Annotated in this window: 46 protein-coding genes (1 of these 46 running past the window's edge); 17 read left to right on the top strand and 29 right to left on the bottom strand. The window is 44.5% G+C overall.

Annotation, left to right across the window (positions count from 1 at the left end; all coding sequences use genetic code 11):
• The 18 genes from MLE17_RS10565 to MLE17_RS10480 all read right to left on the bottom strand — a co-directional run.
• A protein-coding gene (locus MLE17_RS10565; RefSeq protein WP_243348765.1) for an ATP-binding protein crosses the window boundary here: on the bottom strand, nucleotides 1–1,068 show its 5' portion. It extends 351 nt beyond the left edge of the window; 1,068 of the gene's 1,419 nt are visible here — the first part of the coding sequence; the start codon lies at nucleotides 1,066–1,068; its stop codon lies off the left edge, out of view.
• Between the two features lie 582 nt (nucleotides 1,069–1,650).
• On the bottom strand, nucleotides 1,651–3,078 hold the full coding sequence (locus MLE17_RS10560) for a Fic family protein (protein ID WP_243348764.1): 1,428 nt from the start codon (nucleotides 3,076–3,078) through the stop codon (nucleotides 1,651–1,653).
• Nucleotides 3,079–3,811: 733 nt separating this feature from the next.
• A complete protein-coding gene (locus MLE17_RS10555) occupies nucleotides 3,812–6,145 on the bottom strand; it encodes a GumC family protein (protein WP_243348763.1) in 2,334 nt (777 codons plus the stop codon).
• A 574-nt stretch (nucleotides 6,146–6,719) separates the two neighbouring features.
• Nucleotides 6,720–7,523 carry a polysaccharide biosynthesis/export family protein gene (locus MLE17_RS10550; protein ID WP_243348762.1) on the bottom strand — a complete coding sequence of 268 codons (804 nt, stop codon included), beginning with the start codon at nucleotides 7,521–7,523 and terminating at the stop codon, nucleotides 6,720–6,722.
• A gap of 838 nt (nucleotides 7,524–8,361) precedes the next feature.
• Nucleotides 8,362–9,363, bottom strand: coding sequence for a gliding motility protein GldN (gene gldN, locus MLE17_RS10545; RefSeq protein WP_243348761.1), 1,002 nt, complete (start codon nucleotides 9,361–9,363; stop codon nucleotides 8,362–8,364).
• 61 nt (nucleotides 9,364–9,424) lie between these two features.
• On the bottom strand, nucleotides 9,425–10,966 hold the full coding sequence (gene gldM, locus MLE17_RS10540) for a gliding motility protein GldM (protein ID WP_243348760.1): 1,542 nt from the start codon (nucleotides 10,964–10,966) through the stop codon (nucleotides 9,425–9,427).
• A gap of 28 nt (nucleotides 10,967–10,994) precedes the next feature.
• Nucleotides 10,995–11,858, bottom strand: a complete 864-nt coding sequence (gene gldL, locus MLE17_RS10535) for a gliding motility protein GldL (RefSeq protein ID WP_243348759.1) — start codon at nucleotides 11,856–11,858, stop codon at nucleotides 10,995–10,997.
• Between the two features lie 32 nt (nucleotides 11,859–11,890).
• Nucleotides 11,891–13,264, bottom strand: a complete 1,374-nt coding sequence (locus MLE17_RS10530; RefSeq protein WP_243348758.1) for a formylglycine-generating enzyme family protein — start codon at nucleotides 13,262–13,264, stop codon at nucleotides 11,891–11,893.
• Nucleotides 13,265–13,301: 37 nt separating this feature from the next.
• Complete coding sequence (locus MLE17_RS10525) at nucleotides 13,302–14,003, bottom strand: hypothetical protein (RefSeq protein WP_243348757.1); 702 nt, start codon at nucleotides 14,001–14,003, stop codon at nucleotides 13,302–13,304.
• Nucleotides 14,004–14,097: 94 nt separating this feature from the next.
• On the bottom strand, nucleotides 14,098–15,048 hold the full coding sequence (locus tag MLE17_RS10520; RefSeq protein WP_243348756.1) for a type IX secretion system membrane protein PorP/SprF: 951 nt from the start codon (nucleotides 15,046–15,048) through the stop codon (nucleotides 14,098–14,100).
• Between the two features lie 189 nt (nucleotides 15,049–15,237).
• Nucleotides 15,238–15,459 carry a DUF2795 domain-containing protein gene (locus tag MLE17_RS10515; RefSeq protein ID WP_243348755.1) on the bottom strand — a complete coding sequence of 74 codons (222 nt, stop codon included), beginning with the start codon at nucleotides 15,457–15,459 and terminating at the stop codon, nucleotides 15,238–15,240.
• A 1,208-nt stretch (nucleotides 15,460–16,667) separates the two neighbouring features.
• Entirely contained in the window at nucleotides 16,668–17,225 is a 558-nt protein-coding gene (locus tag MLE17_RS10510) for a cob(I)yrinic acid a,c-diamide adenosyltransferase (protein WP_243349000.1), read from the bottom strand.
• Nucleotides 17,226–17,492: 267 nt separating this feature from the next.
• Nucleotides 17,493–18,230, bottom strand: a complete 738-nt coding sequence (locus tag MLE17_RS10505; RefSeq protein ID WP_243348754.1) for a hypothetical protein — start codon at nucleotides 18,228–18,230, stop codon at nucleotides 17,493–17,495.
• Nucleotides 18,220–18,996: an ABC transporter ATP-binding protein gene (locus tag MLE17_RS10500; protein WP_243348753.1), complete on the bottom strand. Its 777-nt coding sequence runs from the start codon at nucleotides 18,994–18,996 to the stop codon at nucleotides 18,220–18,222. Before MLE17_RS10500 ends, MLE17_RS10505 begins: the two co-directional genes overlap by 11 nt.
• Entirely contained in the window at nucleotides 18,993–19,739 is a 747-nt protein-coding gene (locus MLE17_RS10495) for an MlaE family ABC transporter permease (protein ID WP_243348752.1), read from the bottom strand. Before MLE17_RS10495 ends, MLE17_RS10500 begins: the two co-directional genes overlap by 4 nt.
• A 643-nt stretch (nucleotides 19,740–20,382) precedes the next feature.
• Nucleotides 20,383–21,318: a glycosyltransferase family 2 protein gene (locus MLE17_RS10490; RefSeq protein ID WP_243348751.1), complete on the bottom strand. Its 936-nt coding sequence runs from the start codon at nucleotides 21,316–21,318 to the stop codon at nucleotides 20,383–20,385.
• Nucleotides 21,318–21,737 carry a GtrA family protein gene (locus MLE17_RS10485; protein ID WP_243348750.1) on the bottom strand — a complete coding sequence of 140 codons (420 nt, stop codon included), beginning with the start codon at nucleotides 21,735–21,737 and terminating at the stop codon, nucleotides 21,318–21,320. Before MLE17_RS10485 ends, MLE17_RS10490 begins: the two co-directional genes overlap by 1 nt.
• Nucleotides 21,691–23,454 (bottom strand): ArnT family glycosyltransferase, encoded by a 1,764-nt coding sequence (locus MLE17_RS10480; protein WP_243348749.1) that lies wholly within the window; start codon nucleotides 23,452–23,454, stop codon nucleotides 21,691–21,693. Before MLE17_RS10480 ends, MLE17_RS10485 begins: the two co-directional genes overlap by 47 nt.
• A gap of 664 nt (nucleotides 23,455–24,118) precedes the next feature.
• On the opposite strand from MLE17_RS10480, the gene lptB reads away from it, so the two are divergent.
• The 8 genes from lptB to MLE17_RS10440 all read left to right on the top strand — a co-directional run bounded on the left by lptB (nucleotide 24,119) and on the right by MLE17_RS10440 (nucleotide 33,741).
• Nucleotides 24,119–24,868 (top strand): LPS export ABC transporter ATP-binding protein, encoded by a 750-nt coding sequence (gene lptB, locus MLE17_RS10475; protein ID WP_243348748.1) that lies wholly within the window; start codon nucleotides 24,119–24,121, stop codon nucleotides 24,866–24,868.
• A 29-nt stretch (nucleotides 24,869–24,897) separates the two neighbouring features.
• A complete protein-coding gene (locus tag MLE17_RS10470) occupies nucleotides 24,898–26,679 on the top strand; it encodes an aminopeptidase P family protein (protein ID WP_243348747.1) in 1,782 nt (593 codons plus the stop codon).
• 46 nt (nucleotides 26,680–26,725) lie between these two features.
• On the top strand, nucleotides 26,726–27,268 hold the full coding sequence (locus MLE17_RS10465; protein ID WP_243348746.1) for a gamma carbonic anhydrase family protein: 543 nt from the start codon (nucleotides 26,726–26,728) through the stop codon (nucleotides 27,266–27,268).
• Between the two features lie 94 nt (nucleotides 27,269–27,362).
• Nucleotides 27,363–29,177 carry an LTA synthase family protein gene (locus tag MLE17_RS10460; RefSeq protein ID WP_243348745.1) on the top strand — a complete coding sequence of 605 codons (1,815 nt, stop codon included), beginning with the start codon at nucleotides 27,363–27,365 and terminating at the stop codon, nucleotides 29,175–29,177.
• 162 nt (nucleotides 29,178–29,339) lie between these two features.
• Nucleotides 29,340–30,293 (top strand): acetylornithine carbamoyltransferase, encoded by a 954-nt coding sequence (locus MLE17_RS10455; protein WP_243348744.1) that lies wholly within the window; start codon nucleotides 29,340–29,342, stop codon nucleotides 30,291–30,293.
• A gap of 134 nt (nucleotides 30,294–30,427) precedes the next feature.
• Nucleotides 30,428–30,688 (top strand): thioredoxin, encoded by a 261-nt coding sequence (locus MLE17_RS10450; protein WP_243348743.1) that lies wholly within the window; start codon nucleotides 30,428–30,430, stop codon nucleotides 30,686–30,688.
• Nucleotides 30,689–31,650: 962 nt separating this feature from the next.
• On the top strand, nucleotides 31,651–32,586 hold the full coding sequence (locus MLE17_RS10445) for a glycosyltransferase family 2 protein (protein ID WP_243348742.1): 936 nt from the start codon (nucleotides 31,651–31,653) through the stop codon (nucleotides 32,584–32,586).
• Nucleotides 32,587–32,595: 9 nt separating this feature from the next.
• The gene (locus MLE17_RS10440; protein WP_243348741.1) at nucleotides 32,596–33,741 is read left to right on the top strand and encodes a hypothetical protein; all 1,146 of its coding nucleotides are present in this window, start codon (nucleotides 32,596–32,598) and stop codon (nucleotides 33,739–33,741) included.
• A gap of 61 nt (nucleotides 33,742–33,802) precedes the next feature.
• On the opposite strand, the gene MLE17_RS10435 is transcribed toward MLE17_RS10440, so the two are convergent.
• On the bottom strand, nucleotides 33,803–34,810 hold the full coding sequence (locus tag MLE17_RS10435; protein ID WP_243348740.1) for an aspartate-semialdehyde dehydrogenase: 1,008 nt from the start codon (nucleotides 34,808–34,810) through the stop codon (nucleotides 33,803–33,805).
• A 236-nt stretch (nucleotides 34,811–35,046) separates the two neighbouring features.
• Between MLE17_RS10435 and MLE17_RS10430 the strand changes: the two genes are divergently transcribed.
• The 7 genes from MLE17_RS10430 (at nucleotide 35,047) to MLE17_RS10400 (ending at nucleotide 44,224) form a co-directional block, all read left to right on the top strand.
• Nucleotides 35,047–36,762, top strand: coding sequence for a lamin tail domain-containing protein (locus MLE17_RS10430; RefSeq protein ID WP_243348739.1), 1,716 nt, complete (start codon nucleotides 35,047–35,049; stop codon nucleotides 36,760–36,762).
• Between the two features lie 105 nt (nucleotides 36,763–36,867).
• Nucleotides 36,868–37,443 carry a non-canonical purine NTP diphosphatase gene (locus tag MLE17_RS10425; protein ID WP_243348738.1) on the top strand — a complete coding sequence of 192 codons (576 nt, stop codon included), beginning with the start codon at nucleotides 36,868–36,870 and terminating at the stop codon, nucleotides 37,441–37,443.
• Between the two features lie 22 nt (nucleotides 37,444–37,465).
• Complete coding sequence (locus MLE17_RS10420; RefSeq protein ID WP_243348737.1) at nucleotides 37,466–39,748, top strand: two-component regulator propeller domain-containing protein; 2,283 nt, start codon at nucleotides 37,466–37,468, stop codon at nucleotides 39,746–39,748.
• A 105-nt stretch (nucleotides 39,749–39,853) separates the two neighbouring features.
• Entirely contained in the window at nucleotides 39,854–41,662 is a 1,809-nt protein-coding gene (locus tag MLE17_RS10415; protein WP_243348736.1) for an AMP-dependent synthetase/ligase, read from the top strand.
• 38 nt (nucleotides 41,663–41,700) lie between these two features.
• Nucleotides 41,701–42,820 (top strand): peptide chain release factor 2 gene (gene prfB / locus MLE17_RS10410; protein WP_243348735.1). Its coding sequence is split into 2 segments (ribosomal slippage): nucleotides 41,701–41,763 and nucleotides 41,765–42,820, totalling 1,119 coding nucleotides; the frame shifts between segments, so codons are not numbered across the junction.
• A gap of 52 nt (nucleotides 42,821–42,872) precedes the next feature.
• Entirely contained in the window at nucleotides 42,873–43,496 is a 624-nt protein-coding gene (locus tag MLE17_RS10405; RefSeq protein WP_243348734.1) for a LysE family transporter, read from the top strand.
• A gap of 149 nt (nucleotides 43,497–43,645) precedes the next feature.
• Nucleotides 43,646–44,224, top strand: coding sequence for a hypothetical protein (locus MLE17_RS10400; RefSeq protein ID WP_243348733.1), 579 nt, complete (start codon nucleotides 43,646–43,648; stop codon nucleotides 44,222–44,224).
• 58 nt (nucleotides 44,225–44,282) lie between these two features.
• Here MLE17_RS10400 and MLE17_RS10395 read toward each other — a convergent pair whose 3' ends face one another.
• A complete protein-coding gene (locus tag MLE17_RS10395) occupies nucleotides 44,283–45,149 on the bottom strand; it encodes a YitT family protein (RefSeq protein ID WP_243348732.1) in 867 nt (288 codons plus the stop codon).
• A 146-nt stretch (nucleotides 45,150–45,295) separates the two neighbouring features.
• A complete protein-coding gene (gene leuS, locus MLE17_RS10390; RefSeq protein WP_243348731.1) occupies nucleotides 45,296–48,052 on the bottom strand; it encodes a leucine--tRNA ligase in 2,757 nt (918 codons plus the stop codon).
• A 360-nt stretch (nucleotides 48,053–48,412) separates the two neighbouring features.
• On the opposite strand from leuS, the gene MLE17_RS10385 reads away from it, so the two are divergent.
• Nucleotides 48,413–48,901: a DNA-deoxyinosine glycosylase gene (locus tag MLE17_RS10385; protein WP_243348730.1), complete on the top strand. Its 489-nt coding sequence runs from the start codon at nucleotides 48,413–48,415 to the stop codon at nucleotides 48,899–48,901.
• Nucleotides 48,902–48,905: 4 nt separating this feature from the next.
• Here MLE17_RS10385 and MLE17_RS10380 read toward each other — a convergent pair whose 3' ends face one another.
• The 8 genes from MLE17_RS10380 to MLE17_RS10345 form a co-directional block, all read right to left on the bottom strand.
• Nucleotides 48,906–49,466: a YceI family protein gene (locus MLE17_RS10380; protein WP_243348729.1), complete on the bottom strand. Its 561-nt coding sequence runs from the start codon at nucleotides 49,464–49,466 to the stop codon at nucleotides 48,906–48,908.
• 182 nt (nucleotides 49,467–49,648) lie between these two features.
• Nucleotides 49,649–51,142 (bottom strand): hypothetical protein, encoded by a 1,494-nt coding sequence (locus MLE17_RS10375; RefSeq protein ID WP_243348728.1) that lies wholly within the window; start codon nucleotides 51,140–51,142, stop codon nucleotides 49,649–49,651.
• Nucleotides 51,143–51,172: 30 nt separating this feature from the next.
• Nucleotides 51,173–51,754: a YceI family protein gene (locus MLE17_RS10370; RefSeq protein ID WP_243348727.1), complete on the bottom strand. Its 582-nt coding sequence runs from the start codon at nucleotides 51,752–51,754 to the stop codon at nucleotides 51,173–51,175.
• A 317-nt stretch (nucleotides 51,755–52,071) separates the two neighbouring features.
• Nucleotides 52,072–52,788, bottom strand: coding sequence for a LytR/AlgR family response regulator transcription factor (locus tag MLE17_RS10365; protein ID WP_243348726.1), 717 nt, complete (start codon nucleotides 52,786–52,788; stop codon nucleotides 52,072–52,074).
• A gap of 141 nt (nucleotides 52,789–52,929) precedes the next feature.
• A complete protein-coding gene (locus tag MLE17_RS10360) occupies nucleotides 52,930–53,955 on the bottom strand; it encodes a sensor histidine kinase (protein WP_243348725.1) in 1,026 nt (341 codons plus the stop codon).
• A 55-nt stretch (nucleotides 53,956–54,010) separates the two neighbouring features.
• Entirely contained in the window at nucleotides 54,011–55,231 is a 1,221-nt protein-coding gene (locus tag MLE17_RS10355; RefSeq protein ID WP_243348724.1) for an ABC transporter permease, read from the bottom strand.
• A gap of 240 nt (nucleotides 55,232–55,471) precedes the next feature.
• Nucleotides 55,472–56,209 (bottom strand): ABC transporter ATP-binding protein, encoded by a 738-nt coding sequence (locus MLE17_RS10350; protein ID WP_243348723.1) that lies wholly within the window; start codon nucleotides 56,207–56,209, stop codon nucleotides 55,472–55,474.
• Nucleotides 56,210–56,236: 27 nt separating this feature from the next.
• Nucleotides 56,237–57,436: an efflux RND transporter periplasmic adaptor subunit gene (locus MLE17_RS10345; protein ID WP_243348722.1), complete on the bottom strand. Its 1,200-nt coding sequence runs from the start codon at nucleotides 57,434–57,436 to the stop codon at nucleotides 56,237–56,239.
• A 141-nt stretch (nucleotides 57,437–57,577) separates the two neighbouring features.
• Here MLE17_RS10345 and MLE17_RS10340 point away from each other — a divergent pair.
• On the top strand, nucleotides 57,578–57,671 hold a 94-nt coding region (locus MLE17_RS10340), incomplete at its 3' end, for a DUF4372 domain-containing protein (RefSeq protein WP_243348999.1).

Here is a 57,671-nt window from a genome sequence, read left to right as displayed (position 1 = left end):
TTCTTTTACTCCGTAATCCCGGCAAATATCCAATATCCGCATAATCCCCGAACCGTATCGTTCGATCAGGCCGGCCTCTTTAAAAACCTTAGCAATTAATTTATTTCGCGATTTGGAAGTATAATTTCCTGACAATAAATCATCGATTGTTATGCCTCCATATAATTTCCCCGGATTATAAAACTCTATCCGATCATCGTAAATCTTGATGATACTGGCGCTGCTATCCCTGTAATCACGGTGAACAATCATATTGATTACAATCTCCCGGATAGCATCCAATGGATAATCAAACCGTTCTGTCCGCTGCGGTTCTCCGGTAATGATATACTCTACCATCAAATGCTTTTTGATAAAAGCCATGATTTCGTCCACCTCGGTAAACAGATCCGTACTCAATGAAAGCGAGTCAATTATAGTCGTTTCACTCTTGAAACGTCCCACCTGTATATCACTAATCGCGCAATTTTCTTTCGCAAATAACAAATAGCCTCCAAAGGTAAGCTGGCTATTTCGGGTGATTTCCATTTTTTCAAGAAACTTCTGTGACGAAAGTGTAACTTTTCGCTGCATCCGAAGTTCTATTGTTTCGATAAAGCGTTGTACTTTCTCGAAGGAAATGTGATCCATTCCGTGATTCGGATCGGAATAAAAATCCCAACTGCTATTTATCGTTTTCAGATGTTCATTGGCAATTTCAGCCAAAGACATCAAATGGTTTGAATTTGCAATACGTTTATAATACCGACCTTTGATTGAAACCGGTTTAACGGGAAACTCTATTATATTTAATGCGACGACCAACTTATCGCCAATCTTCAGTAGTTCGGAATCAGGTATAAGCTGTGGAGCTGTTTTATTTTTAATTTCATTGATCCAGGTTGCAATTGTTTCCTTTCCCAACTGAACTCCCATTACCTCTCCGCTATCTTTTACGCCAACATACACAACACCACCCTTCGCATTAGAAAAAGCGACAAGGGACACAATCACATCATCATTGAACGACGTCTTAAACTCGACCTGATCTGATTCTGACAGGGGTAATATGTGACTTATTCTGTTCATTTATTCATCATCTGATATTCCATTTTGAGACGTTCCGTCATCCCGGAAACAACGTTCAGCGGAGCTAATTGCAATCCGGGATTTATTTTATTATCACATCCCAGTTCTCCGTAGCCAGCCAATTACTTATGCAAACCTAAAGAAACCGCACTCAGCCGTTCGACGTTTGGCTCCGCCTGCATCGTAAGAAAAACGAGGTTATCGTTTGGGAATAGTGACCGTCTTAGTCGATTAATGCTCAATTACTATTTATATCATTTCCGTTATCATCCAAAGGAGAACTCTGCATCAGCTTTAAGCATCCGGTATTTCGGCATACAAAGATTATAAAAATATCTCACAAACCCGTTGAAAGTCTGTGACACTCATCCATTTTTAGGGTTTATACCAACCCCGTTCTCCATATCTAGCCAATAACTGATGAAGACCAAAGAAACCGTAGTCTGCCGTTCGGCTTATGGCTCTGCCTACGTCGTAAGATAACCAAGGCCTCTGGCCTTACCTTTTTCTAAAAACAGATTCTGGGTAACCACAAGGGTTGCCCCTACAAGCACCACATTCGTATTATTTGCACTTCAGACTTTAATTTTCCAGTAACCAGTTAATTCCAATTTCTGTCAATCTGTATTTTTGATTCTTACTTTTTGGTTTATCCGGTATGGTCATTTCAATGACCCGACCTTCCAATGCTGGTTTAATATAAAAAGACCGAAAATATTCCCTGTCTTTAATCCCTATCTGATCCTGCAAATCATCTCTTGTTTGCTCCCCTTTCAATACCCTCAGCAACTGTCCGACTTGCGGGGTAACTTGCGGGGTAACTTGCGGGGTAACTTGCGGGGTAACTATTTTTTCACCACTAGATTCCTCTGTATTTACACGTTGATGTTCATAATCCAATTCCACCAGATACCCATTGCCAATTTCCCGATAGTTGAAATTCATCGTCGGATATTCCTGAATTTCCTTACGAATACGAATATAACCCGTTCCGTATTTTTCAATATCCTTAGTCAGGTAAAAAGCTTCAACCAGCAACTTGTTACGGGCGCTCGACTGATAAACATCAGTTTTAAGTTCATCAATGGTCAGGTTTCCATACAATCTGCCGGGACTGAATATAGAAAGACTATTATCAAAGATCTTAATCTGTACATCAATCGGGCTGGTGTAATCGCGATGAATCAGGGCATTCAATATCAACTCGCGCAATGCCGGGATAGGATATTCAAAGATCTCTGTTCTTGACAATGGGCCCTTTATCTCAAATGCTACTTTAATGTGGGAAATGATGTATTTCATAACCTCTTCCACCACATCGTACAAATTGCCGTTGAGCATTTTGTCATCAATAATCATCGACGGGGTTTTAAAGCGACCGACATGGACATTATATAACAAGTTTTCTTTTGAGAAAAGAATCATTGCCGCATTTGTCGGATGACCATTCCGAAGCAAACGAAGTTTAGTCAGCGCCTGTACGGGATCGGCATCCACAAAAAAACGTCCACCCTCTTTTACCTTACGCAGAAACCCCTCCACTTTATCCATATTCAGATCCGCCAGAACTGCACCGGGATACTCATAAGCATCCCAGGAACTATTCACCATTTTAAGGAAAGCGTCGGCAATCTCCGATACATTCATAATATGATTGGCATTTCCAATCCGCTTGTAATAACGATTCTGAAAAGCAACAGGCTTTACAGGAAACTCCTTTACAGATAATGCGACAACCGTTTTACCCTCGATATCAAAAAGCTCTGCATCCGGGATTATGGAGGGCTCGGTTTTGCTCTTCACCTCATTACTCCATTCCTGAATGGTTTCTTTCCCGACTGAGACACCGACAGGTTTACCTTCATCAGACACTCCTATCAACACTGCACCTCCTTCACTGTTAGCGAAGGCATTGAGCGTGGCAATAGCCTCCCGGTTAAAGCTCGCTTTGAACTCTATCCGGCTATTTTCGCCTTGCGCAAGGAGTGATAAGATGTATTCTAATGTCATATATTTTTTCCAATACTCAATTCTCGTGACAGTGTAACGACAATTAGTTTTCAAATGTTGATATTGTATCCGTTCGGCGTATGACTCCGTCTACGTCGTTAGAAAACCAAGGCCTCTGGCCTTTCCTATACGGAAAACCGGGCATTATAGTCGATGTTGAGCCCCTATCAGGGCTCGGTTTCTTTGGCTATAATTCCCCCGGGTTACACTCAGGATTGAACGACGTGTTAAACTTGCCCAGAGGGTGCGCTACCAGAGGGTCAAACACAAATTCCAAACCGCCTAAAAACTGTCTGAGCGAATAGTCCCATCCTCAAATACCCCGATACCGTACGGCAATCTATGGGCGAGTGAGCGAGTTTTTTTAGGCTATGTTTTTTTGTTACTTTTTTGCACCAAAAAAGTAAAGAGAAACCGAAACAAACTACGCATCAAACAACATTTCCGTCTTACTCCTAAGAGCGGGTAATGCAGTTAGAAACTGCTCCGTCATCCCGGGAACAACGTTCAGCGGAGCTAATTGCAATCCGGGATTTATATATTATTTGGTCCCGATCACTATCGGTAATTTACCGGTTTATGCTGACAATACTGATCAAATATAAATCTGTGTTGCTTGCATCTGTGTTATCTGTGTGCTATTGCCATCGGGATGCACTAACGTGCTATTCCAAATTGGACGCACTGCCGTGCGTCATATTGAGACGCGCCGGGGCACGTCTCTACAGCGGGATTATACAGGCCGTTGGGTATATCCGTATTTCCGCTGGTAATAATAACTACGGCCACTCATTTCCACATCGTTTAACACGATATACAACCGGGAGAGGGTATCTTCAGCGTGAATGCGGTTCAGCAGTTCAATATCCTGTTTATCGGAATGACCGGCCCGCACGATAAAGAGATTCACCCCTCCGAGACGGTTCAACAGGAAGGTATCCGAAACCCATCCTACCGGAGCCGTATCGATCACAATATAGTCGTATTCGGTTTTCAACTGACTGATCAACTGATCCAGTCGCCCTTTCATCAGCAACTCGTTCGGATTGGGCGGAACAATTACAGCCGGCAGCACATGCAGGTTGGGACAATCCGGAGATACATCAATCAGCTTGTGATAATCAGGCTGGAGTCCGGATAGGTAAGTCGATATACCCTCCTTTTTATGCAAGCCCAGCTTAGCATTCAGAGCCGGATTACGCAAATCCAGTCCGAGCAGCAACACCTTTTTATCCGCCAGCGCCAGCGTACTCGCCAGGTTGATACTGACGAAGGTTTTCCCCTCGGAAGGCTCGGCAGAAGTGACCACAATCACCTTATCGGCTTCCTCACTGCCATCAAGGATAAACTGCAGGCGGCTACGCAACAGGCGGAAAAGCTCCGTAGTCGGATCCAGTGCTCCCGCTTTTACACGGAAGTTTCCGTCTTGATCCGTATGACCAATCTCTGCCAGCACCGGAACGGTGGAATGTTTCTCCAACTCCTTGCGGGTTTTGATCTTCGTGTCAAACAGATTCACCACATAGATAATACCAATAGGAATAAATAATCCCATCAGAAAAGCCAGCATCAGGATCATATTGCGTTTCGGTGATACAAGCCCTCCTGCATCCGCCTCGTCCACCACGCGCGCTTTAGGTACCGTCACCGCCTGCGTAAGCGCCGCCTCTTCGCGTTTTTGCAACAGGAAGAGATAGAGCTGCTCCTTGATCTGCTGCTGTCGCTTGATCTCGATAAACTCCCGCTCCTGACGGGGTACCGAACGAATACGGGACAAGACCGCCGCATTTTGTTTCTCCAGATCGGACAGGCTGATATTCATCGCCTTTTTCACACTGATGATGCCGGTTACGATGGCATGTCGCGCATCGGCTATCTCGTTATTTAGGCGTCCCAGCGCCGGGTTATCTTCCGTCGTACTTTTGCGCACTCTTTCCCGGGTCAGGATAGCCGTATTGTAGGTGCCAATCACATCCGCCAGACGTTCGTCGTTAATCGCCAGATCGGGGATCAGGGCATTTGCGTTGGTTTTGCTCCGCACAAACTGGTCCACATATTCGATCAGTTTCAGCTGCGTCTCCACGTCGGCACGTTTTGCGTCGTAATCGGCGCTTTTGGTCATATAGAGCTGCGCCTCGGCAGAGAGGTCGGTGAGTTTATTTTGTTGTTTGTAGTTTTCCACATCCTTCTCCACGTCCGAAAGCTCCACGGTCAGGTATTTCAGACGATCGTTGATAAACTGGGTGGTATTGATGGCAGAACGGTTGATCTGCATCATCGCATCCTGATTATATACCCCCCCAAGAGTATTCAAAATATCGGTTCCTTTTTCGATATTGGTGGTATTGAGAGAGAGTGTGATCATCTCATTCTTTTTTCCCACTTCGGCTGTCAGGCCCGCTGCGTAGGCCTTAGCCACCTCTTTCGGATTGGATATAACAACTTTAACCGACGACAACGTTTTGTTTCCGGCAGGATTTGCTTCGATATGCAATGTTCCCGCAGGAATACGAATGGTGATGGGCAGTGCCGGAATTGTTTCGGTAAACTTTCCTCCCTGATATTCCCCCTCCAGGATCAACCCATTATTGTTTTCCGGGGTTAGGGTCAGGGTTACCTGCCCCTTGAGTGCAACGTTGTCAGATTGGTTCAGATTAACCCGATAAGGCGAGTCGTGATACAACTCCTGTTTTGAATTGAAGATCGTAGCGGCATAATAGGTATTGTAAAGGTCCAGTGAATCAACCACCCGCCGCATAAGCGTTTTGGAATGGATAATCTCCACTTCGTTCTCCACATCAGTACCACCGGATTTCAGTCCCAGTTCATCCAGGAGAGACATGGCGGATAGGTCGCCCCCCTCTTTATTGCTTTTGATCAAAAGGCTGGAGGTTACCTGATATACGTTGCTTTGGAATTTCAGGTAGATGTATCCGAGGGAAAGGCAAAGGATCACTGAGGCCAGGATCCACTTCCAGTGAATAAATATCTTAGCAAAGATCTCCGCCAGATCGATATATTCGTCCTGGGGCTTTTGCGTGTGTGGTTTCGTTTTATTTGGTTCCATTTGTAATATTGTGAGTCATGAGTTTTGAGTCATGAGTCGTGAGTCGCACAAATGGCGACATCATTTCTTGTTTATTGTATTTAGAAAACTAGTAATGTATATAGTCAAGCTACTTTGGATTGCAAAACTGCAGAAACCTCTAAAGATACTTGCAATACGATATCTGCTTGGCCTATATTATTCGTGTCGGTGCTATAATTATCATCCGTAGGAAGCTCACATCCCAGCCCCGAAGGGACAAACACAAATACCAAACCGCCTAAAAACTGCAGAGTGAGAGAGCCCCATCCACAAATGCTCCTATACCGTACAAGAATCTATGGGCGAGCGAGCGAGTTTTTTTAGGCTATGTTTTTTTGTTACTTTTTTGCGCCAAAAAAGTAAAGAAAACCGGGCAAACGATACACAAAGTACTGATGTTCAGTCCTGCTCTTCAAATCGTATTTGCAAATAAAAACGATATGATTATAATTGGTGCGGGTTTAACGATAGCTTCCCAGATAGCTATCGGTATCATGCCCCAAATTAAGACAGCTTTTAGCTGTCTTAACAACAAATTATCGACCTTACAATATCATTTCAATACCGCGATCAGTAACGAAGCCACCGATACCAGCGAACCGATAATTGAGAGAGTCATCTGCTCTCCCGCTCCGAAATACCGTGCACGCGCCTTTTGTTTATTCGGCTGCACATAGACCACATCGTTTTGCTGGAGGAAATAGTAGGGGGACTGGATCAATCCCTTATCGGTCAGGTCGAGACGATAGGTCTCCCGTTTTCCCTTAGCATCTTCCCGGATAAGTAAAACATTATCGCGTTTGCCATAGATGGTTAAATCCCCCGCCTGAGTCAACGCTTCAAAGATCGAGATCCGTTCATTGGATACCGAAACCACTCCTGGTCGGGCCACCTCGCCCATTACGGAAACCTTAAAACTCAGGTTGCGGACCGTCACCATCGGGTCCTCTTTCATATATTTAGGATAAATCCGGTCGCGAATGGAACTCTCCAGCTCGCTTCGTGTCATGCCGGCCACTCTGATCCGACCTATTACCGGAAAGTTGATTTCTCCGGCGGCATCCACAATATAGGTCTGCAAGGCAGCAACTGAAGAAGTTTTATTCGGTTGACTGCTTAACTGGGAAGGATCCGGCACCAAAGGGGGATTGAACGGTAAGGCAGCCTCAGGCGAAATAGTATTTACCGTGATCATCAGCTGATCGCCGAATTTTACCACCGGAGACGGAGGAGCTAACTGAAGGGAATCCTGCAAAACGGCTGCCTTTCCGGCACCCTGTACATAAACAACCTTTTTATAACTCTCACAGGAAAAGAGCATTAGCACAACAAACAAACACAACAAAACTTTTTTCACGATATATACTTTTGAACGGATCGCAAAGATAAATAATTCAGGCTATGCACAGATAACAAACCGATGTCAATCAGCGTTATTTTTATAATATTCACACACAGACGTCTCAAAACTCGTTTTTTACCCTAATTAAAAGCAAAATGCGATAAGACAGGTTTATTGTCACCGGATGATACGTTAATGCGCTTCGATGTAAAACCTAACAGGTTTCCAAAACCTGTTAGGTTTAAATGGAATCACCTTCAATGTCGTATCGAGAGGATCTCTATGAGCGACCCTCTCGAAGTGCGCTCCATCCCTTTCGCTCATAGAGAAAGGGATGGTAATCAATTCCTACTATTCGAAACGCGATATTAAATCAAACTCCAATTCGTTTATTTCAACTGTACTTCCATGACGGACCGTAAACCTAACAGGTGGGGTGTCAAAAATCAATACTTTTAGCGAAATAACTTCGTCCCACTTTGATATCAAACGATCTAAACTTCGCACTGTCATCCCGTGCTTGACACGGGATCTCAAATTTGCAGAACAGGTATTTAATCAGCTTTTTTCTGATTGAGAGATCCCGCATCAAGTGCGGTCCCGATAGCTATCGGGAGACAACACTACCGTTTGAGCACTTATTTTGCATCGAAGTTTTTGGAACGAAATAATTTATTGACGGGTAGATATTTTTGACACCCCACCTAACAGGTTTCCAAAAACTGTTAGGTTTGGATACAAACCTCTGTGGTTTTCCTTCGTGGATCTCTGTGATAAAGAAACCACACGAAAAATGGCCATAAAAAAAGGGTACCCCTAACGGGTTACCCTCTCTTAATCTCATTTACATACTTTATTTCTTTTCCTCATTACCGGCTTTAGCCGTAGTCGTCTCTTTGACCTTTGTCTTCTTTGCTTTCGCTTTCTGCTTCGGAGCAGAAGGAAGCACCCACAACTGTTTCTGATCAAAATCGAGCACCTGCCGTTCTACACCCGTCTGCTTGCTTTTGATACACTCAGCAAGCTTATCAGCACAGCACTCCTGGCACTCTTTAGCCAGGGTCTGGTTGAGAGGATTCTCGATTTTGATAATGTTGCCCCGGAACATCCTCTTTCTGAAGTAAGAGTCAAATGAGATGATATCTGAATTGTTCGTCTCGGAGGCCACCGTAGAATAGGTGAGTAACCAGGGTTGAAGCGATTCGTAAGTCACCCAGAAAGGGATCGAATAGGCATTCGTATTGGAGTTCAACGATTCCACCGAGTTTTCAATCAGGGGAGCAATTGCTACAATCTGCGATCTCAACTCGGAAGCTTCCGCGTCAAAGAAGTAGGTCTCCTTAAACATGTACCCGATAATTGAAGAGTTCAAAGCCCGGGTGTACTTATCGGAAACCACATATTTTCCTTTATCCTTGATATACTTCAGGTTTCTCAGGATGGTGGAATCCTTCTTAATCATATCGTTCTCGGTGAAGGTAAGATAGTCGTTTCCTTCATAAACGGGCACCTTATGCGCCATGACCAGCTTAAAGATCAGCCAGAAAAGGTTCTGTTTCAACACCACCTTCTGCACGCCGTTTTCCATGGCGTAATCAAATACCGGCTCTTCAGGATACTGGAGAATCGCATTGTTTTTGATCGCACGGGTCGAATCGTTGAAGAATACCTCCCGGTACACCTGGCGGGACCATTTGACATTCTCCGGAGCCGGCCACAGATTCCTTAACTCCTCCTGTACCGCCGGACTGATATTGAAGAGTATGCTGTCTTCATTGAGTTTTAAAGACTGAGCCGCGGCGCTCTTAATGCCGAGAAAACCCAATACGATGAATATTATACTTAGCTTTTTCATACGTCACTATTTATTTTTTGTTTTGGCTACGTAGCATATTGGTTACGACCGTCGTACTACACTAGTTTTTGGATATGATGGTGATATCATTAACCGTCTGCGTACCCGAAGGTCCCCTTACCACAATGTTGTTCAGGGCAGCCATCTGGTTCTTCGGCAGTTTTTCCAAAACCGCCACCTGAGCTCCTGAGAACTTATTCCCACTGGAAGGCAGAGTCTTCACATCACCCAACGATCCGTAGTAAGACAAGTCAAAGCTTACGACTGAATATGGAATATCAAGGTCTTCCAGTTCGGCGATCAGGCCGGATGACTGTGCCACATCAAATTTGGAAACACGACCGCCTTTGAATTTATTACCCGAAGGTAAAACGACAGAGGCCGATGGCGCCGGTGTTTTTCTTACCCGGAACTTGCTTGCTACCGAGAAGCTCTTACCGCCCACGGAAGCGCTGGTGGTAATCGTAACCTCGGAGCCAATCGCAGAAAGGTTAGGCACGACAATCCACTCATTGCCCTGGCGTCTGATCGAACCGTTGCTCACCGACGCCGATAACTGTCCGCTTGGAACCCCGGGAACAGAAATGCTGACCGGATTGCTCCATCCGGCATACAGGATATTCATCTTGGTCGCAGAGACAGTAGCGGTAGGCGCAACAACGCTGTATTTATTTTCAAAAGGGAATTTTGAGATAGATCCGTCACCACGGGTCAACTCTATAACCCCGTTCATCGTAAAGTCACCGATAGCCCCGCAGGTAAACTGGAATTTACCCCGGCTTGCCGGAGACAACTGCTGGCCCCTGACAAAGATATTCGGTCTCTTGGTGGAGTCTTCCGCCGAGAGGACCACCCGGCCACTGTAGGTACCACCCACGATGATATTGGTGGAATTCGGTATCACATAAGCATTCAGGGAGTTTACCCGGAAGTCACCCACATCGACACTTTTGATCAGTGCATAAAGCGCTTCACTCTCTGCATTCTTCAGGTCATTCTGCATTTTACTTAAAAAAGTATTCACCGCAACCGCAGGCATATTTTCAAAGTGTGCATTCTGCCAGTTCAGATTGTTCAGTCTCTCTTTTGCCGATAACTTTGTCGAAAGGCTTTGCAGGATCATCGCCTTTTTGTTAGGGTCGGGGATATAACTTCCTACCTCCGCACTAAATTTGTCAATCCATGATTTTAGTTTGTTTGCCTGTCCGTTGATCGGAGAGAGCATCACCTGGGCTGCCGCCTCAAGGTCTTCCTTGTTCTTGATGTCATTGACATCGCCTTCTTCTCCATCCGCCTGCTTTGCGATTTTCACCTTCAGCTCCTGGATGTATTTATAAAGCTCATCAGTTCCGGCCATCACCTTCATTGCCTTGTCCAGTGCCGGTTTTGCCTTCACCGGATTCTGCTTGGCATAAAACTGAAGCTCTTCAAGAAGGCTCTTATTCTGATTGAACTTAATTTCCGTTGTTTTCTTGATGCTGTCATCGACCATGACAAAGGCATTCAAAACGTCTTTCGATACGTTGAGCGCCAGCATTGCCATGAGTACAAGATACATCAGGTTGATCATCTTTTGACGTGGCGTCAATTTTCCTCCAGCCATATTACTTCAATTATGGGTTTAAATGAAATTAATCGTTAACAGTCAGATTCGTTGTCAACGCTTTAATCATTCTGGAATAAATTGCATTGAGAGAAGTCAGTTGTTCTGCCATTTTTTCTGTTTCCGCCTTGAATTTTGACGCATTGGAAGAGGAGCCTTCAAACGAAACGGCCATTCTCGTCATTTCATTGTGCAGTTTGCTCAACGACTCGATCTGCAGGGTAATGGCATTCATCTGTTCGTGATATACCTTGCTCAATCCGCCAATATTGTCTGTCAGTGCGGTCATCTGATGCACGTAACGGTCGTAGCTGGTCTTCACTGATCCTGCATTTTCCTTCATGGAAGTGTAAGTATCGGCAAGATTATCCGAGATCTCGGCAAGCTGACCGGTCGATTTACTAAAGCGTTCCATACTGGTGCTTACATCCGACATTTTAGCCAGGTAACTTTGTGTCACCTCTGTCATCTCTGCCATTTTATAGAGCTGGGTAGCGGCATTATCCAGTTTGATAATACTCTCTTCCAGTCTTTTGGCGCTATTAGCCGATACTTCAGGAAGTTGGGATACGCCTGAACTTTTAACTCCTTTTTCAGCCATCAGTTTCAGGAAGTTATCCTCTTCCTTTTTGGTTTCCAACACAGGGAAAAGCGCTTCCCAATGCAGATCCTCGCTTTGTACCTCAAAAGCGAAGACGCAGAATACGAAAACTTCGGTAAGCATACCCGCACCAAGCATAATCGCACCACCCGGAAGGTGAAGGATTTTAAACATTGCACCCAGAATAACGACTGCTGCACCAAAGCTATAGCAATAGTTCATGACTGTTTTTCCTTTTTTAGAGGCCAGGAAATGCTGGAGTGCCGACGGAGATTTCTTTTGTTTTTTCATATATTAGTTCTTTATTATCTGTTTTCAGTTCATCAATATTTCTCACCAGGCATGTTACGTACGCAACGGAAACCGACATACGCCATCTTTTCGTTCTGGTATTTCCACTCACGGAGATTCACATTCACAAAATTGTAAACGTCTTTGAAAGAACCGCCTCTGACCACTTTTTTCTTGAGTGCATACGGGAAGCTGCCCAATGCATTAAATTCAGAGCTGGCATTGATCGTTGACATGATTTTATTACCGGTCGGGAAGTAAGCCGTAGAGGTCCATTCCGCCACGTTGCCCACCAGGTCATAGAGGCCTAAATCATTCGGAGGGAACGATCCTACAGGAGCCGTGATCAGGTAGCCGTCTTCGGGGAAGTTACCCTTCAACGGTTTGAAGTTGGCAAAGTAACATCCTTTTTTATCTACGATATCATCCCCTTTCCATGGATATTTTTTGTTCACCATGCCTTTTTTACCTCCTTTAGCGGCGAATTCCCATTCCGCTTCGGTCGGGAGACGATACGGTGCACACTCATAGCGGCTCTTAGTCTGGTAGAATCGGGTTCTCCAGTAGCTGAAAGCGTTTGCCTGATCCCAGGAAACACCTACCACCGGATAGTTCTGATAACCTGCGCTTGAGAAATAGAGGGCGGCGTACATATCATTTTTCTCCGCCACAAAGTCCACTTTCCAGCAGCTGGTATCCGGATATACATTTACGACAGCCGTAGTGAAGTAATCTTTGTAGGATCTGATCGGACGATTGACCTGTACAGTTACTACGCGGCCTTTAGAGTTAACGTAGGAAGAGTCCATCAGCATATAGGAATCTGCCAGCTGGTCCAGTTTGACATCCGTATTCAGGATCGATCTGTTCAGCGAATACTTCCGGCTGTTGGCCTTTTCAAAGTCAATCCAGTCGTAGGTATAATTGAGGATATTCGTATTGAGGAACTTCTTTGTCTGGCGCGGCAGATTCACATACATTCCGCTGAGTACGCCCTGGATTTCGGGATTCTTGGATCTCCACGGAATCGGTTTCTTCCAGTTCAGCACGGAGTCTCCGGTCGCTTTATTGGCCGGTTTGAAAGAAGGATCTACCGTAGCCAGTCTCTCTCTCAATACAGAGTCCTTCACCCAGTTGACAAAGTGTTTGTACATAAAGTTGGTCACTTCGGTTTCGTCCATCCAGAAGTTCTCGATAGAGACTGTCATCGAATCGTTCACAGCTCCCCACACTGTATCATTGGGGGTACCCATCCGAAATGCTCCGCGTTTTACCAATACCATCCCCTTGGGTGTCGGATCTTTGAACAACGAATGAGTCACGTTTTGCAACTGACCTTTGTTCTTGTAGTTGCAGGAGCTTAATGCAATCGCAAAAAGCAAAATCGGAAGAATCTTTCTTATCATAATCGTATGCTAATTTACCCTTTAATCACTTTGAAAACTAGAATTTATATGTCGCTCCCAGCAACAGGGAGCCATACCCTTCTGGGCTTAGTTTCGGACCACCTACAACCGTTAGATCGTTTTTATAAAAACCGTTGTACCTGTCCTGTACAATACCGCCCTTAAGTTCGACCGAGAAATCAAATTTCGCCGAATAAGGAATCTGGATGTAAAGACCAGAATTGAAAACAGGAAAAACAGATTCATCGTTCGCATCCCTTGGGCTTTTCACAGCATCAGCGCTTATCCCGGCAAAAAGCCACACATTTGGCACCTGCTCCATACTTCGGGTAGAAAATACCCGGTTCAGACTCAGCATCATATCGGCGCCGGCACCCAATGTTGAAAACCTGCTTTTCATCAATATGTTTACTTCACTTCCATATTCCCTGCGTGTCTGCGTTGCGAAAAACTGCCCTCCGGACAACCGAAGTCGGTAAGCCCAATAGGGACAGAACTGCTGGTAAGCCGATAAAGAGAAAGCAGGCGTTATCCGGTTAAATATTCCGTAATGTATATCAGCCTTCCCACCCAGATAAACCTGAGGGCCAACCGACAGGTTCACCCTGAACCGGTCGATATATGTGTAATAATTATAGTTACGAACGGGAACTTTTGCGTAGGCTGTATGCATAGATACTAAAAACAGTATCAGATTTAACAATACAACGCCATAAGCTCTCCCAAACTTCAGTTTCATGCGCATCTAAACTTAGAATAAAACCATCTTTGTGGTTCAAAGTTGCAAACTTAATAAGTTTTTTTGTTTATCGGTGCATTATCTCTTAATTTTCCTATAGGAATCTGAGACTTTTATTGTACTTCCGTTTCGATTTACTCACAAATTGCATATCAAAGCTATATGCAGCGAAAATTTCATGGCTGCCACCGGATACAGCTCCCAGTTTGGAGGTAGAGATATCGTAGGCATATCCGACAGAGATATTTTTCATTTTTGCACCCGCCATCAGCACCACCGCATCCTTCAATCGGTAAGACAATCCTCCCCAAAAACGGCTTTTATATTCTGCCCGACAGGTAAGCTCTGCCTGTACTACATTGAAGTCACTCTTCAATAACGCGGAAGGATACAAAACGGTTGAATAACTTTCCATCGGAAAATTCGCCCCTCCCGTCAGGAACAGGGTCCGCCCTATTTTAGAGGAGCCTTTTTCAAATTGGATCGTTGGTTCAAGCAGGTGTAAAACAGAAAGCCCCGCGTAATAGCGGTCTGTTGTATAATTCACACCCAGCCCCAAATCAAAGGCAGTACCGGATACACTGGTGGAAGGAATATAGGGGTCTGTCCCCTCATGGTATTCATCCGAACTTCCCAACAAATCCACTTTAGTACCATCAAAAGACTGGCTCAAAATTCCAAGTTGCGTTCCGAGGGATAAAATCCCATTCATCAGGTTTAATTTATAGGCGTAATTCACCCCGAGGGATACATTGGAGAAAAGACCGGCCTCATCCTTGTATAAGCCAATCCCGATTCCCTGGTCTTTGCCCCACCGGGCAAACGGAAGATCGGCGCTTGCAAATAAAGAGCGGGGTGCCCCACTGAGCCCAACCCACTGTTGCCGGTTGATAATAAGGGCGTTTACCCCGGAAGTTTCTCCCACACAAGACGGATTATAGTAAGACTTAGTCGCCCAATACTGACTAAACTGAGCATCAAACTGAGCTTGCAGTCCGGTGCAAAATATGATCAACGACAGTAAGACGATTACCCTTTTATCCATCCTTGTTTTAAACATTATAGTAGTTAAACTGATTAAATCCTGAAAAATTGTATGCGAAGTCTATTTGATGAATCGAAAACCGGCGATTTAACTTTTCGGGCCTGTCACTCCAAAACGCAAAAGGAAAACCAGGATAATTTTCCGGTTTTCCCTTTCATTTTGTCGGACTGTACCAGTTACCCTTAATACTTAGTACTCTTCTTCGTTGAAGAAAAAGTCTTCCTTACTCGGATAATCAGGCCAAATGTCTTCTATACATTCAAATACCTCTCCTTCATCTTCCATCTCCTGAAGATTTTCAATTACTTCGAGGGGAGCACCTGAACGCATGGCAAAGTCGATTAATTCATCTTTAGTCGCGGGCCAGGGTGCATCTTCCAGTTTCGAGGCTAATTCTAACGTCCAGTACATAGTTCTATCGGATTTTTAATTGTTTAATTGTTTGTATATCACATTAATTAGTTCTCACTATTCGCCCCCGTTGGGGACGTGCTTTGCTAAGTATCATTTGCCACGGGTTGCACCCGTGGTTATTCAAATTGAGGTCTTTCAGACCTTTCCGGGAATATGTCCGCGAATGCGGACAAATCTCAATAACCGTGAGTGAATTGAAAATCAGTATATCTAAACCTAACAGGTTTTCAAAACCTGTTAGGTTTGTCATTCTGAGACATCACCTTATAGCATTAAGGTTCATCAATTCAAATGGAGCCCTTCGCTCTCCGGCAAATGCGTCCGCGAAGCGGGCAAACTTCAATAACCGTGAGTAAAACCCACGAAAGGGAATAAACCCCGACATCCCGTCCCCGAAGGGGGCGAACATATATCATAAAGAGAGGTCACATTTATCTGATAGCTCGGCACTTATTTCAATTTTCACAAAATAATTCACCCAAACGCTTTGGTTCTCTGCGCCTCTTTCTGTGGTAAAAAAACGATATTAATCTCTTACCCTTTAAAAAAGTTGCAAATATAAAAACTATTTTCAGTCTCAGAGCCTGTTTTGAATTTTATTGCGATACTTTTTTCAGAACCGTTTCGAGGTCGATTTTTTGCTTTTATCCCGCAGATTTAGCGGGCTAAATCAAGGGGAAAAAGTAAGAAATATGCCCGAAAGAGACTAAAAAAGGAACAAAGAAAGATGGTGTCCAAAAAGTTAGTTCATGCAAAACTGAACTTACAAAATGATAGTTGAATAATTCTAACCGCCCCTAATTGGCTACGCCGATCTTCGATTCCCCTAAAGGGGACTTTGAAGAGTGGTATTTCGAAGCAAATTTGCACTTCTAAACATCCCCTCCCGATAGCTATCGGGAAGGGGCTTGGGGCGGTTCGTGGTTGCAATTTGTTACTTATAGAGTTGCTTATATCTCTTTTGGACACCCTCTTATATGAAAATGTTACGGTAAAATAAGTAATGAGCATAATCATTGTCTCATTTACCCCCAACCCCCTGAAGGGGGCTTTTACCGCAGTGGGATTTGAATTCAACTACGGCTTTTAATAGGGTAAACTTATTATTTGAACTTCAACAAGTCCCCTTTAGGGATCCCGATAGCTACCGGGATAGGGATATATAATACGACATTTATTCAATCCTATTTCTTGCAACCAGCCTCTCAATCATTTGACCAGAAAATTTCCTCCTGATTTTCATCAAGAACCAGCTTCCGGGAGAGAACAAACAGCAAATCAGAGAGTCGATTGACGAAAACCATCAATTCATTGCTGACTGGATTCAACTCATTCAGGGCGATAATGCGGCGCTCCGCTCTGCGACACACCGTCCGGCAGACATGAGCCAGTGCGCCCGGCTTATTCCCCCCGGGAATGGTAAAGAGCTTCAGTCTGGGCAATGCTGCATCCATCACATCGATAGCCTCTTCCAGTCGCTTCACATCCTCCTCTGAGATCTTACACCCATATTTCTGAGCGGTAGCATCATCTTCAGTAGCCAGGATAGCCCCGACCGTAAATAATTTCCGCTGAATAAAGAGAAAGAGCTCTTTCAGCGTTGCATCTTCAATATCACAATTGAGTAGTCCGAGGAAGGCGTTCAACTCATCAATGGAGCCGTAGGCCTCCAATCGGGTATCGGACTTCATCACCCGGGTCCCTCCTACCAGGGAAGTTGTCCCTTTATCCCCTGTCTTTGTATATACGTTGCTTTTTTTTATATCCATGCGTAAAGTAATTTGCACATCACAGAAACTAATAGATTTTCTATTGTGTCCTATGTGCCTATGTGGTTCAATAAATTGTCGTTATTGTCTTTACCAAAGTTACCAGGCTCTTTTTTTATCCGGCAAGCGTCCCGATAGCTATGGGATTAAGCCGCTGCCCGGTGTAATACCGATAGACATTCAACCACCAAGATTTTTCTATTGTGTCCTATGTGCCTACGTAGTTAATAAATTGTCTCCGGGATAAAAAACGATAAAGCCCTAAAAGAACAACCTGTAATCTCTCTTCTTCAAAAAGGGATTCACAACCGCAATACCCCATTGAATCAGGTCAAACGTGACGGCAACCCGTTCATCCTTGCGAAGTTGTTCCCAGCTCTTTTTAACCCTCCCATTATTTATCCCCTCCAGGATAAGCACTGTCCGGCTATTTTGAAGTTTTAAACACATCTCCAATGCGAATTGTTTGGTCTCTTCCGGAATTGAAGAGTGAATAACCACCATCCCGGTATGCGGATTACGGGAGAGCAGCTCCTCAAACCGATCGCTTAGCTCTCCCTCTGAAGCCTCAATCGTATGAATCCGGGGATTGGCGTCGATCAGGGAGAGCACTTTTTCCATCTTACGTTTATCGCTTTCGATTAAAGTACAATGCGTAAACGAAGAGAGTGCCTGAAGATAAAGGAGGGAGCCTCCGCTTTCCGTTCCAAGCCGGATGATTTTCTCCGGTTTGAAATAGTTGCTAATGCGGTAAAGAAGCAGTAGATATTTGAGGGGCGCATCTTTAGAATACTCCGGAAACAGCTGCACCCGGGCAATCTGTTCGTAAATGGCTTTATACGCATAATAGCCACTCTTCTCCTCCACGACATCGTTGATAAACGAAAAGGCAAAAGGAGAATGAACCCCGTGTCCGTGACGGAACCGGATCCATCTGTACAGCCTGAGCAACTGAATCTTCAGGCGTTCAAACACAAACAGCAAACTCCTATCCCTCATTCTGGTGATTAGTCAGTTCAGCCGCTTTAACTTTGCGGAAAAGATCCGAAGCAAAGACAAAGTCATTCAAAGTCTGGTTGGAAGAGGTAAAGATACCGTCTTTATTCCCCGTCCACTCCAGGATCCCTTTGTTTACGAAAACAATATTCTCTCCAATTCCCATCACCGAGTTCATATCGTGGGTATTGATAATGGTGGTGATGTTATATTCTTTGGTAATATCGGAAATCAGCTCATCAATCAGCAAAGAGGTTTTGGGATCCAGTCCTGAATTGGGCTCATCACAAATCAGGTATTTGGGATTTAAAGAGATAGCGCGTGCTATGGCAACACGCTTCTGCATACCGCCACTGATCTCTGAAGGGAAAAGATCATCAGCCCCTTTCAGATTCACCCGTTCCAGACAAAAGCGGGCCCGTTCCAGTCGGCTGGCATAGGTTCCCCGGTCAAACATATTCAACGGAAACATAACATTCTCCAGAACAGTCATCGAGTCAAAAAGCGCCGACCCCTGGAATATCATCCCGATCTCACTGCGCAGATGCTTGAGTTCCCTCGATTTCATGTTAAGCAGATTACGGCCATTGTAGAGTATCTCCCCTTTTTCAGGAGTTTCAAGTCCGACGATACATTTTACCAAAACCGTTTTACCCGAGCCACTCTGTCCTATAACAAGATTGGTCTTCCCGGATTCAAACACTGCATTGATATCCTTGAGCACATCCTTGGTCTCAAACGATTTAAATAAATGCTTAATCTCAATCATTGCAGCAAAAGTTTAGTAAGTATTACGTCAAACAACAATATCAAAACGCTGCTCGCCACCACAGAGTTGGTACTGGCTTTTCCCACCTCAAGCGCACCGCCTCTGGCATAATAGCCGAAATAAGAGGCTACCGAGCTGATGATAAAGGCAAAAACAAAGGATTTGTAGATGCCGTACCACACATAGAATTCATTGAAATAGCTCTGTACCCCATACTCAAACTTGGCAACAGGAATCATATCGGTAACGAATGCCACAATGTACCCCCCGATGATCCCCGAGAAGACACTGAAAATCACCAGCACAGGTACGAACACGACCAATGCCACAATCTTTGGAAGAATCAGGTAGTTCGCTGAATTCACGCCCATGATTTCGAGAGCGTCAATCTGCTCGGTCACGCGCATGGTGCCAATCTCGGAGGCAATGTTTGAACCCACCTTACCGGCCAGAATCAGACACATGATGGTGGAAGAAAATTCAAGCAGCAAGGTATCCCGGGTGGACATCCCCACCGCATAAGAGGGGATAAACGGAGAGGAGATATTCAGGTTCATCTGAATACAGAGCACCGCCCCGGTAAACAACGAAATCATCAAAACAATACCGATGGAGTCGATCCCCAGCTTGGTCATCTCTTTAATTAGCTGTTTGAAAAAAGCGCTCCAGCGGTCAGGTATGGTCAATGCACGGGCCATCAACAGGACGTATTCACCAAAGCGATGTATGGATTGTCTGATCATAAATTTCGATTATATATAAGTAGGTCGATGACCAATTTTGTTATTAATCCTAATGAAATTACCTTTTACTTCGTATCGAACGGGGCTCTATGAGCGACCCTCTCGAAGCGCACCCATCCCTTTCGCTCATAGAGAAAGGGATGGTAATCAAACAGTATTATCTCACTCCAATTCTTTATTTATCAACTGCACTTCGATGATGTACCGAAAACCTAACAGGTGGGGTGTCAAAAACACAAAGCATTTAATGAGATAAATTCGTCCCTAAAATCAATGAGTTAAATCCGTGCTCAAATGTTGATGTTGTCTCCCGATAGCTATCGGGACCGCACTTGATGCGGGATCTCTCAATCAGATAGTGACAGTATTACGAGCAAAACGCAATATTCTGCGATTTTGAGATCCCGTGTCAAGCACGGGATGACAGTGCAAAGTTTCGTTCATTTATAAAAAATAGGTTGAAGTTATTTTTATCAATACCTTTGATTTTTGACACCCCACCTAACAGGTCTTTGAGACCTGTTAGGTTTAATCTCCGTGGATCTCTGTGATACAAATCCTCAAGAATCCCTTGTAAGCTGCAAAGGTAGCCTAATTTTCCGGTTCGTAACAAAATCCGGTTTAAGCGCACACTCTCCCGTTGTCAGCAATTTTCCGATTTTTCGATGATGTATTCGGGCCGGTCTTTCACCTCGTCAAATAATATACCGATATATTGTCCCAACACCCCAATGGTAAGCAGCTGGACACCGCCGAAAAATACGACCAGGATAATAATAGAGCTCCAGCCCGAGATCGCATGGGTAAAGCCCAGCAATTTCCCCAAAACGGTCCATATCGCATAAACTATCCCAATCAGGACTGCAATAAATCCCAGACTGGTCGATAACTTAAGCGGTTTGGTTGAAAAGTAGAGCAGTGCGGTCGAGGCAAAATTCAGCATCTTCCGCAACGGGTATTTCGTTTCACCGGCAAAACGGGCATCACGCTTGTAATAAAACGGCACCTGTTTGAAACCGACCCAACTGATAATTCCCCGGATATATTTTCCTTTCTCCTTGAATTTACAGAATTCATTCATCACAGCCCGGTCGATCAGTCGGAAATCACCGGTATCTACCGGGAATTTCACCTCCGAAAGGTAGTTCATGCTACGGTAAAACACTCTCGCCGTAAGCTTTTTGAAAATGCTCTCCCCTTGGCGCTTTTCCCGTACACAGTAAACCACATTGGCCTGTTCCCGTTGCTGAACCGCCAACAGCTCAGGAATCAATTCGGGAGGATCCTGCAAATCGGCATCAATGATTATCGCCAAATCACTCGTACAATGATGAATGCCGGCAGTCACTGCCGGTTGATGGCCAAAATTACGGGAGAAGTGCAGCACTTTCACCTGCTTATCCTGCTCTGCAATCGCACTGAGCATTTCCGCTGTGCAGTCCTTACTGCCATCATTGATAAAAATGATTTCCGTGCTGTAACCGGTGACTCCGTCCAATACCCGTTTCAGGCGGGAGTAGGACTCATGGATAACAGCCTCTTCGTTGTAACAGGGCACTATGATGCTGACACTCTGCATTATCGTGTTCTAAAAGTTAGTTTTTTATTTAAGAAGAATTGGAGGATCGCGACAATAAACACTGCGATCAACTTAGCAATCATCGAATCGAGTTTTAATCCATCAATCAAGAAAGCCAATATCCCCGTACTGATAGTCATTCCGATTATAGCAATCAAATAGAACGACAGAAAACGCCTGAGCTTCCGGTCTGTCACCTTGAAGGTAAAATGGCTGTTCCAAAGGAAATTATGCACAATGGCTACCGATGAACTGAGCACATTCGCAACGGCATAATTCACACCCAGCAATTTATTCAGCAAATAGAAAATCCCGAGGTCGATAAACAACCCCAATACTCCTACCATGCCGTACTTAACAAACTGGATCGTGTCAGAGTTTAACGATTTGATATAAGACGATGACTTTTTGATAATCATTATTTGCATTAGGTGTTCTTTCTAGTTCAACAAACTGGTATTTTCCTTTGTATTTCTCCCTGATCTGACCGATGTATTCATCTGCCGTGATGAAATAGCCACCGGAAGGTTGCTCTTTATCAAAATTGCGGAAATAATTTCCCAGATAAAAATTAAGGCCGTAAGGGTTGAAAAAGGAGTTCAAATCATTCATCACATAGGTTTTACCCTTCAGGTCATATTTCGTGCTGATCTGCTCTGCGAAAGGCCGCGACGAATGGCCGTTCTTATAGACCGGATAGGCAAATCCCTCCAGGAAAAACAACGTACTGATGTAGAGTGCCAGTGTCGAAACAAGGACAATCCGGATATTCCGGTCTCTCTTTATTTTCCAGACATAAACAAACGCAGCCAGGAGAATTACCCACACAACATACCCGATAAAGGTCGGATGCTGAAAGCCATTTGAAAAAAGATCGATATCATACAAACTCTTCTGTTTGTGAACAAATCGACTTAATATCCCTTCCAGGTTCACGAAATAGAAAATGGTGACCAAAGCCAGTAATATACCCGAAACGGAGAGAACAACACCGTTCAGAATACGGATCAGGGAAGGCCTGTTTTCCATCACCCACTCGTAGAGCAGGGTCAGCAGGTAAGCGGCAAACGGATAAGCCGGTATGATGTAAACGCTTCGTTTGGAAGAAGGTATCGCATAGAAGCCCAGAATAATTACGACAGAGACGATACTAAACAGCAGCATCCTGTCAAGCCCGGCTATTTTACTGAAAAACTGACCTTTATATGACCCGAAATAATTCCGCATTTTTCGGTACGGGGCAATAAACAAAAAGAAGATTAAGACCAGTGACCAGGGCAGGAATCCGGTAATAATGGCCGGAATATAGTACCAAAACGGACCTTTGTGCCCCAAATCATAAGATATACCCAGAGCTTTCTTGTCCTGACCCAGAAAGCGTCCGAAATTCTCGGCATAGACCAGTTGCAGGAAATGTTCCCCGGCCTGCTGGTAGGCCAATACATACCACACGAGCAGGATGGCCAGTGCAGGTAACGCAACCAGGACGTTTTTGTAAATAATTTTCCAAAGGGAATACTTCTGCAACAGGAGCAGATAGATGCCAAATACGAGACAGGGCAACAGAATCCCCACCGGGCCTTTTACCAACGCGGCTCCTCCCAGCAACAACGGGAGAAGTACCGGAAATCCCCTCAGCTCCTTTTCTTCCCATTTGTACATCGCAAGCAGTCCGCTGATCATGAAAAACGAGAGAAACATATCGACGCGCGCTTCAATTCCCGAACGGTGCATTTCAAATCCGGTCACCAGGATCAATGTAGCCAGAATAGCACGAGAGGGAGATTTGCGTTTGAATGCCAGCGCAAAGAAACCCAGCGAAATCCCAATCAATCCCAGCGCCGACGGCATCCGGGCAGTCATTTCCGTCACTCGTCCGGTGATCAATGAAAAGAGGGCGATAAACCAGTGCATGAAAGGCGGCTTGTACGCAATCTCGTCTGCATATCCTGTGGGCAGTATCCAGTTGCCGCTATTCAGCATATAAGTCGCTAATGCGGCCTCCCGCGGTTCTCCCTTGGAATAGAATTCACCCAACGGCAACCAGGGCAAGGTGAGCAACGCGCTGACCAGAAAGACTGTCCAGTATGGATTTCGAAAGTAGAAAGCCTTAAACGATTCTATTAGTTTATTCATTATCAAATCAATTACAAATAAATAAGCCTCTACCCAGCCCCTCTCCCGTAGAGAGGGGAGTTAGATACACGCTATGCGATGATTTCCAATACATATCCTACCAGACCTCATCAAACCAATCCCGAAGGGACAAACACAAATTCCAAACTGCCTAAAAACTGCAGAGTGAGGAGCCCATCCGCAAATGCTCTTATACCGTACAATGATCTATGGGCGAGCGAGCGAGTTTTTTTAGGCTATGTTTTTTTGTTACTTTTTTGCGCCAAAAAAGTAAAGAAAACGGAGTAACCTACACACAAAGCTCCAATGTTCAGAGCTGCTCTTCACTTCGCATACGTTAATCAAAACATTATGGCTATAAAATGGAATAATTCAGGTGTTGTGATATCTACTTGCTCAATTGTCTGTCCTGTTTCTTCGCAATTCAAAACGGCTTCACAAAATCAGCTAAACTAATATCTGTCTCTGAAGCCTTCAATGACAAAATCAACCCCTACCGGCATACTCCACAGAATCACCAACCACGAACGATTAAACATTCTGAATCACAACGCATTGCAGCAATACAAGATTATTAGAAATCGTTACAGTTTAGAAACGGCGCAAAATTAGGTTATTTTTTTCTTTTTCCGTACTTTTGCCCACCCTTATAACGCATTTGACTATGGCAGAAGAGCAATTGGTTCTCCGCACGGAAAACCTGGTGAAGAAATATAAAAACCGTACCGTTGTTAACCACGTTTCCATCAACGTAAAGCAAGGCGAAATTGTGGGTCTGATGGGTCCTAACGGTGCCGGTAAAACCACAACCTTCTACATGTCGGTAGGTCTGATTACGCCCAATGAAGGTCGTATTTTCCTCAACGATACCGATATCACCCAATTCCCCGTTTACAAACGTGCCCAGATCGGTATTGGCTACCTTGCCCAGGAAGCATCCGTCTTCCGCAAAATGACAGTCGAGGACAACATCCGTTCAGTACTCGAAATGACGGGTAAGAGCAAAGAGTACCAGAAAGAGAAACTCGAAAGCCTGATTTCGGAATTCCGTCTTCACAAAGTGCGTAAAAACCTGGGCGACCGTCTTTCGGGAGGAGAACGCCGACGTACGGAAATTGCCCGCTGTCTGGCTATCGACCCCAAATTCATCATGCTCGATGAGCCTTTCGCCGGTGTTGACCCCATCGCGGTAGAGGACATTCAATACATCGTTGCCAAGCTCAAAGACAAGAATATCGGCATCCTGATTACCGACCACAACGCCCAGGAGACGCTCAACATCACTGACCGGGCTTATCTGCTATTCGAAGGTCAGATCCTCTTCCAGGGTACAGCTGAGGAGCTGGCAGAAAACCCGACTGTGCGTGAAAAATACCTCGGCAAGCAGTTTGAACTGAAGCGAAAAGTCTTTTAATCCACGTAGGAAAATCAAATCCCCTTTTCATGTCTGTAATTCCCCAACGAATAAAGCAGTTGCGCGACGCCATGCACGCCAAAGGCCTCAACGCATACATCATCCCTAGTACTGATCCTCATATTGGCGAATATATCCCCGACCGTTGGAAATCCCGCGAATGGATCTCCGGCTTTGACGGTTCCGCAGGTACTGTAGTAATTACGCTTGATAATGCAGGTCTCTGGACCGATTCCCGCTATTTCCTGCAGGGAGAAATGCAACTCGAAGGTTCAGGCATTCAGCTTTTCAGGGCCGGACTACCCGATACGCCTGACATTTTGGAATGGCTGACATTAAATCTCTCACCAAACAGTACGGTCGGTATCGACGGGAATGTTTTTACGACTAACGAAGTCAAACGAATCGAATCGGCATTAGCCGTCAAAACAATAAATCTCTCTACCGACTTTGACCTGATTGAAGAGATACGAACGGATCGTCCTTCTGTTCCCGGAGAAGGCATTTTCGAACTTCCGGTTGAATATGCCGGTGCTTCAGCTTCTGATAAAATCAACGCCGTCCGGACAGCATTGAAGGAAAACGGAGCCAATCTGATGATTGTCACCGCCCTCGATGAAATTGCCTGGGTATTCAATATCCGGGGAAATGATGTGGAGTGCAATCCGGTAGCGGTTGCCTATGCCGTTATTACCGAATCGCAAAGCATTCTTTTCACCGATGCGAAAAAGATCAGCAGCGAACTCTACGAGCACTTTGACCGGGAAGGAATCACCACCGCCGATTACGGCAAAATCAGCGGATTTCTGGGCCAATTACCATCACAGGCGACAATCCTCTTTGACGGAAACCGGGTCAATTATGGCCTGTGCAAAGCCATTCCAGCCCATTGCCGCATCGTGGAAGCACTGTCACCTGTTGCTCTGCTTAAAGCGGTAAAGAACGAGACTGAAATCGAAGGATTCCGAAACGCCATGATCAAAGACGGTGTAGCGCTTACCCGTTTCAACATCTGGCTGGAAGAAAACCTGCATACAAGAGAAATCACGGAACTCGATATTGCTGAAAAACTTTACGAATTCCGCGATGAACAGGAGCTGTTTGTCGGAGAGAGCTTTTCCCCGATTGTCAGTTACGGGGAACACGGCGCTATTGTCCACTACCATCCGACTCTTGAAACCAACACCCCCATTGCTCCGAAAGGATTTCTATTGATAGATTCCGGCGGCCAGTACTTTGACGGAACTACTGATATCACCCGCACTCATGTATTGGGGGAAATCTCTGACCGGATGAGAAAAGACTTTACGCTGGTACTGAAAGGGCACATTGCATTGGCCTCTTGTCGTTTTCCTCAGGGTACACGTGGCTCGCAACTTGACATACTGGCACGTCAGGCACTCTGGAACGAAGGGCTGAACTACCTCCACGGCACAGGCCACGGTATCGGCCATTTCCTCAACGTGCATGAAGGTCCTCAAAGCATCCGTATGGAAGAAAATCCGGTAAAACTGCAACCGGGCATGGTGATGTCAAACGAGCCGGCCTTTTACCGTAACGGAGAATACGGCCTTCGCACCGAAAATGTGGTGCTGATCAAAGAAGATATCGAAACGCCTTTCGGCAAATTCTACTGCTTCGAAACCCTGACCCTTTTCCCCATTGATAAAGCGGCAATCGACAAAACTCTCTTGACCGAAAAAGAGATTCAGTGGATCAATGACTACCACACCACGGTATTTGAAAAACTAAGTCCGATGTTGGAAGCCCACGAAGTCGAATGGCTCAGTCAAAAAACCACTGCATTGTAGCTCTCCATTCAAATTGTAAATTGTAAATGAATAAATAGTAAATATAATGGCATTAATACGTTCAGTAAGAGGTTACGAACCTAAATACGGCAAAAACTGCTTCTTTGCCGAAAACGCAACCATCATCGGCGATGTAATCATGGGTAATGATTGCAGCGTCTGGTACAATACCGTCCTTCGCGGCGATGTAAACGCTATCCGCATCGGCAACAAAGTAAACATCCAGGATGGATCTGTTCTGCATACGCTTTACGAGAAATCGCAAATCCACATCGAAGACAATGTCTCCATCGGCCACAACGTGACCATCCATGGAGCAACCATCAAAGCCGGAGCATTAATCGGCATGGGCTCGGTAATCCTGGACCATGCGGTAATCGGCGAAGGTGCTATCGTTGCTGCCGGTTCGGTGGTAACCAACAACACCGTGGTGGAACCGGGTTCTATTTACGCCGGTGTTCCCGCTAAATTCGTGAAAAAGGTAGATCCGGAACAATCCAAAGAAATCAACCAGAAAATCGCCAACAATTACCTGATGTACGCTTCGTGGTACAAGGAGGAAGATAACAGCGAAATCAGCTATATGTAATATGATTCACCTGACAGGTTTTTGAAACCTGTCAGGTGTTATCAAAATGACTTTTTTGCCCCCTCACCAACTTTACCCTTCACTTCATTCCTCAATGAAACAACGGATTCTCCTGATCATTAAATTCTGGCTCTTCTTCGTGACGGTTTTTGTTTTGCAGAAGCCAGTTTTCATGTTGTTGCATCCCACTACAGGACTCTCGTTCCTGAATTATCTTCAGGTAATCCGGAGCGGTCTGACCATGGACTTTGCAACCGCCGGATACCTGACCGTTTTACCGGCTCTGCTTTTGACCGTTTCCGTTTTCATACGGGGGAAATGGATTGACTCCTTTCTCAAAATATATTCGGGCATCGTTATTGTGCTGGTCTCATTAATAATTGTGGCCGATATCAACCTTTTCGGGCACTGGAACAGCCACATAGACAGCACGGCGCTTTTCTACCTGAAATCACCCTCTGACGCCACTTCCAGCATCACCTTCGGTATGTTGTTTTTCTGTATCATCGTGGTCGCTGGTCTTTCTTACCTGTTGATAAAAGGGATGAAGCGATACATCCTGAATATCGCTGCCGACCTCTATCCAAGAGGAAAAAAGATACTTCAGGGGGCAACACACCTGCTTCTGATCGGGTTGCTTGCTCTGGCTATCCGTGGCGGCTGGGGAACCTCAACGATGAACGTCGGGCATGCCTACTTCAGCACCAACGTTTTCCTCAACCAGTCCGCGGTCAATCCCTGTTTCAATCTCTTTTACTCATTGACCCATGTCAATAACATCGAATATAAGTATCTTAAAAAAGAAGAAGCGGTAAAGATTGCAGTTTCACTGACACGTCCGGTAAACGATGTCAATACGGCCCAGTTGCTTAACACGAAACGCCCGAATATTGTGGTGATTGTACTGGAAAGCTTTTCGGGAGTCGTAGTGGAGAAACTGGGCGGTATCAAAGGAATTACACCCCGGTTTGACAAGATGGCCGATGAAGGGATTTTCTTCACCAACTATTATGCCAACGGTTTCCGCACCGACCGCGGGTTACTCTCCATCCTGAGCGGCATGCCTTCGTTGCCCACCACTACCCTGCTGGTACATCCGGAGAAGCTCAATCATCTGCCCTCCATTTCCGGAAGCCTGAAAAAGCACGGATACGATATCCAGTTTCTTTACGGTGGTGACGTGAACTTTGCCAATATGCGCCAGCACTTTATTTGCTCGGGCTTTGACAAGATACTTTCAGACGAATCGTTCCCCGCCTCGGCCAGCCGTTCCCGCTGGGGGCTTCGTGACCATGAGCTATTCAACCGTCTGGAAAATGAGATTTCAACAGAACCCAAACAGCCGTTTATGAAAATGGCATTGACGCTGAGCAGCCACGAGCCGTTTGACGTTCCCTTCCAGAAGTTTGAGGACAGATACCTCAACGCGATTGCATACACCGACTCTTGTCTCGGACATTTCATCGACGACCTGAAGAAGAGTCCGGCCTGGAAAAATACGCTGGTTATCATGTTACCCGACCACAACGCGCTCTATCCGGCTACCCTGCTCAATAGTTCACCCAAACGCTTCAGGATCCCGATGCTCTGGATGGGCGGAGCCATCAAACAGCCCATGCGCATTGACACGCTGGCCTCACAAACCGACCTTGCCGCTACATTACTGGGACAAATGGATATTCCGGCCAGGGAGTTCACCTTCAGCCACAACTTTATGCAGAAAAACAGCCCAAAATATGCTTTTTACACCTTCTCCGGTGGTTTCGGATTAGTAACCCCGGAGAGTCAGGTCTCCTTCGACTGCAATTCAAACGGAATTATCTCAGGCAGAGGCCGCAACATCACCAAAGCAAAGAGAGAGGGCCAGGCGCTGCTGCAATATTTACTCTACGATTTTAACCGCAGGTAGAGGGAAATACCTATTTTTGCAAAAAGAAAGGGACCTCCCCCCTCCCGATAGCTATCGGGACCCTCCGAAGGAGGGGAACTAAAACCAACAACCAACAAGATCCCGCACTCATCCCCCTCCCCTTCGGGGAGGGCCGGGGAGGGGTCATAATTTACAACGATAATGAGACACTTCACTAACGTAAAAGATTTGGGAGACCTCAAGCAGGCCGTGAAAGAGGCGCTGGAGGTAAAAGCAAACCGCTACGGCTACAGCCACCTGGGTAAAAACAAGACGATGATGCTCATCTTCTTCAACTCCAGCCTGCGCACCCGACTCAGTACGCAAAAGGCGGCGATGAACCTCGGCATGAACACCATGGTGCTCGATATCAACCAGGGCGCGTGGAAACTCGAGACCGAGCGTGGCGTAATCATGGATGGCGACAAACCCGAACACCTTTTCGAAGCTGTCCCTGTGATGGGTTGCTACTGCGACATCATCGGCGTTCGTTCCTTTGCTACTTTTGAAAACAAAGAGAACGACTACAACGAGAAAATCCTCAACCAGTTTATCGAACTATCAGGACGTCCGGTAGTGAGCATGGAAGCTGCCACCGGTCACCCGCTGCAAAGCTTCGCCGACCTCATTACAATCGAAGAATACAAGAAAAAAGAGCGTCCCAAAGTGGTATTGACCTGGGCGCCTCACCCACGCGCATTGCCGCAGGCGGTACCTAACTCGTTTGCCGACTTCATGAACGAGACCGATTACGATTTCGTCATCACCCACCCGAAAGGTTACGAGCTCGACCCGAAATTCGTGCGCAACGCAGTAGTAGAGTATGACCAGAAGAAAGCATTTGAAGGAGCTGACTTCATCTACGCGAAAAACTGGTCGGCTTATGCAGATCCCAACTACGGCCAGATCCTGAGCAAGGACCGTGCCTGGACCGTTGATACGGAACACATGGAGTGGACCAATAATGCTTACTTCATGCACTGTCTGCCGGTACGCCGCAACATGATCGTATCAGACGACGTGATCGAAAGCCCGCAATCTATCGTAATTCCTGAGGCTGCCAACCGCGAAATTTCGGCACAGGTGGTACTCAAGCGCATTCTTGAAAGTTTATAATCAGAATTGAACGCAAAGGAGCAATTCCGATAACTATCGGAACGCGAAGGGATATATTAACCAATCCTTTGCGGCTTAGCCCCTTTGCGTTTCGTTTTTCCCGACCTCAGATTAAATCCGCAAATACTTTTCCGATGAAAACCGTCACCCTCTTCGTTCAGTACCAATGTCCCTTCTGTAAGATGGCCCTGAAGTACATCCACGAATGGAAACAGATTGAACCGAAATACAACGATATCCACTTTGATATCGTCGATGAACTGGTGGAAGTGGAACGCGCTGATGCCCACGATTACTGGTATGTACCGACCTTTTACCTGGGGGAAAAGAAACTCCACGAGGGCGGAATCTACAAAGACGAGGTAAAACAATTGATGGATGAGGTGTTGGGATGATAATGAATAGGTATTAAAATACCCACCCCGGATACATACACTGTCCCATAAACTGCCCCGATTAATCAGCGGTTAAAAACCACTGCACCCGATGCTCTCTACTAATAATTAAACTTCTATTCATAATCTTGCAGGAGCCTACAGGTGATGCGTCCGCGATAGCTATCGGGATGTAACCGCATTATAGCTCTCTATCCTCAGGAATAGTACTTCACTCCCTCTGCTGACAAAGTTATCTTTCAGAAAGTACTGACTCCGTTCCATAAACTGTCCCGATTAATCAGCGGTTGGAAACCGCTGCACACGAACCGTTCTGCTTATAAATAAACTTCCATTCATAGGTTGTAGAAGCTAACAGGAAAATCTCCAAACAATATCCCGAATAAGGTATCTTTTCGTATAGGTTGTCTATATTTTCACTTTAGGTTGACTTTATAATAACATAGACATAACATAGTGGTAAAATAGAGATATTATAGTGATAAAATACTCTTTAAAAGGACTATTATATCACTGTGTTATAACTGTATTTTCACTAATTTACATCTATCGAAATATAAAGTCAACCTATAATAATCCCAGAAAGAACCAGGAATAAAGGTCGATGAAAGGCAAACTGATTCTCTTAGTAAAAGTTTACCTCCGACGGTACCACCGACTTTTTGCGTACCAAATTCGATTATTGTTATCTGATTTACGTTGTTCATCGGATGACTTGGAGTCATCCGATGAATAATGAAAAAACAAAGGGCAAACCAACATTACGTCGGCTTGCCCTTTTCAGTATAATTCGGATAATATTTATAGCGTGTTTTTCTTTGATCAGGTATTCTGCAATCTGAACAGCATTCAATGCGGCTCCTTTTCTTTGAGGGAACCTTTCTTATCCCAATCTTAATTCAATTTATTACATTTGCATACAAATGAATATGAGGGGGACTCCTCCTATATAACCGCAGATAATGAAATTATCAATAGTCGTCTCTGTTTACAATGAAGAACAGGTCATTCAATTATTTTACGATGAAATAATGAAGATAGCCGGAAGTCAGCTTCCCGATTACGAGCTGATCTTTGTCAACGATGGCAGCAGTGATGCTTCGCAGCAGTTCATCGATAGTATTCTTCCGCAAAATCCGAAGGTAAAATCAATCCTCTTTTCCCGAAATTTTGGTCATGAGGCAGCCATGATTGCCGGACTTGATTACTCGACTGGTGATGCAGTAGTGTGCATGGATGCCGATCTGCAACATCCGCCGCAGTATCTGCCGAAGATGTTTGAGACCTATTGCAACGAAGGCGTGGATATTATAAACATGGTACGTTCCAATCAAAAGAGTTCCCTTAAATCATCACTCTTCTACTGGTTTATCAATAAAGTATCTCCCTGCACGATTGAGCCCAACGCTTCTGATTTTTTCCTGGTATCCAAGCGGGTAGCAGAAATCCTACGTCGAGAGTTTCGCCAAAGGGGACGTTTTCTCCGCGGCTTTATCCAGGTGATGGGATTCCGCAAAACCACGATTGCTTTTCATGCCCCTGACCGTGCCGCAGGAGAAAGCAAATATTCTCTGCGCAAGCTTTTTTCTCTCTCCTTTGTAGCCATCGCCACGCTATCGAAACTGCCATTGCGACTGGGGATATATCTTGGACTGATTTCGGCTTTTTTCAGCATCGTACTGGCGATATACAGCCTGGTCATGAATTTCATAGACAAACCGACTCCGGGCTATACCACTATAGTTGTTTTCCTGGGACTTATGATTAGTATCCAGTTTTTTATTCTCGGAGTCATCGGAGAATACGTGGGTTATCTGTTTGATGAACAGAAGAAATGGCCTCTTTATCTTATAGACCAGGAGAAGAATTTCGAACACAGTGAAAATCAGAAAGCTTAACCGTATCGCATGAATATTATTACATCCCGCTCGTTACATCTGGGCCTTTATCTCTTTGTCAACTCTCTTTTTATTGCCAAATACTTTTCCAGGGTAACTTCTTATTCGTGGTTAGTCATACTGGCATATTGTTCAGTTATCATTTCAGGCATCTATATATATGACTTGGTAGTAAGAAGAAATAGCTACCAAAGATTACTAAAACCTGCTACCTATATCCTATTAGCCATTATGACAACCGGTATTGGAACACTCTTAATAAAGATTGATCCCTATTCGGTTAATGTCGATCGTTGGTCGGCTGTCTCTTTTTTTCTTGATCATCTCTTCAAAGGGCAATACCCTTATGCAGCGCATACTCATCTCTGCGAAACAAACTTTCCGTCACCCTTTCCCGTCTGGTATCTCATCAATCTTCCTTTTTACCTGATGAAAGATGTTGGGCTCAATCTTATTTTCTTCTTGTTGGGGACGGCAGTGCTTCTCTACTATTTCTTTGAATCATATAAATCACTCTTGCTTTTCGTACTGTTATTGGCTATTTCCCCTGCTTATTGGTGGGAGGTATCGGTGAGAAGTGACTCTTTAAGCAATGCCTTGTTGGTCTTTGGTTTTATCCTCTGGACGACCAAACGACACCACACACTTCAATCAAATACTCTGCTTAATGCAATCGGCACAGGTCTTATTGCAGCAACAAGACTCTCAGCGGTATTGCCATTAGCGATTTACTATTTCCGTGATTTCTGGGAGGCAAGCTGGAAAAAGAAGACTCTATTTATCGCTGTTTCATTTGCGGTGGTCGCAGTTGCATTTCTTCCATTTTTCTTTTGGGGAGGTAATGCGACAGCTTTTCTTTCACGAAATCCGTTTATGTCACAAACAAGCGTAGGAAACCGCTACATCCTTTTGTTTATGATCGCGATGGGCATTCTTTTCTCTTACTATTGGAAAAACTACAAAGAACTATTAGCTCTGCTTTCTCTCTTTGTTTTCCTGTTTATATTACTCTCTGAAATAGCATTGATCATTTCCAGAAATGCTTACGGGACTATTTTTGAAGACCGTGTGATTGACATTTCTTATTTTACACTCTGCTTTCCATATTGCCTGGCTCTTATCGTGTCAAAATACGCTGTTGTGGGTAAGAACTGAAAAACAAAGGGCAAACCAACATCACGTCGGCTTGCCCTTTTCAGTATAATTCGGATAATAATTATAGCGCGTTTTCTTTGATCAGGTATTCTGCAATCTGAACGGCATTCAATGCAGCTCCTTTTTTGATCTGGTCGCTCACTGCCCAGAAGCTCAATCCGTTTTCGTTGGTCAGGTCTTTGCGGATACGGCCTACGTAAACGGGGTCTTCACCGGCCAGGAACAACGGCATCGGATAAACTTTATTTGCAGTATCGTCCATCAATACAACACCGTCAGCTTTTGAGAAAGCTTCGCGGGCCTCTTCTACAGAAACCGGACGCTCTGTCTCAATCCAGATAGACTCAGAGTGAGCACGCATCACCGGTACACGTACGCAGGTTGCGCTTACCTTGATGTCGGAGTGCATGATTTTACGGGTCTCGTTGTACATCTTCATCTCCTCTTTGGTGTAGCCGTTTTCAGTGAAAACATCCACCTGAGGGATCACGTTGTAAGCCAACTGGTAAGCAAATTTATCAACAGTCGGTTCTTCTTTGCGAACCAGCTGGGAGTATTGCTCCACCAACTCGTCCATCGCAGCAGCACCTGCACCTGAAGCCGCCTGGTAAGTAGATACGTGAACGGTTTTGATGTGAGAAAGTTGCTCGATTGCTTTCAATGCCACCACCATCTGGATGGTTGTACAGTTAGGGTTGGCAATCACGCCACGAGGCCGGACTTTACCGTCTTCGCCGTTTACTTCAGGCACTACCAAAGGTACATCGGTGTCCATGCGGAAGGCACTGGAGTTGTCAATCATTACAGCTCCGTATTTAGTGATTGTCTTTTCAAATTCTTTTGAAGTGCCGGCGCCGGCAGATGTAAAGGCAATATCAATACCCTTGAAGTCATCATTGTGCTGAAGAAGTTTTACCTCGATTTCCTTACCACGGAAAGTGTACTTGGTACCTGCGCTACGTGCAGAACCGAACAATACCAACTCATCCATAGGGAAATTTCTCTCTTCAAGTACGCGAAGGAACTCTTGTCCAACCGCACCGCTTGCGCCTACAATAGCTACTTTCATTGTTAATAAATTATGTTTGTTTTTACGACAGATGAAGCTTGCACACATGAACATTCTCCGTTATCGAACGCCCCGACTTGTCCGCTTCATTTTAAATCGTGAATATTTAATGGTTACTTCTTGCTCCTTATTTGAAAATACCTTAAATTTAGCTTCGATTAGCGGAGTTAACTCTCGGATTCTCCGCAAATTGGCTACAAAAATACGACTTTTTCAACGATAATATCCACACAACGATGAGAAATATTGTTATTACCCTCCTGCTTTGCTTACATTTTGTCAGCTTTGCGCAAACAAACAACGCTAAATCCGGAGAAGTTATCATCTCCGAAATCATGGCTAATCCATCCGGTGAAATCGGTCTTCCAAATGTTGAGTATGTCGAATTACACAATAACAGTACCGAAACAATCAATATTCAAGGTTGGCGCTTCTGTTACGGGGATAAGAAATATACGCTGGCCGCTTATGCCTTACCGCCCGATTCAGGCGTGATACTCTGCTCCACCACGAAGGTTTCTCTGTTTCCTGCGACAACAAATAAGCTCGGCGTCACCTCGTTTCCCATTTTAGCCAACACGGGCAAACTCCTTTCCCTGGAATCTCCACAAGGTGTCGTCACCTCATTTGCCGACTACTCAGACCAGTGGTACAGGGACGATTTCCGGGCGAATGGAGGTTTTTCACTCGAATGTATCGACACGCGCAACCTGAGCGGTTCGCCTAACAACTGGCGGGCGTCACAAAGCCTGAAAGGAGGAACTCCGGGTACAAGGAACAGCATCGCAGCCGACAATCCGGACACCGAAGCGCCGGTCATCACTCTGAACTCATTGTCAAGTCCAAACACAGTGCTTGTCCAATTCTCCAAAGCGATGAATCGCGAAAGTGTGACCAACCCATCGAATTACACAATCGTTACCGGCAATAATGCTATCCAAAAGATTGACTTATCATCGCCCGTACCATCGTCCGCAACGTTGACCTTATCTGACTCAATCAAACACGGAGACATCCTCTCTTTTGAGTTAGCGTCTTCCATTACCTGCATCTCAGGGAATAAATTGACGGGAAACAGAAGCATCCGCTTAGCCATTCCCGACTCCCTTGAGATTGGCGATGTTATCATCAATGAAATTCTCTTCAATCCCAAACCTTCAGGCGCTGATTATGTGGAAATATACAATCGGAGCAATCGAATCATTGACTTGTCGAAGCTTCAAATCACTTCCCGGAAATCAGACGGTACACTTCAGGCCGGCATCCGGTTAGCGACTAATATCATGCCGTTTTTTCCCAACGAATACATCGTGCTGACCACGGACAAGAGTGCAGTTTGCTCATTCTACGAATGCAAGGCAACGGCTCTTTTCGATGAATTGGCCACCATGCCCTCCTTTCCGGATGATGCAGGGAATGTCCAACTGGTAAATGCCGCCGGAACGGTTATTGATGGATTTTCTTATTCGGAGAAAATGCACCATCCGTTCATAAAAGACCCGGAAGGTGTCGCTTTGGAACGGATTCATCCGAACAAACCCACAAACGATGTGACCAACTGGCAATCGGCCTCTTCTACTTCCGGATACGGCACCCCCGGTTATCAAAATTCACAGCAATACCTGGCTTCCGATTCGGAAAAGAAAGGCTTCTGGCTCGAAAGCGAAACGGTCACTCCGGACAATAACGGCAAGGAGGATGTGTTACGCATCAATTACAAACTGGATGAAGAGGGTTTTACAGCCAATATTCGCATTTATGACCGTTCCGGACGACTTATTAATGCAATTGCCTCCAACACCATTCTGGGAAGTGAAGGGATATTAGACTGGGACGCTACTGACACCAGTCACCAATTGGTGAAACCGGGCATTTACATCCTCTTTATCGAATACTACAAGAGAGACAAAGCGCCCGTAAGATTGAAAATCCCGGTTGTAGTCGGGAATTGATATTGTTAATAGTTTGCAAGAAAGGGATTTGCCGCAATCGTTTGGCCGAAAAAATACTATTTTTGCCTGATTGTATTAAATTTTCCATGCACAATTCCGTTATAGATGAGTAAAATCGTTTTTGCAACCAATAATCAACATAAACTGGAAGAAGTTTCGTCCATCCTCGAAGGAAAAGTAGAAATCCTGAGCCTCAACGACATCAACTGCTTCGAAGATATCCCGGAGACTGCTGATACACTGGAAGGAAATGCCTTGCTGAAAGCCCGTTTTGTCAAAGAGAAATACGGTTACAACTGCTTTGCCGATGACACCGGATTGGAGATAAAAGCGTTAAACAACGCTCCCGGAGTGATTTCGGCACGCTATGCCGGAGAGCAAAAGGATGCTCAGGACAATATGCGCAAAGTGCTGACCGAACTGAATGGAGAATCAGAGCGTCAGGCCCGGTTCAGAACGGTAATAGCTCTTATTCTGGATGGACAGGAGCATCTGTTTGAAGGCATTGTTACAGGCGACATTACCGAAACGGCTTTCGGAAACGGAGGTTTCGGCTACGACCCCATTTTCCGTCCCGAAGGATATGACTGCACCTTTGCCGAGCTCTCTTCCAACGAGAAAAACAGCATCAGCCACCGTGGAAGAGCTGTACAGAAACTAATCGAATTTCTTTCCAGATAAAGGACTTAAATCTTTTCAGAAAATGAAGAAGCTCATTCTTATTACTCTCTTTATCCTTTCTACTTTCGGTCTCTTTGCTCAGATTGCTGTCGGAAAATGGAGAACTCATTTGGCTTACTCTTATGTAACACAAGTGGAAGAAACACCTGAGAAGGTCTATGGAGTCTCAGATGGCGCTTTATTTGCTTATGACAAGACAGATAATGGCATCGAACGCTATGATAAACTCAGCGGATTAAATGACACGAAAGTTTCCCTCATAAGTTACAGCGTATCCAATAAACTGCTGTTAATCGTTTATGACAATGCAAACATTGATATCTTAAAAGACAATGGCGATATCATCAATATTCCGGATATCTACAAGAAAAATCTGGCAACAGACAAGACCGTAAACGAAATAAAATTTATTGGTTCAAAGGCTTATATTTCATGCGGCTATGGAGTATCAGTCATCGACCTTATGAAGAATGAAGTCAAGGAATCGTATACCTTCAACAAAAAGGTACTGTCCACAGCAATATCTGATAGTCAAATCTATATTGCAAGTACAGATGGCGTTTACAAGGCGAGTGCAAATTCAAATCTATCAGACATAAATAACTGGACATTAATATCTTCGAAGGACTTCAAAAAATTCGAGATCTTTCAGGGATATCTTATCGCTTTAAAACCAACTGAAGGTATTTACAAACTAGTAAATGGAGCTTTTACATTGACTATAGCAACAGAATATCTTACAAATATTATTCCGGTTAATAGCAAACTGATTGGATACGGGCCATCTCAGATCGTATTTTTTGAAAGCTTTGATCAGTTTAAGGTCGTTAATGCCACCAATGTATATGATGTCTCATCTTTAGAAGCATCACAAAATGCATGGATTGCCTCTTACAATAACGGTATCAATCAGATAGTCAAACAATCAGATAATTACATCATTGAGACTAATGGGATTAAACCAGGTGGTCCGCTTGCAAACAGCCCTTATAAAATGTATTTCAGCGGTGATAAATTATTAGTTGTGGGCGGTGGAGCCTGGGCTGACAGATACAATACCAAAGGGATATTCATGATCTTTAAAGACAACCAGTGGTCTTATTTCAATACTGATAATATTGATGTACAGTATGGAGCCCGGGACTTTATGGATGTTGTTGAAGATCCAAATCTTGAGAATCACTATCTTGTCTCTTCATGGGGAGAAGGTGTTTATGAATTTAAGGATGGAAAATTCTTAAAGCTACTTAGTAACGCCAATAGCAACATGGAATCTATTTTCCCAGACAATCCCCACTACATAAGAATCGGAGGATTAAGCTATGATGCTAATGGGAATCTATTTGTAACAAATTCAGGAATTACGAATGTAGTAAAAGTGCTGACTAAAGAGGGAACATGGGTAAATCTATTCTATCCGGATATAGCTAATAAATCGAATGTACAGACTTTGTTCCGTGATAAACGTGGATATTTTTGGGCACTGAACGTACGCTCCGGCACCCGGGTATTTGTTTTCGACCCTAAAACGACAATTTCAAATACGAACGATGACCAAAGCATCTATTACGAATCATTTAATTATTACGACAATTCTGAATTAAAAACCTTTACGCCGGGTAGTTTTGGTTGTATTGCTGAAGATAAAAAAGGTGCCATCTGGATCGGAACAGATATTGGTCCTATTGTATTAAACTCCCCTGCTAAGATATTCAATAGCGACTTCACCGCGTCAAGGATTAAAATCCCGAGAAATGACGGTACCGACCTGGCAGACTACCTGCTTGACGGTGTCTCGGTAACAGCTATCGCTGTTGACGGTGGCAACCGAAAGTGGATTGGAACTGCCTCAAACGGTGTATATCTGGTGAGTGAAAACGGACTGCAAACCATCCATCACTTTACGGCTGCCAATAGTCCGCTTTTATCCGATAAGATTTTGTCGATTGCCATTCACCCAACAACCGGAGAAGTTTTCTTCGGTACAGACAAAGGGCTGATCTCCTATCGTAGCGATGCGACTACTGCCAGTACAAAATACTCGGATGTATATGCTTTCCCCAATCCGGTTAAACCTGAATACGAAGGCCTGATTACCATCACCGGATTGAAATATAAATCTACCGTCAGAATTACGGATATTAACGGGAATTCCGTTTTCGAAGGTATTTCAGAAGGTGGTCAGATTACCTGGAACGGAAGAAACCGCTCCGGTGAACGTGTAGCGACTGGTGTTTACCTGGTGTATGCTGAGACAAGCAGCGGTATTGACGGTGTTGTCACAAAGATTATGGTTGTGCATTAAACCGTGTTTCAGCTCGCTCTTTTCTCATTTCCATGAATTCGAAAGGGTGTGATATCAAAATGATTATTATTCAGTAACTTTGCACCCGTTTTTAAACTAGTGGACATGACTATTTGCCATTTCTCATCGTTAATCCAACGCCAGTCAGAACTATACGGAAACAAAGCCGCCTTTCGCCATAAAGACGAAAAGACCAGCGTGTGGATTCCTGTTTCCTGGAAGAAGTTTGCTACCAAAACGGCCAGGGCCGCTAAGGCATTTGCCCGCCTGGAAGTTGGCGTGCAGGATAATGTTGCCATTTTCTCCCAAAACAAACCGGAAATCTTTATTTCCGAATTTGCCCTTTATCAAAACCGGGCGGTTTCGGTGCCTCTGTACGCGACCAGTTCGGTCGAACAGATCAACTACATCATAACTGAAACTGAGGCCCGGATTATCCTGGTCGGGGAGCAGGAGCAATATGACAAAGCCTGGTCCCTCGTTGGGAAAAATCCATATCTGAAACAACTGATCATCTTTGATCCACTGGTCAAACCGCATCCCGATGATTCAACCTCCCTATTCTTCCATGAGTTTCTTCATCTGGGCGAACTGGCCAATAACGAGGAACTGATCGCCGAACGTATCGCCTCCGCAAAGGAAGAAGATCTGGCTACCCTGATCTATACTTCTGGTACGACCGGAGTGCCCAAAGGTGTGATGCTGCGTCATTCCAGTTTTCAGGAGGCGATGCGCATTCATGACCTCCGTCTTCAGGGAACAACTGATCAGGATGTCTCCGTCTGTTTCCTTCCGTTGACGCATGTATTTGAAAAAGCGTGGTCCTATTTCTGCCTGTGTAAAGGGATTCGTATAGAGATTAATTTAAGGCCGAACGAAATTCAAAAGACCCTGAAGGAGGTGCGTCCTACGCTGATGTGCAGCGTTCCCCGCTTTTGGGAGAAGGCTTATGCCGGGATTCAGGAGAAAATGGCTGAAGCGCCTTTTTTTTCGCGCATATTGATGAAAACAGCCTTGAAGTTCGGCTATTCCCGCAACCTGAAGTATGCCCGCGTTGAGAAGCATGCTCCTCTCTGGATTGAGCTGCCCTATCTGCTGCTTGACAAGCTGGTATTTACCAAACTAAAGAAAGCCATCGGCATAGAAAACGGAAACTACTTCCCGGTAGCCGGAGCTTTCCTGTCTGATAATATAAACGAGTTTTTCCACGCCTGTGGCATCGATATCCTTTACGGATATGGACTGACAGAAACCACAGCAACCGTGTCCTGCTTCAACAAAAAGGGGTATATCATAGGCTCCGTGGGAGTGGAGATGCCGGGGGTGGAAGTGAAACTGGGCGAAAACAACGAGATCCTGGTCAAAGGGAAAACCGTGATGAGCGGATACTATAAGAAACCGGAAGAGACTGCCAAAGTGCTTTCCCCGGATGGCTGGTTCAGAACCGGAGATGCCGGTAACATTGGTCAACACGGCGTACTGACCATGACCGAACGCATCAAAGACCTGATCAAGACCTCGAATGGGAAATACGTTGCCCCACAGGCTCTGGAAACCGTTATCGGAGAAGACAAGTATATCGACCAGATTGCTGTAATCGGCGACCAGCGCAAGTACATTACGGCATTAGTGATTCCGGCTTATGAAGCGCTGAAAGAATATGCCGCAGCCAAACAGATTCAGTTCCATAACATGGAAGATTTGCTGAAAAACAACTCCATTCATCAGCTGATACAGGAGCGCATCAATGAGATGCAGAAGAACTTTGCCAAATTCGAGCAGGTCAAGCATTTTACCTTACTGCCTTATCCGTTTACCCTGGAAGGCGGCGAACTGACCAATACACTCAAGCTCCGCCGGGCCTACATCATGCAACGGTATCATTCCGAGATTGAGCGGATGTATCAGAATTGAGAATTATATTTTGACAAACAAATAAAACCCGATTAATAATGATTACTACAGACCAATTACGTGAAGTATTGGAGCGCGAGACCGCGCTGAGGGGGTACCTTTGACATCGATTCGAAGATAATCCAGATTGAAGAAGAAGAATTAAGAACTCATGCACCCAACTTCTGGGAAGATGCCAAAACGGCAGAAGCCCAGATGAGAAAAATCCGCGAGCTGAAGGCCTGGGTGGAAGGCTATAAAGAGGTAAAAACCGCCGCAGACGAATTGCAACTCGCCTATGACTTTCTCAAAGAAGAGATTGTTACCGAGGAAGAGGTGGATCAGGCTTATGCACATGCCATTAAACTGATCGAAGACCTGGAGCTGAAGAATATGCTCCGGAACGAAGAAGACCACCTCGGAGCGGTATTGAAAATTGTAGCCGGTGCCGGTGGTACCGAAAGCCAGGACTGGGCTTCGATGCTTTACCGCATGTACCAGCGCTGGTGTGACAGCAAAGGCTACAAAACCGAAATCACCAACTGGCAGGATGGCGATGAGGCCGGAATCAAGACCGTTACACTCCAGGTGGATGGACCGATGGCTTATGGTTACCTGAAGAGCGAAAACGGGGTTCACCGCCTGGTACGCGTTTCTCCGTTTAATGCACAAGGAAAACGTATGACCTCATTTACTTCGGTATATGTGGTACCTTTGGTGGACGACACTATCGAGATTGAAATCAATCCGGGCATGTTATCCTGGGATACTTTCCGTTCCTCGGGAGCGGGTGGACAGAACGTAAATAAGGTGGAAACCGGAGTACGTCTGCACTATAAGTTCATCAACCCGGTGACCGAACAGCCTGATGAGATTGTGATTGAGAATACGGAAAGCCGTTCGCAATTTGGCAATAAGGACAATGCAATCCGTTTGCTAAAATCGCAACTCTACGAACTTGAGCTCGAAAAACGCCGTGCCGCAAGCGCTAAAGTGGAAGCCGGCAAGAAGAAAATCGAGTGGGGCTCTCAGATCCGCAGTTACGTCTTTGACGACCGCCGTGTGAAAGACCACCGTACCGATTACCAGACCTCCAACGTGAATGCTGTGATGGATGGTGATATTGATGAGTTTATCAAGGCTTATCTGATGGAATTTGCCGGAGAAGAAAATGTATAAGTAAATTGCGCGGGGATACGTCTGTATTCCCGCCTTTTGTTTATTTCGCCGTATGAGCTATTTATCCTTAATCTATACCGTAGCTATGATCAATCTGCTGGGGGCGATGAGTCCCGGGCCTGATTTCGTCGTCGTGGTGCGCAATTCGCTGAATCATTCCGCCAAAGCCGGGATTTCCACCGGGATTGGTGTCGGTTTAGGTATTCTGGTACATATCTCTTATTGTGCGGTGGGTATAGCGTTATTGATTTCCCGTTCGGAGATCCTATTCAACCTGATAAAATACCTGGGAGCGGCCTATCTGGCTTATATGGGGATCAGCGCCCTGCTGAGCAAAACGGCTAAAGTTGATCTGTCTGAAGCTGCGGAACGAAACGTAATGGTTCCTTTCCAGGCCATTAAAACAGGCTTCCTGACTAATCTTCTCAATCCCAAGGCCACGCTATTTATTCTGGGGCTTTTTTCCTTTGTGATTTCACCCGACACACCAGCTTCAGTCATTCTGACTCTGACGATGGTGATGGTGCTGACGGCTATGGGTTGGTTTGCACTCGTCTCGCTCTTTTTCAATTACCGACGTATCAAGGAATTCTACTTCCGGTATGAGATATGGGTAAACCGGCTATTCGGTGTTTTATTGATATTATTATCTTTAAAAGTCGCCCTATTGAAGTAATTCTTCGTATTTCCTACTATTTTTGCCAACTAAAACTCTTTCTAAAACCTTATATTTCTGATGAAACGAGCATGCACTAACGTTCACCTAAGCCTATGATATTGTATGCGAGTTCCATATGTAGCCAAAACAAAAATAAACACTGACATATGAAAAAGCACACTCTTTTATTTCTACTGATTCTTCTTGGAATCACAATTTCTCTGAATGAGATTCACGCGCAAAAGAGACTGTTCAGAATGATGAACGGGAAAATCATGGTTTCTGATACGGTAAAATGTAATCTGACTAAAGACCAGATTGTTGAAAGACTCAAACCCATGCTTATAAACCTGGATTTTAAGGAAGAACAGTTTGCTTTGGCTGACAGTATGAAAGTGGCATCGCTCTATGCACCTCTGACTGACCACATGGAGATGGAGCGTAGTGATTTTACCTCTTTTGCCATCATGATGAATTATTACCTGGGCTTTGAAATCAAAGACAACCAGTGTATTACCAAGATCATGGATATTAAATATATCGACACCGATGAATATCAGAAAAAGGTAAAAAATAACAACTATGATTGCCAGTTTTATCCCGGAGAGATGGTTTTGCTGAAAAAACAATACAAATCCCTATTCGTAAAAAATGCCTCTGATAAGATCATCAATCACACCGTTTTGAGGATCAATGAGATTTTTGCCAATGTAAAAAACGGATTAAAGACAGCTCCCGCTAAATAAGATCCAAAAAGAAACTCCGGGAAAGGCGCCAGATAGGACTCTTTCCCGGAGTTTCTTTTTACCCCTTTAACTGGTCAAATCCATTCCCATATACTCCTGTCACGTTACTTTGGGAAATAAAAGCGTTCGGATCAATCTCTTTTACCAAACGGAAGATCGTGACCGATTCATAATGTTTTGCCAGAATCATCAGAACCTTAATCGGTTGCTTGGAATACCAACCTGAACCATCCAAAACTGTTACCCCCCGGGGAATCTGATTTATCCGGTCGGCTATTTCTTCATATTTCCTGGAAATGATCAGGATCTGCACCGATTGTCTGTCACTGTTGATTACGAGATCGATCACATAAGAGGAAATGGCCATTACCGTCAGGCCATAGACAATCTTCTCAACGCTATGGAATATCAGGTAGGAAGATAATATAATAGAAACGTCACTATACAGAACGGCCCGCCCGATGGTCACGTTACGGTATTTGTTGATTAATGCTGCAATAATATCGGTTCCGCCGGTACTACCATTCGCTGTAAACACAACGCCAACACCAGCCCCGCAAAGAATCGCCCCGATCACCGTGGCCATAAAAGGCTCTTCCACCAATCCCTTCTTGATGAATGCCTGAAAAACGGTAAGCAGAAATGTCAGTGATGCAACTCCGAAGATCGTACGGATACTGAACTTCAATCCCAGAAATTTTATGGACAGGACCAGGAGTACTCCATTGATCGCTGCATAAGTAACAGCGATCGGAACCGTCCCGGTAGCATAAAAAACCAACGCTCCGATACCGGTCACTCCTCCCGTCGTAATCTCATTCGGGAGCAAAAAACCGGTCCAACCCAGTGCATAAAGCGAAAGACCAATCAAGATGGTAATGTAGTCCTTCACAAACAGATAGACCTGATTCAGCTTCTTTCTCATAACTTCCGATGTTTGGCGTGAAATTACAGAATAAAGCGATTGAGCAAGTAGAAAAATAGTCCAAATTAGGGCAATAAAAATGCCGGAAAGAGAAGTTCAGGGTAGAACTTCCTTTTCCGGCAATATAGTGGGAAAGAAATGAATGCTTAGATTACGATATTCACCAGCTTATTAGGAACCACAATTACCTTTTTCGGTGTTTTGCCTTCCATGTATTTTGCGGAGTTCTCGTGTGCCAATGCTGCTTTCTCTACCTCCTCTTTCGGAGTACCGGCAGGGAATTCGAGATTAAAGCGCGGCTTACCGTTGAAGGTAATGGCATAAACCACCGAATCTTCTTTAAGGTAATCCTCGTTGTAACCCGGCCATTGTGCATCACAAACAGAACCGCTTTGTCCGATTGCACTCCAAAGCTCTTCGGCAATGTGCGGTGCAAAGGGTGCCAACAATACCACCAGTTCTTTCAGGATAGCTTTCTTATTGCATTTGAGGGAGGTCAGTTCATTGACACAAATCATAAAGGCACTTACCGAAGTATTAAACGAGAAGGTTTCGATATCGCCGCTCACTTTCTTAATCAGTTTGTGCAGCGCTTTCAACTCTTCTTTGGTTGGTTCTGCCTCAACGACACTTACCTCTTCACCGGTGAAAAAGAGATTCCACAGTTTTTTGAGGAAGCGGTGTACCCCATCGATACCGTTGGTATCCCACGGTTTAGATTGCTCCAACGGGCCGAGGAACATTTCGTAGAAACGTAATGTATCCGCACCGTACTTCTCTACGATTACGTCCGGATTTACCACGTTGAACATCGATTTCGACATCTTCTCAACCGCCCATCCGCAAACGTATTTGCCTTCCTCAAGGATGAATTCAGCTGTTGCGTAGTCAGGCATCCAGGCTTTGAAGGCTTCGAGGTCGAGAACATCGTTTGAAACGATATTCACATCCACGTGGATCGGAGTTACGTCGTAACGGTCTTTCAGATTGTAAGAAACGAATGTGTTCGAGTCTTTGATACGATACACAAAGTTAGAACGTCCCTGGATCATCCCCTGGTTAACCAGCTTTTTGAACGGTTCATCTTCGCAAACGATACCAAGGTCAAATAAGAATTTGTTCCAGAAACGGCTATAGATCAGGTGGCCGGTAGCGTGCTCCGTACCTCCGATATAGAGGTCCACATTTTTCCAGTAGTTGTTATTTTTCTTTGAAACCAACGCCTCTTCGTTGTGCGGATCCATGTAGCGCAGGTAGTACGCTGATGAACCGGCGAAACCAGGCATGGTGTTTAGTTCTAATGGATAACCCTCTTCGGTTTGCCAGTCTTTAGCACGACCGAGTGGTGGTTCTCCTTTTTCGGTAGGCAAGTATTTGTCGATTTCTGGCAATTGCAACGGTAGTTTGCTCTCATCGAGCATATAAGGAATACCCTCTTTGTAGTAAACCGGGAACGGCTCACCCCAGTAGCGCTGACGGCTAAAGATCGCGTCACGCAGACGGAAGTTTACTTTTACTTTACCCAAGCCTTTTTCACCGATATAAGCTTTGGTTTTAGCGATTGCCTCTTTCACGGTCAGGCCGTTGAGGAAGCCCGAGTTCATCATGATACCTTCTTTGGCATCGAAGCTCTCTTCGCTTACGTCGCAACCTTCAATCAATGGGATAATCGGCAGGTTGAAATGTTTTGCAAATGCGTAGTCCCGGCTATCGTGTGCAGGAACCGCCATGATAGCGCCTGTTCCGTAACCCGCCAACACGTAATCGCTGATGTAGATTGGAATTTCAGTTCCGCTCAATGGGTTGATGGCGTACGAGCCGGTAAATACACCCGATACACGACGGTCAGCGATCCGTTCGCGTTCTGTACGGCGTTTCACGGCATCAAGATAGATGTTTACTTCGTGTTGTTGCTCAGGAGTGGTTACTTTCGTCACATAGTCACTTTCGGGTGCTAAAACCATAAAGGTTACACCGAAAACAGTATCAGCACGGGTGGTAAAGATCTCAAACTCCAGATCCTGTCCTTTGATCTGGAACTTCATTTCAGCCCCTTCCGAACGGCCAATCCAGTTTTTCTGAGTCTCTTTCAATGAATCGCTCCAATCGAGGTTATCCAGGCTTTTCAACAAACGCTCAGCGTAAGCCGATACGCGCAAGCACCACTGGCTCATTACTTTCTGCTCTACCGGGTGGCCTCCTCGTACAGAAACTCCTTCACTTACTTCATCGTTCGCCAAAACGGTTCCCAATGCCGGACACCAGTTTACCATCGTATCGGCTTTGTAAGCAATGCGGTAGTTCATCAGGATATCCTGCTGCTCTTTCTCCGACATGGCATTCCATTCGTCAGCCGTGAAGTGGAGTTCTTCGCCTTGTGCGACTTGCAGATTGGCCGAACCTTGTTGAGTAAAGTGTTTTACTAAATCCTCAATCGGACAGGCTTTTTGTACATTGTTGCAATAGAAACTGTTGAACATTTGGATAAATGCCCACTGAGTCCATTTGTAATATTCAGGTTCGCAGGTGCGGACCTCACGGCTCCAGTCGTAACAGAAACCGATTTTATCTAACTGCTCGCGGTAGCGTTCAATATTTTTCTGTGTAGTGATTGCCGGGTGCTGACCGGTCTGGATGGCGTATTGCTCAGCGGGCAGACCGTAAGCATCGTAGCCCATCGGGTGAAGCACGTTATATCCTTGCAGACGTTTGTAGCGGGAGAAAATGTCCGACGCAATGTATCCCAGCGGGTGACCTACGTGAAGGCCCGCTCCTGACGGATAAGGGAACATATCGAGTACATAATATTTAGGTTTGGTCGCATCTTCGGTGACTTTGTAAGTCTTTTGGTCCACCCAATACTTCTGCCACTTCTGCTCGATTTCTCTGAAATTGTATTCCATCTTTATTTAATAATTAGAGGATTAACGTGTTAGCCGATAACGCTTTTCAATAATAAGCCCGCAAAGTTAACGATTCTTTGGGGAAAATCAGGGCTTTGGATTTGGGAAAAGCTGTACGGGAAACTGCATTAAGGCTAATTGAGGCTGTATTAATCTTTCCTGTTGAATAGATTTTTCCTAAATTACCGGGAAATACAATGGAGTTGTCCTATCATTTCCTCATCTGTTATCTTTAGATTCCCGTCTAAAGGTGTTTTAGATTGCAATCTAAATGCTCTTTAGTCGGGAATCTAAAGCACTCAAATACGGACGTATTCGTCCTCAGAATATTTATCAGGGTAAATCCCTTACATTTGCAATATGGATGAGTTTGTTTATAGTTTTCCTCCAATAATTGCCGAAGTGCCGAAGGTCTTAATCCTCGGGACGATGCCGGGCGTAGCATCACTTGATGCACAAGAGTATTATGCCCATCCGCGAAATGCTTTCTGGAAAATACTCGCGACATTAAAAGGAGTAGCGTGTCCTATCGTTTACGAAGAGAAGAAACAACTGATTCGCAACATGAGCATCGCGCTGTGGGATGTGTGTCACACCTGTGTGAGACCGGGAAGTCTGGACAGTGCGATCCGTTACGAAGAACCTAATGCGATTGCTAAACTATTACAGGAAAATCCCTCCATCCAAGCCATCGTCTTCAACGGGCAACCTGCGGAAAAGCTCTTCCATAAACATCTGAAGTCGTTGCGTCATTTTCATTGCATGACCATGCCATCGACCAGCCCGACGAATACCAAACCGTTTGAGGAAAAGCTAAATAGTTGGAAAGAACTTCTGGAGTTGTTGTAGAATATTAGTTTCCGGCACTCAGTTTAAGATCGAAGGAAATGGATATCTCATCATTTACCTTCACCATGCCAAAAAATTTAGAGGGGGCAATAATGTTGAAATCAGAGAGAGCCAGGGATTTACTGCCTCTGATTTGAAATGTGTTTTGATCTGTTTTTTTCACCTTACAAGTCAGGCTAATCAGGCGGGTTACTCCTGCCAAAGTAATATTTGCCTCAACCAACTCCTGTGAATCGTCTTTCAATTCTGAGAAATCTTTCAACCCTTTGATTTGAACCGGAATATCCGGATAGACACTGGCTTTGACCATCTTGAGAAAATCATTCCGCATCAGACTGTTGCTAAAGACAAATCCCCGGAAAGGAATATTAAAAGACAACGCCCGGACATTTCCATCTGACAGGTTTTCATCCGAAGTGCCCTTTATTGCGCTTTCATGATCAGCATATTTCAACCAGAAGCTATTGATATTGGTATGACCGGTAATCGCCATTGATTGCAACGAAACAGCAAGATTATTAGCATTCCTTACATTCCGGGCAAAACATGGACCGGATTGAATCATAGCCAACAACATTAGTATTTGTAGAATAATATGTCTGCGAAACAAGATCATAACAACAAGGTTAATCCATCTGATATACAACAAGAAAGAGATGCAGTTCGAAAATACTCACTAATTCCTCTTTTTCAAAAAGAATGATGTTAAGTATATGAAATACACCTCTTTCCCTTTATTATAAACTATTAGAATCCGACCACAGCTTCAAAAACAACGCCGTTGAATTTTGCACCGTTGCGAATATCCGCAGGAACAATAACCTTCGTAGGAGTTGTTGCATCATAAATTCCATTTGTAAATCCTTTATATTTCTGATTTACATACTCTACTTTTGCCATAATATTCTTAGTCATATACCAACCTCCACTAATAGCAATGCGGTCTATTGTAATATCAGGCAATGCAGTCCAGGTGTTTGCTGAAGTTGAAGTCTGAGCAGACATACCTGAGGTTACGGTATTGTATCTTCCACCCACCCAGAAGTTCTCATTCTTACCAAGTCGGAGAACGAAATCTTCGGCAAACTGGCTGGCAGTACGGTCTCCTAAAGTTTCTTTCTGCGATCTACCTTTTGCTGACTCGAGAGTTGTAAAGGATTCCAGGCTTAGCCCATCCATCAATTTGTATTTCAAGAGCAGGTTACCCATTGCCGTTTGAATTTTATCACTAAACTGGGGATTAAAACGGCCAGAGAAAGCAGCTCCTGTCGATAATGCATTTTCAATCACTCCAAAATAGTGCGAACCTCCACGGTCCCCTCCAAACAATGTACTTGACATTGCTCCTGAATTGTAGTAACCTGACACAGATGCACGTACGCGAAACTTATCTGTCAGTTGTTTGTCATAACCCAATTTACCTAAAATAGACGGGTGACGGTTTCCTTCTGAAGGATAGGGATTTGCACTGGCTGTAGCTGGCGTAAGAGAAAGTCCGCCAATATCCCCTTTAATTTCACCATTCGTAACGCCGAGGACACCGATAAAACCTTTGTGCTGTAAATCAACTTCAGCTCCGATTTCAGTGGCAAATTCATCCATGATATAGTTTTCCACGAAAGGATTGTAAATGGAGCAACCATTGTCTGAGCGACGGAAATGAGCATCACCGTAGTTAATTTCCATGTGACCCACTTTTACTGTCGTAAACTTCATAATGTCATCCAGCAACTGAGACTTAATGAAAGGTACTTTGTCAAACTGGATGTACCCCCCCTTTACCCAACACTCATTATGGTGACGGGAAGATAGATACAAGGTCATATTAAGATTTACACCCTCTGCCAGAGCCACATCAAAATACAAGTTTGCATTCGCTGTATTAAATCCGGGTTTGATGGGAACCAATTGATTCAAATTGGCATATTTTGCGCCATTTACCATTGTATTGTATGTTACCCCATTGATAACAGTCGTTTTATTGTAATTGGCTCCAGTATTATACTCATATGCCGCTCCATCCCATTTAAAAACAGGCGTAGCGGTATTCTCATCTTTCAGCGATTGCCAGGATTGGGTAAATGCACCACCGATTTTCACTTTAAGCCCATCAAAAGGAGCTGGTTCTGTTTTTGGCACTTCGAACACATTCAGTCCATCTTTGTCTGTAGCACGGGATTGTCCAACCACAACGCCACTCAACATGCAAGCGGCGCTCACACATAAAACTAACTTTTTCATAAACATAAAATTTAGGGTTAACAATGAGAATTATAGTTTCTTGAATAAGAGAGAGAATTCAATTTGAATATTATCACCGGTTTTAATGGTACCTAAAACAGCGGTTGGAGGTTTGATTCCGAATTCGGTCATTCTTAAAGCAGCTTTACCGACAAGTTTTACTGAGCCATCTGCCAGATATTGACCATCTACAGGAAATGAGACTTCTTTCTTTACTCCGGCTATAGCCAGCAATCCTGAAGCTGTTCCTTTAAACGAACCGGCATTATCAATGCTTTTCTTAATAGTATGCAGAACGAAGTTAATATCCGGACTCGTTTTATATTTTAATGCATCATAAGCAATCTTATCCATTGCTTTGTGTTCACTCTTTATATCCTGGACATGGACACTTAGCATAGCACTTGTAGCCTGAATAACAGACTCTTTCACAGACGCAATTTTAGCTTTTCCGCTAAACTTAGTTACATCCATGTGCCAATCATGCAAAGTTGACGTTCCGAGGATTTTCATAGAACTTTGGCCAAATGCCATTTCATAATTTTCCTGGGCACTCAATGTAATAGTAGTGAGTGCAAACAATACAATCGTTAAAGCAATCAGTTTTTTCATGGGTTTTGGCTATTTAGGTTTTTACACTACCAATACAGTAGTATAAAAGTAGGCTTATGTATTGATAATACAAAACCTAATGCTGTTATATAATGCAAAATAGAACCCGTCTAAATAGTTAATAAAAAATATAAGGATTCGGGAGAAGCAATGAAATGCAGGGCAACAATAAGCAAAAACCGATGCAGAGGGGCTTTGAGCCTTTGCGTCGGTCTTTATACGGAGACAACAGATTTGATGCCTGGCAATGCTAATAAGAATAGAGAAAACGGATATTGCAGATATGCCTTTTACCTTTTCTGTAAAAAGACTTGGGTTCACGAAAAGAACCGCTGATTGAGAAACTCCATAAACTTATCCTTGTAGGAGTCAGAGATGGGAATATATTCTTTACCGAAAACAATGCGGTTACGTTCGATGGTTTTGATTTTATCCAACTGGACGATGAATGAGCGATGCACCCGCATGAAGCGGTCAGCCGGTAATTTTTCCTCCATGGATTTCATGCTCATCAGCGACATGATGGGTTTCGCCTCATCTTCCAGAAAAATACGGATATAATCCTTCACGCCTTCAATGTACAATATCTTGTTCAGGTCAATCTGAATCAGTTTGTAGTCACTCTTTATGAAAATGGTATTTGCCGGTTCTGCCGGAGCAGCCGGCTTGGAAGAGAGTTCATACCACCGTTTAGCCTTGTTGGCCGCCTGAAGAAACTCCGGATAACTAATCGGTTTCAACAGGTAATCGAGCGCATCTACCCGAAAACCTTCCACGGCATATTGTTCGAATGCTGTTGTAAAGATTACCTTGGGACGTTCTCCCAGGGTTTTGGAAAATTCTATTCCATTCAAATCCGGCATTTGTATATCCAGAAAAAGCAGGTCAATATCATTCTGCTGAATGCGCTCCATCGCCTGAAAAGCATTCTCGCACCGTCCTTCCAGATTCAGGAAAGGCGTTTTATTGACATAATTCTCCAACAAATCGAGTGCAAGAGGTTCGTCATCTACAATGAGGCAATTGAGGGTCATAATTCTATTTATTTGTTGGAAGATCTTCAAAAATCACATATCCTCATTACTCCTGCATGTAAGGCTTAGAATAAAACCTAACAGGTTTTAAAAACCTCTTAGGTTTGTGACTTTTGAATATCCTCATATTTCACATTCACATCAAAACGCAATTACCAATTCAACGAAATAAGTAGCTCCGCGGTTTTCAGCCGTCAGTTGATATTTACCGGGATAAAGCAAATCGAGACGTTTGAGTAAATTCTCATGACCGATGCCTGAGCCGCTACGATCCGTTTCTGTCTTTGGGAAATAACTGTTCTCCACCGTACAGACCAGCTCCTGACCGGTTTTTGCCTCAATATCGATATGAATAAAAGAGGGCTCTGTCGGACTCACGCCATGCTTAAATGCATTTTCAATGACAGAGATAAAGAGCATCGGTGCAATCTGGTCTACAGGATTACCACCTTTGATTTCAGTGGAAAGCTGCACATTTCTCGACAGGCGAAGGCTCATCAGTTCGATATAGCTTTCGATAAATTTAAGCTCTTTATCGAGCGGGACAAAGTTCGCGTTGTTTTCATACAATGCATAGCGCAACAGATTACTCAGTCGGTGAATCGCTTCCTGAGCCTTCTCAGGTCGGACAATCACCAGCGAATAGATATTATTGAGCGTATTGAACAGGAAATGCGGGTTAAGCTGGCTTTTGAGGTTCTTGAGCTCGGCTTCATATTGAGCCCTTTCCGCCTCTTTGTGAATGGCTTCGATACGGTACCAGTTGCCTGTCATTTTCACAGCGACGCTCAGCCCCACCATCAACAGGATAAAACTGATGTCCCGGAAATAGAACAATATTTTGAGCTGTAAAGGAGGTTGCTGCGGCATGAAGCGATGTATCTCAAACTCTTTCAGGTAAAAGAACATGACGCTCAGAAGCGCAATCATCAGCACATTTATCCAGATAAAACGGTTAATCTGCTTGGTAAAGAGATAGCGTTGAATCAGCCAGTTATAATTGAGGTAAAAAACCGCGATGTAAATAGCTGTATTGACAATGTAAATCCAATAGCGGACATATTCACGCTCTCCGCTTTCTACCATAAAGAGCAGTGGAAATCCGAAAAAGATTATCCATGCCAGAAGGTGAATCAACACCTGCATTTTTGCTTTTTTCTCTATCATCGTCCTACGTATTTATCCGGTTACAGATTGTATTCTCCAAATATAGATATAATTCTTACTCGTAACGCAACGCATCAATCGGGTCAAGCGCCGATGCTTTCCGCGCAGGATACCAACCAAAGAAGACGCCGGTAGCGGTACAAACAATGAATGATAGAAAGACGGTATAAGGTTGAATAAATATCGGCCAACCCGCGATAAACTTCACCACCAGCGAACTACCAATGCCGAGCAATACGCCAATCAATCCACCTGTGACGCTAATCAGCACGGCCTCTATCAGAAATTGCAGCAGAATATCTATTCCCCTTGCACCGATGGACATGCGAAGACCAATTTCGCGGGTGCGCTCCGTAACGGAAACATACATGATATTCATGATACCGATACCTCCTACCAGAAGCGAAATGGCGGCAATGGCTGCCAAAAGCACAGTCATCAGGTCGGAGGTTGAGCTCATCATGGTCAACAGCTCTTTCTGGGAACGGATGTTGAAATCATCTTCGTCACTGGCTTTCAGTTTGTGGTTTTCACGCAGGATGACACTAACCTCGTCTTTTGCATTATCCGTTGCATCTTCAGTTACTGCCGATGCCACGATACTGTTCAGGTAAGTGATCGCCAGAATACGTTTCTGAACCGTGGTATAAGGCGCAAGGATGATATCATCCTGGTCTTGTCCCATCTGGTTATTGCCTTTTTCGGCCAAAACACCGACAATCTTAAAGGGTATTTTCCCAAAACGGATTATCTTTCCCAAAGGGTTCTCCCCGTTTGTAAACAGGTTTTCCACCACGGTCTTTCCCACCACACAGACCTTGGCTGCCACTTTCACATCGCGGTCGGTAAACATATCCCCGTTCTCAACGCTGTATTTGCGGATGTCGAGGTATTGCGCATTCACCCCCGTGATGGAGGTCGGCGCGTTATTGGTTCCGTAAATTACCTGTCCGCTACTGTTGACTACAGGAGTTAATTTCGAGATGGATTTGCAGTTTTTGGCGATACTTTCGTAGTCTGCCAACTTGAGTGTCTGCATACTGCTTGCACTGGAACGCACTCCACCAAACATTCCTTTACCGGGGTCAATCATCATCATGTTTGAACCCATCTTGGAGATTTGGTCCTGAATGCTTTGTTTGGAGCCTTGCCCGATGGCCAGCATCGTAATAACGGATGCCACCCCGATGATTATCCCCAGCATGGTGAGGAATCCCCTGAACTTATTGTTGTTCAGGGCCCGGAGCGCTATTTTGATTAGGTTTGTCAGATTCATAATTATTTTGAATTAACAGATTTGTAAATTAGCAGATTAGCAAATGTGCCCCTGAAAGGGTTCAACATTTATAGCAAATAAGATACACTTGATAAGTAAGCTGTTTTAAATGTTTGTTATCGAGCCTTTCTCTATGAGCGAAAGGCTCGAAAGACCACTCGAAAGTTTCGCTCATAGAGAAACTTTCGATAACCATTCATCTTCATTTTCAAATTCTCAAATTTGCTAATCTGCTAATTATTACTCTTCTTCCACTTTCATTTTATCCAGCACCTCTTTAGCCGAAGCGATGGAGTTATTGCGCTTATCTTCGATGATGCGACCATCACGCAGTACAATGTTGCGGCTACTGAAGGCTGCAAGCTCGGGATTGTGCGTCACGAAGATGATGGTACGTCCTTTCCGGTGAAGGGACTGGAACAATGCCAGGATTTCGTATGAAGTGCGGCTATCGAGGTTTCCCGTGGCTTCGTCGGCGAGGATAATCACCGGCTCATTGACCAAAGCACGTGCAATGGCTACCCGTTGTTGTTGTCCTCCAGACATTTGGTTGGGTTTGTGCCCCATCCGGTCTGTCAATCCCACCGCGTCAAGTGCCTCTGCAGCTTTCTCTTTTCGTTCTTTGGCAGATACATCCGGATTGTAAATCAAGGGTAATTCTACATTCTCCAGCGCCGTTGTTTTGGCTAAAAGATTATAGGACTGGAAGACAAACCCGATTTTGCGGTTACGAAGGATTGCGCGTTGATTCTTATCCATCTTGCGCACGGAGTGCCCATCCAGGAAATATTCACCCGAGGTAGGCGTATCCAGACATCCCAGCATATTCAGCAATGTGGACTTGCCCGAACCACTTGTTCCCATAATGGTGACGAATTCGCCTGAACTTATCGAGAAAGAGACTCCCCGCAGGGCGTGAACAGTTTCACTGCCCATGATGAAGTCCTTTTTCATGTTTTCTATTTTGATAATGTCCATAATTGATTTGCGTTAAGCATTTTCAAATTACTTCTTCTTACTATCGCTACCCGGTCTTTTCGGCATGAATGGACTTTGGCCATCAGTAGAAGCCTTGTTATCTTCCGGATTACCTACGGAAGCCGCTTTGGTGTCAAGGACAACCTGGTCACCGTTTTTAAGACCGTTGATGATTTCGGTATTTACGCCATCGTTTTCACCCATCGTTACATTAACCGGTTTGATGCCGGCATCGGTTTTTACCCACACTATTTTAATTGTTTTGTCGGCTGAAACCTTTGCACCCTTAGCCCCAAACTGGCTTAAAGTCTTCGCATCTGGTGTAAAGTGCAATGCCTTGGAGGGTACAATCAATACATTATTATGTTGCAATGTATTGATACTTACATTGGCTGTCAGACCCGGTTTTAGTTTCAGGTCGGGATTTGGCGCATTGATTACGACCTGATAAGTAACCACGTTTGATGTGGTGGTTGCTTCGAGGCGCACCTGCGTTACATTTCCTGTAAATACATCATCGGGATAAGCATCCACGGTAAAGCTTACCGATTGGCCTTCTTTCACCTGGCCTATGTCTGCCTCGTCCACTTTGGCCACTACCTGCATCTTTTTCAAATCCTGTGCGATGGAAAAGAGTGTCGGTGTGCTGAAGCTTGCCGCTACCGTTTGACCTTCATTGACAGAACGCGAAATAACCACTCCGTCAATAGGCGAATAAATCATCGCATAGTTGAGATTGGTCTGCGCCTTAATGATGTCCTCTTTGGCTTTGCTGTAAGAGGTTTTAGCATTGATGTACTGATACTGAGCTGTCTCAAGGTCAGTCGAGCTCACCGACTGTGTTGCATAAAGCTTCTTGATACGGTTGTAATTGTTTGTTTGGTAGGTCAATTCATTCTTAGCGGCTTCGAATGCTGCCTTGCTTGAATTGAGGCTCGATTGCAGGACAGTCTTATCTATCATGGCAAGAAGTTGGCCTTTCTTTACCACTGAATTATAATCTACCAATATCTTGCTGATGGTTCCTGATACCTGCGTACCGACATCGACCGTCTTGATGGGTTCGATAGTACCGGTAGCCGTAACCGTATTGACAATATTACCCAGCGTGGCCTTTTGAGTGCTGAGCTCCATTTTTTCTTCCTTTTTTCCTTTGAGCGAAAAGGCCAGAACCGCAATGCCGATAATGGCGACGATTCCGATTGCGATTTTGATTTGCTTCTTCATATTTGATATATTGTTTTACATTACTGTCCCATTAAAATCTAAAAATGGTCTTTGAAGTATTTGAAATTTAGTTGGTTATAAGCATTTCGCGAGCGAACGGACTTGAATTTTTAGTTTTGCATCAGATTAATCTGATTGCATATGTATCAAGACAAATACGTTTTTGCTCAACTGGTTTCGTTTCTGAATCGAAGTAAATTCAATCGCATTGTCACCAAATTTGATGGAGACAAAT

The sequence above is a fragment of the Parabacteroides sp. FAFU027 genome (assembly GCF_022808675.1).
Taxonomy (GTDB): Bacteria; Bacteroidota; Bacteroidia; order Bacteroidales; family UBA7332; genus CAXXIC01.
Note: the sequence above shows the minus strand (reverse complement) of the source record. Positions and strands in the feature narration are given on the sequence as shown.

What these genes read in the sequence shown, in the direction of transcription:
- MLE17_RS10560 (WP_243348764.1), bottom strand. Translation starts at nt 3,078, where the DNA reads ATGACATTAGAATACATCTTATCACTCCTTGCGCAAGGCGAAAATAGC.
- MLE17_RS10555 (WP_243348763.1), bottom strand. Translation starts at nt 6,145, where the DNA reads ATGGAACCAAATAAAACGAAACCACACACGCAAAAGCCCCAGGACGAA.
- gldN (WP_243348761.1), bottom strand. Translation starts at nt 9,363, where the DNA reads ATGAAAAAGCTAAGTATAATATTCATCGTATTGGGTTTTCTCGGCATT.
- gldM (WP_243348760.1), bottom strand. Translation starts at nt 10,966, where the DNA reads ATGGCTGGAGGAAAATTGACGCCACGTCAAAAGATGATCAACCTGATG.
- gldL (WP_243348759.1), bottom strand. Translation starts at nt 11,858, where the DNA reads ATGAAAAAACAAAAGAAATCTCCGTCGGCACTCCAGCATTTCCTGGCC.
- MLE17_RS10530 (WP_243348758.1), bottom strand. Translation starts at nt 13,264, where the DNA reads ATGATAAGAAAGATTCTTCCGATTTTGCTTTTTGCGATTGCATTAAGC.
- MLE17_RS10525 (WP_243348757.1), bottom strand. Translation starts at nt 14,003, where the DNA reads ATGAAACTGAAGTTTGGGAGAGCTTATGGCGTTGTATTGTTAAATCTG.
- MLE17_RS10520 (WP_243348756.1), bottom strand. Translation starts at nt 15,048, where the DNA reads ATGGATAAAAGGGTAATCGTCTTACTGTCGTTGATCATATTTTGCACC.
- MLE17_RS10515 (WP_243348755.1), bottom strand. Translation starts at nt 15,459, where the DNA reads ATGTACTGGACGTTAGAATTAGCCTCGAAACTGGAAGATGCACCCTGG.
- MLE17_RS10505 (WP_243348754.1), bottom strand. Translation starts at nt 18,230, where the DNA reads ATGAGGGATAGGAGTTTGCTGTTTGTGTTTGAACGCCTGAAGATTCAG.
- MLE17_RS10500 (WP_243348753.1), bottom strand. Translation starts at nt 18,996, where the DNA reads ATGATTGAGATTAAGCATTTATTTAAATCGTTTGAGACCAAGGATGTG.
- MLE17_RS10495 (WP_243348752.1), bottom strand. Translation starts at nt 19,739, where the DNA reads ATGATCAGACAATCCATACATCGCTTTGGTGAATACGTCCTGTTGATG.
- MLE17_RS10490 (WP_243348751.1), bottom strand. Translation starts at nt 21,318, where the DNA reads ATGCAGAGTGTCAGCATCATAGTGCCCTGTTACAACGAAGAGGCTGTT.
- MLE17_RS10485 (WP_243348750.1), bottom strand. Translation starts at nt 21,737, where the DNA reads ATGATTATCAAAAAGTCATCGTCTTATATCAAATCGTTAAACTCTGAC.
- MLE17_RS10480 (WP_243348749.1), bottom strand. Translation starts at nt 23,454, where the DNA reads ATGAATAAACTAATAGAATCGTTTAAGGCTTTCTACTTTCGAAATCCA.
- lptB (WP_243348748.1), top strand. Translation starts at nt 24,119, where the DNA reads ATGGCAGAAGAGCAATTGGTTCTCCGCACGGAAAACCTGGTGAAGAAA.
- MLE17_RS10470 (WP_243348747.1), top strand. Translation starts at nt 24,898, where the DNA reads ATGTCTGTAATTCCCCAACGAATAAAGCAGTTGCGCGACGCCATGCAC.
- MLE17_RS10465 (WP_243348746.1), top strand. Translation starts at nt 26,726, where the DNA reads ATGGCATTAATACGTTCAGTAAGAGGTTACGAACCTAAATACGGCAAA.
- MLE17_RS10460 (WP_243348745.1), top strand. Translation starts at nt 27,363, where the DNA reads ATGAAACAACGGATTCTCCTGATCATTAAATTCTGGCTCTTCTTCGTG.
- MLE17_RS10455 (WP_243348744.1), top strand. Translation starts at nt 29,340, where the DNA reads ATGAGACACTTCACTAACGTAAAAGATTTGGGAGACCTCAAGCAGGCC.
- MLE17_RS10450 (WP_243348743.1), top strand. Translation starts at nt 30,428, where the DNA reads ATGAAAACCGTCACCCTCTTCGTTCAGTACCAATGTCCCTTCTGTAAG.
- MLE17_RS10445 (WP_243348742.1), top strand. Translation starts at nt 31,651, where the DNA reads ATGAAATTATCAATAGTCGTCTCTGTTTACAATGAAGAACAGGTCATT.
- MLE17_RS10440 (WP_243348741.1), top strand. Translation starts at nt 32,596, where the DNA reads ATGAATATTATTACATCCCGCTCGTTACATCTGGGCCTTTATCTCTTT.
- MLE17_RS10435 (WP_243348740.1), bottom strand. Translation starts at nt 34,810, where the DNA reads ATGAAAGTAGCTATTGTAGGCGCAAGCGGTGCGGTTGGACAAGAGTTC.
- MLE17_RS10430 (WP_243348739.1), top strand. Translation starts at nt 35,047, where the DNA reads ATGAGAAATATTGTTATTACCCTCCTGCTTTGCTTACATTTTGTCAGC.
- MLE17_RS10425 (WP_243348738.1), top strand. Translation starts at nt 36,868, where the DNA reads ATGAGTAAAATCGTTTTTGCAACCAATAATCAACATAAACTGGAAGAA.
- MLE17_RS10420 (WP_243348737.1), top strand. Translation starts at nt 37,466, where the DNA reads ATGAAGAAGCTCATTCTTATTACTCTCTTTATCCTTTCTACTTTCGGT.
- MLE17_RS10415 (WP_243348736.1), top strand. Translation starts at nt 39,854, where the DNA reads ATGACTATTTGCCATTTCTCATCGTTAATCCAACGCCAGTCAGAACTA.
- MLE17_RS10405 (WP_243348734.1), top strand. Translation starts at nt 42,873, where the DNA reads ATGAGCTATTTATCCTTAATCTATACCGTAGCTATGATCAATCTGCTG.
- MLE17_RS10400 (WP_243348733.1), top strand. Translation starts at nt 43,646, where the DNA reads ATGAAAAAGCACACTCTTTTATTTCTACTGATTCTTCTTGGAATCACA.
- MLE17_RS10395 (WP_243348732.1), bottom strand. Translation starts at nt 45,149, where the DNA reads ATGAGAAAGAAGCTGAATCAGGTCTATCTGTTTGTGAAGGACTACATT.
- leuS (WP_243348731.1), bottom strand. Translation starts at nt 48,052, where the DNA reads ATGGAATACAATTTCAGAGAAATCGAGCAGAAGTGGCAGAAGTATTGG.
- MLE17_RS10385 (WP_243348730.1), top strand. Translation starts at nt 48,413, where the DNA reads ATGGATGAGTTTGTTTATAGTTTTCCTCCAATAATTGCCGAAGTGCCG.
- MLE17_RS10380 (WP_243348729.1), bottom strand. Translation starts at nt 49,466, where the DNA reads ATGATTCAATCCGGTCCATGTTTTGCCCGGAATGTAAGGAATGCTAAT.
- MLE17_RS10375 (WP_243348728.1), bottom strand. Translation starts at nt 51,142, where the DNA reads ATGAAAAAGTTAGTTTTATGTGTGAGCGCCGCTTGCATGTTGAGTGGC.
- MLE17_RS10370 (WP_243348727.1), bottom strand. Translation starts at nt 51,754, where the DNA reads ATGAAAAAACTGATTGCTTTAACGATTGTATTGTTTGCACTCACTACT.
- MLE17_RS10365 (WP_243348726.1), bottom strand. Translation starts at nt 52,788, where the DNA reads ATGACCCTCAATTGCCTCATTGTAGATGACGAACCTCTTGCACTCGAT.
- MLE17_RS10360 (WP_243348725.1), bottom strand. Translation starts at nt 53,955, where the DNA reads ATGATAGAGAAAAAAGCAAAAATGCAGGTGTTGATTCACCTTCTGGCA.
- MLE17_RS10355 (WP_243348724.1), bottom strand. Translation starts at nt 55,231, where the DNA reads ATGAATCTGACAAACCTAATCAAAATAGCGCTCCGGGCCCTGAACAAC.
- MLE17_RS10350 (WP_243348723.1), bottom strand. Translation starts at nt 56,209, where the DNA reads ATGGACATTATCAAAATAGAAAACATGAAAAAGGACTTCATCATGGGC.
- MLE17_RS10345 (WP_243348722.1), bottom strand. Translation starts at nt 57,436, where the DNA reads ATGAAGAAGCAAATCAAAATCGCAATCGGAATCGTCGCCATTATCGGC.